Here is a 54,875-nt window from a genome sequence, read left to right as displayed (position 1 = left end):
GGCGAGCAGGCGGTTGAGCTTGTGCACGAAGTCCTCCGGCGCCATCTCCGCCGAGAGCTGCACCGAGCCGGTGACATCGACGAACAGAGCGGAGACCATGCGCACATCGCCGGTGAGGTCGGTGCTGCCCGACAGTGCGCGCTCGGCGACCGTGGAGCCGACGTGCCTGCCGAAGACGTCCTCGGTGTGCAGCTGGTCGCGCAGGGTGGCGGCGAGTTCGTTGACGGAGTGTTCGAGCCGCCCGATCTCGCTCGCGCTGCCGACCGGCACCCGCACATCGAGTTCACCGCGGGTGATCCGGTCCAGCGCCCGGTACATCGTGCGCATCGGCGTGGCCACCGAGCGAGCGAGCAGCGCGGTGGCGAGAGCGCCGACAGCGAGCGCGACGATCGAGAACAGCCAGGCCGCGCGCACCCGGTCGGAGGCCGGCGTGGTTCGGTCGCTGAGGACCACGATGATGATCAGCCCCGGCAGTGCTCCGGATACCGCCCAGGTCACGAGTAGACGCACCAGCACGGTCGAGCTGGGGTGCACGATAGGCCCGAGCACGGCGGCGATGATAGGCACGGCAGGCCGGATCAGCCGGTCCAGGATCAGATAGATCGCGCCGGCGGCCTCCAGTCCGCCGAGGGTGAATCCGGCCAGCAGCACGGTGAGGTTGTGATATTCGGTGAAGCGGTCGACGAGGAACGCGGTCAGGATGACGCCCGGTGTCCACAGGATGATCCCGCGCACGGTGATCGCGGCGGGCAGCCGGATCAGGACCCGGGCTTCCTCCGGCGTCGGTTTGCGGTTCTCGTCGAGCCAGCGCATATACCGGCGCCGATCGTAGAGCGCGATTCCGACGCCGACGAGCAAGGCGAAAGCCGGATAGATCAGGATCAGCGGCGCTGCTTCATGCCAATCGGCGCCGACTCGCCTCGACACCCCGCCCGCCCAGCTGATCAGGAAGACGGCCGCGACGCCGACCATATTGGCGGTGATGACCACCAGCGCGAGTCCCCAATAGGACTGCAGCGCCCACCGGACCAGCCGGTTCACCACGCACGTCCGAACCCGGCGCCCGAGGACGCCCGGGCATCACGAGCTGCGCTGACGGGTGACACAACTGTCGAGCATAGAAGGCGCGCGGGTCCACGCCGCGCGCACGCGCCGTTCAGCCGAGCACGACCAGCCAGATCGCGATGTAGTGACACAGCGCAGCCACGACCGTCATGGCGTGGAAGAACTCGTGATGCCCGAAGTCTGGCCAGGGGTTCGGCCACTTGGTGGCGTACAGCACGGCCCCCACGCTGTAGATCACCCCGCCCACCGCGAGGAGCACCAGCGGCGCGACGCCCACATTGCGCAACAGCTCGGGAATCACGGGCACGATCGCCCACCCCAGCAACAGATACAGCGGCACCCCCACCCACGCGGGCGCGGTGGGCCACAACAACTTCAACGCGACCCCGGCAATGGCCCCCGCCCACACCACGATCAGCAAGACCTGCCCGGTCCGCCCAGGCAACCCGAGCAGCGCGAACGGCGTGTAACTGCCCGCGATGAACAGAAAGATCATCGAATGATCGGCCCGCTTCATCCGTACCCGAGTCCGCACACTCGCCCAGGTAACCCGGTGATACACCGCGCTCACCCCGAACAGTGCACACACCGAGACCCCATAGAGCAGCGTCGACCACCCCGCGGTCAACGACGTGAGAAACCCGAACACCACGAGCACGGTCACCGCGACAGCGGCAACCCCTACCGCCCAGGTATGAATCCAGCCGCGAAAGCGCGGCTTGATCACCGCGGCGACCTCAGTCAGAACCGTCTCCACGAAACCTCCCAAGACGAAACCTACGGTACCGTAAGTTAGCTCAAACCGTACGGCAATCCCCACCTCAACACCACAAACGTGCCCACAACCACACCCACTGATCTCGCACGAACATGGGTAACTCACCGGGCACGGGCTAACCCACCCCGCCGCGAAAGCTTGCCGCGTCGCCAACCCGCCCCGCGCCTGAGTCTGGCCAAAAATACGCGGAGAGGCGGGGGAGTAGTGTGCGAGCGTGGAGTTTCTTGGTCGGGTGCGTGGATTGCCGTACCGCATCTACGAAGCCAGGCTGTCGCAGCAGCTGGCGGACAAGCAGCACCCTCGCCACGTCGCCGTCATGTGCGACGGCAATCGCCGCTGGGCGCGCGAGAACGGGTTCACCGATGTGAGCCACGGTCATCGCGTCGGCGCGCTGAAGATCGCCGAGCTCGTCGGCTGGTGTTCGGATCAGGGCATCGAGATGGTCACCGTCTATCTGCTCTCCACCGAGAACCTGCGCCGCGATCCCGAAGAGCTGGAGACGCTGTTCGAGGTCATCACCGATGTCGTCGAGGAACTGTCCGCGCCGGAGCAGAACTGGAGCGTGCGGATCGTCGGGTCGCTCGAGGGTTTCCCCGAGCTGATCGCCAAGCGTCTTCGGGTGGCCGCCGAGCGCACGAGCGGGCGCGACGGCGTGCACGTGAATGTCGCGGTGGGGTACGGCGGACGCCAGGAGATCACCGACGCGGTGCGCTCGCTGGTGCGCCAGGAGATCGCCTCGGGCGAGTCGGGTGAGGATCTGGTGCAGTCGATTACGGTCGACGCGATCGGTAAGCACCTCTACACCTCCGGCCAGCCCGACCCGGATCTGGTGATCAGAACCTCTGGTGAGCAGCGGCTTTCGGGTTTCCTGCTGTGGCAGAGCGCCTATTCGGAGATCTGGTTCACCGAGGCCTACTGGCCGGAGTTCCGGCGCGTCGACTTCCTGCGTGCGCTAAGGGATTACGCCGCGCGCCACCGTCGTTTCGGCGTGTGATGTCGTAACGGTCGCGTACTCTGCGGTCAGTGGAACCCGAACAGCCTTCCTACATCAGCTATGAGGAATTCGGCAGGCGTTTCCTGGAATACGCCGTTTCCGAGCAGCGCATCGCCGACGCGTTCGGCCAACTCACCGGAGCTGCTTTCGATTTCGGCCCGATCGGGGTGGGGCCGGGTCGCCTTGCCAAGGTCACCGCGCAGGTGGAGCTGGGGCAGCCGCGGATTCTGCGCTTCATCGACGCCTTCATCTCGTTCGAACTGACCATTCCGCTGCATGTGGATCTGGTCCTCGATCTGGCGGTCGACCGGTCGCGTTTCCGGGTCGACGGCACGGTGCATCTGCACCTCACCGCGCGTACCGCCGATCCGTTGCGGGTGGTCATCGATATCGCCGAGCCACGTCCAGGCGATGTGCGGGTCAATGTCGCCAGCAGCTCCAAGCGCGGGGAGTTGCTGCGGGTGCTGGCCAGTGTCGACCACGAGATCCGGCGGTTCGTCGCCCGGTATGTCGCGCTGGAGATCCGCAAGCCCGAGATCGCGGCGGTCCGCAATATCGACGTGGCGACCAGGCTCGACGCGGCCTGGAAGTTGTAGCCGAGTACGCCCACCTTCGCCGGCGGCCGCGCGCGTTTTCGGGCGGCTGCGCCGACTGCGTCCGTTAGGCTCTGCGCGGGACCGGCCCGACGACACAATTGCAGGCAGGCAGGGGTGTGAGCTGTGAGAGTTGCGACGAAGGCGAGCGGGTGGCGTGCGCGGATCGCGGTGCTCGGTACGGTGCTGGCCGTCGCGGGGTGCGGTGAAGTCGATCAGCCCGCGCTGCCGCGACTGACACCGGCGGAGGAAGAAGCCGCGACGGGCTCCGTGTTCGCCTACCGCACCGATGCCGAGCTGGCGGTGGTGCGTGGCACCGAAACCGTCCGTGCGCCGGGCAGTTTCGGCTATTCGTCGGCACCGGTCACGTTCACCAGGGACGGGCAGTACGCGTTCGCCGTGGAGACCAGCAGCAAGACCCTCGTCGCGCTGGGTGTCCGGGACCGTTCGGTGACGCGCATTCCGTGTGACTGCGCCGATGCGGTGTCGTTGCGTGGCTCGGTGGTCGCCTGGTGGCGCGAACCAGGGCAGATCATGAGCATGGACCTGGCCGGTGACGAGCCGCCCGCGGCCGAACGCGAGATCGTCCTCCCGGATTCGCCGAGCCCGCTGACGGGTGGCGCGTGGGACGGCGCGAAGCTGGTCGCGGCCACCGACGAATTCGTGCTGCTGGCCAGGGTCGAATCGCGCGGCCTGTGGTGGGAGAAAAGCCACCTCTACGCCATCGGCGCCGACGCCATCCTGCCGCTCGGCCGCGTTCCCGGCATCGACGCCGGACTCTCGGCCGCCGCCGGACCCGACGGGCACACCTTCGTCCTGGCGGGGGCGACCGCGCGCAGCGCGACCTGTGGCAGCGGCAACGTGGCGACCATCGACGCCAACACCAACGGTGTCCGCTCGCTGCCGACGCTGCCGGGCGAGTGCTCGGCGGTCTACAACCCGCGGTGGAGCGCCGACGGCTCGATCACCATCGCCACCCGCAAATGGGCCGACCTCGCCGGCGCGCCGAGCATGGTCGACCGGCTGCAGTCGGCCGCGCAGGGGTGGGCGCCGATCGGGGAGTACCCGGTGGTCGACATGCTCCCGCGGGAACAGGAGTCGATCCAGGTGGTCGCCGGTGAGCCCACCGACGCGCGCGGCACACCGCACGGGGTGCTGGTAGTGCAGAAGGGCGACGCCCGTGCGGAACTCGCGCAGCGGGTCGTCTCGCTGGGTGCGCCGACGGCCGGCTGACGCGAATTCGCTGCCGCGCGAGTAGCTCAGAGCTTGCGCAGCCGCAACCTGTTGATCGTGTGGTCGGAGTCCTTGCGCAGCACCAGGGTTGCGCGCGGACGCGTCGGCAGGATGTTCTCCACCAGGTTGGGCCGGTTCGTGGAATGCCAGATATCGCGCGCGGCCGCGGTGGCCTGCTCGTCGCTGAACGCCGCGTAGTGGTGGAAGTGCGCGTCGGGGTCGGCGAAGCCGGTCTTGCGCAACGCGAGAAAGCGCTGCACATACCAGTTTTCGATATCCTCGATGCGGGCGTCGACATAGATGGAGAAGTCGAACAGGTCCGACACCATCAGTCGCGGACCGGTCTGCAGCACATTCAGTCCCTCGACGATGAGAATGTCGGGCTGACGAACACAGTGCTTCTCGTCGGGCACGATGTCGTAGGACTTGTGCGAATACACCGGCGCGCACACCTCTTCGGCGCCCGACTTCACCTCGGTGACGAACCGTAACAGCTTGCGCCGGTCGTAACTCTCGGGAAAACCCTTCCGGTGCATGATCCCGCGACGGGTGAGTTCGGCGGTGGGATAAAGGAATCCGTCGGTCGTCACGAGATCGACCCGCGGATGGTGATCCCAGCGCGCCAGCAGCGCCTGTAGCACGCGCGCGGTGGTCGACTTGCCGACCGCGACACTGCCCGCGACACCGATCACGAACGGCACCTGCTTGTCGGGATGTTTCTCCCCGAGGAAGGTGGCCGTGGCGGCGAACAATCGCTGTCGCGCCGCGACCTGCAGATGAATCAACCTGGCCAGCGGTAGGTAGACCTCGGCGACCTCCTCGAGGTCGATCTGCTCGCCGAGACCGCGCAGGCCGGTCAGTTCGTCCTCGGTCAGTACCAGCGGAGTCGACTTGCGCAGGGTGCGCCACTGGCTTCGATCGAACTCCACATAGGGGCTCGGTTCACTCATCCGTGCCACCTACCCGACCCTCCGTCCGGGCGCATCCGCACAGCTTGGCTGCCCGTCTGGTGAGATCCGGGATAACTCTGACCGCATAGCGAGATTGTGCTCCGTGCTCGCCGACCGCGCGCAACAGGGGGTTTGGCTACCGGTAGGTAACTAGCAACAATGCCGAGGTAAGGCGCGGTTTTCTGATCGACCCCGTAATGTCGCAAAGATGGGGTCACATCCACTTGTCACTGAATACCTGCGGCTCGGACTGGCTTTCGATCGGCTCGAGGAAGGGTTCGTCGACGCCTACACCGGCGATCCGCAGCTGCGTCGCGATGTCGAGAACGCGCCCGTGCCGGAGCCCGCCGAGCTGGCCCGGCGCGCTGTCGACCTGCGCGCCGCACTGCCCGATGCCGGGCTCTCGGCTCAGCGCACCGAATTCCTCGATGCCCACCTGGTGGCGATGGAGTGCTCGGCGCGCAAGTTCGCCGGCGAGGAGATCGGTTTCGTCGACGAGGTCCGCGCCTACTTCGATGTCGACATCGCGCCCGGCGACCCCGACGACTACCGCGAAGCGCACCGGCAGATGGACGAGGTGCTCGGCGGCGACGGACCGCTGGCCGAGCGTGCCGCCGCCTTCCGCCGCGGTGACGAGATCCCGCCGGACAAGCTCGCCCTCTGCGTCGAAGCGTTCTCGAGTGCGCTGCGCGAGCGGGTGCGCGACCGGTACCCGCTGCCCGATCACGAGCACGTCACCTACGAGGTCGTCGGCGACAAGCCGTGGTCCGGCTTCAACTACTACCTCGGCAATTTCGCCTCGACGGTCGCGATCAACTCCGACCTCAAACAGCACATGGGCAACCTGCCCGCGCTGATCGCGCACGAGGCCTACCCCGGCCATCACACCGAGCACTGCCGCAAGGAAGCCGGGCTGGTCGCGGCGGGCGAGGACGAGCAGACGCTGTTCCTGGTCAACACCCCGCAGTGCCTGATGGCCGAGGGCCTCGCCGACCTGGCCCTGCAGTCGATCGTCGGACCGGGCTGGGGTGTGTGGGCGCAGGAGATCTACGCCGATCTGGGGCTTCGTTTCGACGGTGAGCGGGCCGAACGCTTCTCGATCGCGTCGGCGAAACTGCTGAATGTGCGTCAGGACGCGGCGCTGCTGCTGCACGATCAGCATCGCAGCGAAGACGAGGTGGCGCTGTTTCTGCAGCGGTGGATTCTGGCGACGCCGGAGCGGGCCCGGCAGTCGTTGCGTTTTCTGTCCTCGCCGCTGTGGCGGGCCTACATCAGCACCTATGTCGAGGGTTACCGGCTACTCGGCGGCTGGCTCGACGGTGCGGCAGGCCCGCAGGATCGGGTGGAGCGGTTCGGGCGCCTGCTCGACGAACCGCTCACGCCGGGGGCGATCCGGCGGATGAGTGTGGTTACTGGATGACGACGCAGCCGCCGGGGTTGAACAGCGAGCAGAGCAAGTAGTTGATCTGCAGCAGCAGTGCCTCGATCGGGTTGGACGGTGCGATGGCCGGGGTCACGGGCAGTGCGTTCATGGCAGGTCCTTCGGTCGGGTCTAGGTGTAGATGACGCAGTTCTGGCCGCCGGACATGGTGCAGATCAGCTGCTGGATCGCCATCAGGAACGCCTCGAACGGGCCAACGGGTGCGAAGTTCATACCTGTGTCATCGGTCACCGCCGGACGGGTCGTTACGCCGAGTCCGGCTGTTCGACGGCTATCGAACCTGGTCAGACACGCTGTGACCCTGGTCTCTCCGGTGGCGGCCTCGGCGGTGTTGCGGTATCCCCGTGCTCGGCGCGTACACGGTCGGCAATAGACTCGACGGCGTGACGCAGACGACCGCTTCGGTGAATACCCAGTCTCTCGGTGAGCTCGATCCCGAGTTGGCCGCCGCGATGGCGGGCGAGCTCGCCCGCGAACGCGACACCCTCGAGATGATCGCCTCGGAGAACTTCGTGCCGCGCGCGGTCCTGCAGGCGCAGGGCTCCGTCCTCACGAACAAGTACGCCGAGGGTTACCCGGGCCGCCGCTACTACGGTGGCTGCGAGGCCGTCGACGTGGTGGAGACACTGGCTCGCGACCGTGCCAAGGAGCTGTTCGGCGCCGAATTCGCCAATGTGCAGCCGCATTCCGGCGCGCAGGCCAACGCCGCGGTGCTGATGGCGCTGATGAACCCGGGCGAGACCCTGCTCGGCCTCGACCTCGCGCACGGCGGTCACCTCACCCACGGCATGCGCCTGAACTTCTCGGGCAAGCTCTACGACGTGCACTCCTATGGTGTGTCGAAGGAAGACCACCGCATCGACATGGACGAGGTGCGCGACATCGCACTGAAGGCCAAGCCGAAGGTGATCGTCGCGGGCTGGTCGGCCTACCCGCGCCACCAGGACTTCGCGCGCTTCCGCGAGATCGCCGACGAGGTCGGTGCCTACCTGTGGGTCGACATGGCGCACTTCGCCGGCCTGGTCGCCGCCGGGCTGCACCCCTCGCCCGTGCCCTACGCCGACGTCGTCTCCTCCACCGTGCACAAGACCCTCGGCGGCCCCCGCTCCGGCCTGATCCTGGCCAAGCAGGAGTTCGCCAAGAAGCTCAACTCCGCGGTCTTCCCCGGCCAGCAGGGCGGCCCGCTCATGCACGTGATCGCCGCCAAGGCCGCCGCGTTCAAGATCGCCGCCACCGAGGAGTTCGCCGACCGTCAGGTGCGCACCCTCTCGGGTTCGCGCATCCTCGCCGAGCGTCTCACCGGCGCCGACGTGAAGGACAAGGGCATCTCGGTCCTCACCGGCGGCACCGACGTGCACCTGGTCCTGGTCGACCTGCGCAATTCCGAGATCGACGGCCAGCAGGGCGAAGACCTCCTCCACGAGGTCGGCATCACCGTCAACCGCAACGCCGTCCCGTTCGACCCGCGCCCCCCGATGGTCACCTCGGGCCTGCGCATCGGCACCGCCGCCCTGGCCACCCGCGGCTTCGGCGACACCGAATTCACCGAGGTTGCCGACATCATCGCCGCTACCCTCGCGGGCACTTCGGACACCGAAACCCTGCGCGGCCGGGTGTCCCGGCTGGCCCAGAGCGTCCCGCTCTATCAGGGTCTCGAGGACTGGCGCCTGCTCGGCTGAGGCTGTTCGGACTCGCGAATCGCCCTGGTCGACCGGCAACTCGGTCAGCCAGGGCGATTCGCCATTTCGCTAGGAGCCGCTGCCGGACAGCAGTTCTGGCAGCGTGATCAGCAGCAACTCCGCCAACGGCGAACTGCAACCCGCGGCGTTGCACCCTTCGTCGGTGGACCCGAGGACGGGGCCGTCGATCGGGGTCGCCACGCTGAGAGCAGCGGAAGCTGTTGTCGCGGTGGCGAAATGGGCAGGAGCGAGTACCGCGGCGGTGAAAGCTACGGCGGCGATGGTGCGTTTCATCTGATCCTCACTGAACGGCGGTCCCCGACCACATCGGTGTGAACGCTAACAGCGCGGAACGCGGCGGATAAGACCCCGATCATCGGGGCGCGGCGGTCCCGTCCCGGTCAGCGTGGCGCGACGACAGGGGACGTGGAGTGCGATTGTCGGAACACACAAAGTTCGCGGGAATGGTATACGGGGCTACTGAAATACGGCATGGTCAGTCCGTATGGGATATCGACGTGAGCTTGCGCGCGAGGTCGGCGGGGAGGTGCATGCGTTCGAGTTGCTGTCCGAGGCCGAGGCCAAGGAGGTGATCGAACTGTTCCGGGCCGCGCGGGCCAATGAGGTGCGGGCGCTGCGCCGGGCCATCGATGCCGCGCTCACCGCGATGCCGGGGCCGTTGCGCAAGGTTACTCGCAAGATCATCTTCGGCAGCTGATGATCGAGACCGAGCTGGAAGCTCAGACACAACTCGTGGTGCTCGCGCGCACGCTGCAGGTGCCGCCGCAGCATCTCGCGCCACTGGCTCGCCTCGGTGCCGTGCACCTTTCGGCGATGCAGCAGCAGATTCTGCGCGCGTTGCACGCCGAACACGCCGACACGTTCCGGCGGATCGCGCCGGTCGTGCCGATCTTTCCGGTCGGGCTCGGGGTCGCGCTGTTCGAGCGGGTGGTGCCGCCCGTGCTCGCGGCCAGATTTCTCGGGGCGGTCGGGGTCAAGCATCCCGTGAAGTGCGCGCAGGCGCTGTGCGCGGTCGATGCCGTCTACGCGGCCGACGGCGCACCGTTCCTCGACCCGAATGTCTTCGAGCAGCTGATGCGATACGGCAAGCCGGAGCCGATCACCCGCATCATCAACGAGCTACTGCGCAGGCGCGACTACGTGACGGCGGCGCGATTCCTCTCGGTGGTGGACGAACCGCTGATCGCGGCATTGGAACAGACCGTCCTCGACGACGCGGGCCTGGTCTTCACCGCCGCCTACGCCTATCCGGCGCACACCCTGAGCCGGATCGTCCGGCAATTGCTGGCGGGCCCGCGCCAGCGGGTGCCGGGCATGCTCCAGACGGTCCTGGCCGGACCGCCCGCCCTGCATCACGCGATGCTCGCGTTGTTCTGCAAGGTCGCCCCCGACATCGCGGGCACTCTCGGTGACATCTTCTTCGGTCGCGGGACCGTGCACGAGGTGGGCCGATTCCTGCTCACGGCCGTCAACCGCAACGCGTCGCCCGCTCTGCTCACCGTCATCGGCCGACTCGATCCCGTTGCCCTGTGGGCACTTTCGACCAACCCGCAATTCGCCGACACCGACGTGCTCGGCGCCCTGGTGCGCTCGCTGGACGGCAAGGACGAAGCCGACCCGTGGCGCGGCCTGTTCGCCCTCTCCGCTCGCCTGAGCGAACCGGCCCGCCGTCACATCGCCGCCACTCTCGCCGAACTCGACGAAACCTCGGTCGCCGCCCTCCCCGCGCACGCCACCGACGCCACCTACTGGCCCGCCCTCCTGCAACTCCTCGCCGAATCCGAACCGGCCGCCCAGTCCCGCGTCGCCACGATCTGGTCGCACCTGCCGCCCGAATCGCAAGCGGGCATCGAACGCCACATCCACGAAAACCGCTACGACACGCGCCTGAGCCGCATCACCGACGCCCTCACCACCGTCACCGCCGAAGAAGTCTTCTTCCGCCGCCGCAGGCAGATCCGCCAACGAGGAGAAGACCACTTCGCGTCCTGGTGAGCTGAGGCCTCAGAGCCGGTGTGGCCGGCGCTGCACGAGCGGGCGCAAGGTGCGCCCGACCTGGTCGATGACGCCGGGTTCGTGACCGTTGGCGATCAGGTTGACGATGACGCCGTCGATGCCGTAGTCGAGGACACGGGCTTGGATCTGTTCGGCGACCTCGTCCGGGGTGCCGACGAACTGCCGGTCGGCGACGCTGGCCCGGCGTTCGGCTTCGGTCATGGTCGACAGGTCGACGCCGAGACGGGACAGCATGTCGGACTGGGTCTTCCGGGCGCGGTCGCCGTCTTCGTCGACGATGGTCAGCGCGAGGAAGCTGGTTTCGAGGGTGGCGGGGTCGCGACCCGCTTCGGCGCAACGCTGGTGCAGTGCATCGAGTTTGCGGGGGAGTTCGGAGGCGTTGCAGATGATGTTGAGGTGATCGGCGAAGCGGGCTGCCATGCCGAAGGTCTTCTTCTCGCCGCCACCGCCGAGCAGAATCGGCAGGTCGTCGCGGATGCGAGGCTCGTTCATCGCGTTCTCGGTGTGGTACCACTTGCCGTCGAGGGTGGAGCGCTGCCCGCGCAGCATCGGCGTGATGATCTGCAACGCCTCGTCGAGCCGCTCGAATCGTTCGGTGAACGTGCCGAATTCGAACCCGTACTGCTGGTGCTCCAGCTCGAACCACCCCGCCCCGATCCCGAGCACCGCTCGACCACCACTCACCACATCGAGCGTGGTGACAGTCTTGGCGAGCAGCGCCGGGTTCCGATACGTATTGCCGGTGACCAAGGCCGACAACTGAATTCGCTCGGTCGCGGTAGCCAGACCCGAGAGCGCCGAGTAAGCCTCGAGCATCGGCTCCTCGGGCTCACCGATCAACGGCAACTGGTAGAAGTGATCCATCACGAAAGCCGCATCGAACCCCGCCCCCTCCGCCTCCCTGGCCTGCGCGATCACCGCGGGAAACAGCTCGCGCACCGAGGACGTGTTGCTGAAGTTGGGCATCTGATAACCGAGTCGAATGCTCATGTCATCGACGTTAGAGCTTGGAGTGCACTCCAAGTCAAGAGGTCGAGAATTACCAGCCGAGATTGCGCGCGCATGCAGCTATCGCATCGACGGGGCGGGCTACGAACGCCTGGCCCGCGGTGTCTGTCGTTGCGTTATGTCGAAGGGCCGATGATGCCATCCCCGACGGCATGTCGCACCCTCGCGGCGTTCGATTGCTCAGATTCGGGACCCGAGGGGTTCGTGGTTGTGGCGGTGGGCGGATTCTCGCCAGGCCGCACATCGCGACGGCGGACCGCGGGGAGCATGTACCGTTCGGGGCGTTCCGGGCCGATGCCGCCGAGTTCGATGAGTGCGAACGGAAGCTGAATCGCCAGGAGGCCGCTGACCAGCCAGGAGGCAAGCAACCACCGAAAACGTGGATAGCGGCCGGTGTCGCGGTCGATGATCACCAGGCCGAACACGGCCTTTCCGATGGTCGTGTGTGTCATCGCCTGGAGAACCACGCGGTCGATGAACGAGGCGAGCAGCGAGAAACCGATCACCGCGACCCAATTGATTTGCAGCGTAGTCCATTCCTGGTGCATCACCGCGAATTGAGTGTCCGGCGAGCTGACAAAATACATCCCGAGGCCGATCGCCACGTGGGCGACGATGTCGAGCAGGTAGGCGAGCGTTCGCCGAAGTTTGCGTGGGGAGGGGAATCGGTCGTCGTCGAGTCCACCGTGCAGAGGACCCTTCGGATGTCCCCTCGGCGGTCGCATGGTTGTGTGATCGCCGTTCTGTTCGAGGGCGAATTCGCTTGGCGCCGTGCTCGGCCGGGGCTTGGACAGCATGGCTGGCTCCGCAGTGCGCGGCGTGATCGCACTGCCGAACGGAGGGGCTACGTAGAAGAGCGATCGGTAGGCGAGTCGGGTCCGCGCGCCCCCGGGCTTCGCGATCAGGCCGGCCTTGTTCGGGTGGCCGGCGAACCAGACGATCTGATCTTCGCGCTCGAAAGTGCGAGACGTCCACTTCCGTAACACGAAGGTGGCGGTAATGGTTCCCTGATCATTGATCAGGTGAACCCATTCCTGGATTTGTGGACGATGAGTTTCGATACGCCATTCCTGCCAGCGATGCCGCGCCGCCCACCAGCGACGAATAGACGTGCGCACCATGACAATCCCGGCAATGGTGAGTGGAAAGAAGGCAAAGAAGAAGAATACCGATGCACCGTCACCGGAATCATTCTGTGCCGCAGCGTAAGTCGAATCGGACAGACCGGCCGACTGATACCAGGCGGGCACACAGGCAACCCCACAGGCTAGAACCGCCAGCGATCGCAACGTGGTCCACGTCAGCGTCCACAGGGTTCTCGGGGTGCGCCACGCTCTCGGTAGCATCACAGGTTCAAGCTCGATGTCACCTGCGGACCGAATTTCACCGATCGTGCCATATCGGAAATCATTTTGCGACAGGCAGTTCCGCGTTCAGAATCCGGCGTGGAGAATTCGATCGCGACGAGTGAATTCCCGTCCTGCGAAGGAACAACGGCTTGGAGTTGGTACACGGCGGGAGCCTGGCTTCCCGGGGACTGATTCGGTAACGCTGAGCCTACTTTCTCGGTGAACAGTACCGGGTGGGTGTCGGTTTCGACCAGTGCGGACAACCCGAGAGTGCCGTCGGCGCTTCTGGATCGAACGAGGTCCGACAACACCAGGCGTGGATTCCGTGGGCCGCCGACAGTATCGACCACTGTGACGGTCAGGCAGGAGTACAACGGATTGCCGTCGGGGAGGAGGTGAGCGCCGATCCCGCAATACCTGGTGCCGTTCACGACCAAGGATTCCACCAGTGTCGTGATCGCGGACAGAAAGGACACACGGTCGGTCCGCGCGCCCGCACCTATCGCGTGGGTGACGTCGCTGTGGGTGACTACGTCATGCAGCGGGATCGCGTTGTAGCCGTCGGGAATCGCGACGCTGATCGGCTGATCAGTCATTGCCGTACCACCCGCCGATCAGGTCGCCAGCCACGGTCATCCCGTAACCGGCCTTGGCTGCTCTCGACAGTAGTTCGACGCCGCCGACAGTTGTGCCCGCGCTGGCCGCGTGCGTGCTCGCCTGGCTGAAGTCCTGGAACATACCCGCGGTCTGAACGCCAAAGGAACCAGAGGGAATCTTCGACCCCACCCCATCCAATATCTTGGTCGCGATGCCGGGGCTCTGCGCGCCGTCGCCGAAGGCAGTCATGACCTGACTGAACTTCGACGCAGAGGAAGCGGAGTCGGTCACGGCATTCGCGGCGGCGACTGCGGTGTCAGCCTCTGCGAAGAACACTTTGGACCCTTTGATGACCCCACCTACGCCGGGCAGAACGGACAGGGTGTCGGTACCGACGGTTGTGCCCAGCGTGGTGAGAGCTTCCTTGTTGAAGTCGAGGTCCGCGACGTCGCCGAGCGCATCCCGGACCTCGGGGTTCAGCGCGTTCATTCCCAGTGCGCCGAGACCGCTGGCCAGCGCGACAGCGCCGAAGACAATGCTGACAGGCGGTGGTGTGACCAGCGCCAGCAGCCCGGTGATCGCGGATGTCGCCGCCAACGTGTCGTGGATGGCCTCCTGGTTGTCTTTGAACCAATCCGCGATCGAGTCCCAGATGCTCTTGTCCGGCTCGCTCGGCGAGAAGTTGGCGGCGGCGTCGAGTTCGGTGGCGATGGCTTTGGCCTTCGCGGTGTGGTTGGTCTGCAGGCTGGTCGCGCGGGCGATGATCGCGTCGATGGCGCTCTGGCAGTTGTTGACCGTCGTCACCGCAGAACTCAGCTTGGTTCCAGCCGCGTCGAGGCGGGCTTGTGCAGCAGCCAATTGCCCGGAGTCAGTGAAGGTTTGGTTAGCGAGGCCGAGATCCGGGTCGGCCTTGGCCTGTTGGAGTGCGGCGACGGCTCGGGAGTGGTCGGCGCGGGCGGCGGCGGCTTCGGTCTCCAAGCCTTTGGCTGCATCTTGAAAGCCGATGAGGTCCGCGTTCCAGGTGGTGATCAGGTCGGTTGCCTGCTGAAGAGCAGACTGGGCGCGACCGAGGTCTTGCGAGAGGGTCGCGTCATAATTGTCGCGAAATGCTTGGCCCGCATCGCCTTTCCAGACGTCGTCGTTGTTGTCGCGGAGGCGGTTGAGCAGGGTGTTGGTCTCGGTGACCGCGTCGGCGGCAGCTTTGACCTTGATGCCGAGGGCGGCGACTTGGGCCGCGTCGCCTGGAGCGGGGTCGAAGCCGAGGTTCGGGTACGGGTTAGCTGTCATTTTCCGGTCACCGTCGGCACGGGTGATGATGCGTCGAGTTGGTCACCGGCTGAGCCGAGGACCACGGCCATCGTGTTGTCGAGTTCCTGGTATGCGGTGCTGCATTTCGCTACACCGTCTGCGGTGACGGTAGCGGACTCGCAGATTCGTTCGATCCCGTATTCCCACCGGCGCTGGAAGTTGTCGGCGGACTCGTTGAGCGTAGTGGTGCCGATGTCGGCGTTGCCGTCCTTCGACATGGCCTTCATGGCGTCGGTGAGTACCTGTTCCGAACCGCGTAGTGATTGGACGGTTTGGTTGAGTAGGTCGATGTCGGCCTTGAAGATCCCTGCCATGTTCCCTCCCCTTCTCTGTCTGCTACTTCGTTGGTAGAGCGGCTTCGACGGTGCGGGCGGCTTCGTCGATGTGGTCGCATCCGACCCAGTCGGTGAGGGCGTAGATGCTGGATACTCGTACTTCGACTGTTGCGTCGGGGCCCGGCATCGCGATGTAACAGGATTCGGCCGCGCGGGTCCTGTGGAACAGGGCTTCTGCGCTGTTCACACTGGTCGGTCGAGCATCTTCGTAGTTGCGGGCACGCATTTCGTCGAGCGTCACGTTTGTTGATGAGATGCCCAACGTGCCGACCTCCAATTGCTGGCCGCGAACGTTGTCCAAGCGCCGGAACTCACAACCGATGAACGCGTAGTCGTCGAAGACGAAATCGACTCGTTTCCTGGTCGATGGGGCGAAGCCCAACGAGGTGGGGACGGCGTCATCGATTCGGGCGCAGGGGTCGTACTCGACTGATTGACGTTTACTCGGTGGTTGTGTGGGCGCGGGTGCTACCGGTGCGGCTATCGCAACGCTCGGGGCGGTGTTCGTGGAAGCCGGAGCTTGTTCTGGCGTCGTTGTCGATGAGCACGCGGTGAGTGCTAGCGCGCCGGCAATGAGCGTCGTGACCAGTCCTCGCATCCGCTATGCCTGCCCGCCGACTTCGCGTTCCAAAGCCGCGATACGTCGTCTGCTGAGGTCGTCGGCCTCTGTTACCTTGTTCGCGGCGCAGAGAAGACCCTCTTGCATCTGCATCGCTGCGTCGATCAATTGCACAAGCACGTTTATGCCGTCGGTCGCCTTTGTCGCGAACCCTTGCTGCAACTGTTGTGCTGATGGAAATCCGCCGAAACCGCTGACATTCTGGGCATTGTCGAAGTCATCGCGGAGCGCGTACAGGTCTTGAATCATCCTGTCGTACAACGAAACAGCTGACATCGCAGCAGCCTCATCGAAAGCGAACTCGCCGGCCCGCGCGGATTGGGTGAACGCGGAGATCTGGGCTTGGCCATAGTTGATGTCGATGGTCATCAGTCGTCCTGTCGTTTCGGCGTGGTGTGGAAGTAGCCGCGTTTGCTGATCTCGCGGGCAACGATCGCGGGGGAGGCGGGGGTGACGGTGGTGTCGTTGTCGTTGACCTCGATGAGGTAGCGGCCGCTGGCGAATTGGCCTGGGGGGATGTCGATCCAGCTCAGGTATTGGGTGGGGCGGTGGGAGCCGGGGGTGCGGTTGATGACGAAATAGCCTTCGGCGCTGCGGCGCAGGTGCATCAGTCTGCGGATGCGTTCGTCGGCGGGGAGGCGGCCGGCGGCGTCTCGGGTCCAGCTGGAGGCTTGTTCCTCGCCGCGCACGCGGGGTGTGTAGGCGACCATCGGGCCCGCTGCGCCGGGTTCGGCGGTGGGCAGGATCGCGGTGAGGTGCGTGGGCACAGTTGCTCGGGAGACCAGGGCGAGGCGGACGGGGCCATTGCGTTCGGTGGGCGAGAGGCGTTGGGCAACAATGACACCAAGGCCATCGAGGGCGGCGCCGTGGCAGCGGATTTCGCTGTCGTCGACCGTGCCGACGGCGGCTACCCGCGTGTCGGCGTTGGCCAGGATGGCGAATACCGCGGAGAGGCCGCGGTCTCCACCTCGGGGGAACCGTTCGCGCAGGATTGTTCGTAGTCGATCGGCTTCCGGTTCGGTGGTCGGTGTGGTGCGGACCGCGATCGGGTCGGGGTGGTCGTATTCGTCGAAACGAGTCTCTTGGCGCCACACCCAGGTGAATTCGTCACCGGTCAGGGTCCAGGTCGGGGGATGCGTCATCGACTGGTGCGCTCGCTTTCTGCGGCGGGCGCTGGGGTTTGTGGCGGTTCCTGCGTGCCGTGTTCGGCGAGCAAGGCTGCGATTTCGGGTGGCAGTGTCGGTGTGGTCAGCTCGATCGCTGACCGGGCGGACGCGGATGCTGTTGTGGTGTCCACTGTTTCGGCCTCGACCGGACGGCCAGTTGGACGGTTGGCAACCGATGCCGTTGTGGTAGAGGGTGATTCGAAATGTGTGTCGAGAATGGACGGCACCGGTGCCGGGATGGTCCGAGATGGGTCGGTGTGGCCTGCCGAGTCCGGCGCACCGACCGAATCGTCGCCCAGGTCGCCTGCCGGATATTCGCCGATCGCGCCTGTAAGCGCGGGAGTGGTCACCAGTAACTCGGGCTGAATGCCGCGCAGGTAGTCCGGGGACCGATGCTCGTCGTCACCCTCGGACTTGCGGCCCGCCCCAGCGCCGGCGCCGGGCATCATGCCCATGCCTGTTCCGGCACCGACACGCGGTCCAGCAGCGCTTCCCGATGCGAGTGTGCCACCGGCACTGGGCGATTGGAGTACGCCTGGCATCGCCTGACCTGGGCTCGGGGAACCGAGACCACCGGGCGAACCTGTGTTGCCGAGCGGTGATCCCGCTGATCCGCCACTGAGCGGCGAACCGGTACCGGTCGGCGTGAGGCCTGCCGGGGCGGTCGATGCCGGAGTCGTGCCCGCCGGAGAGGTGCTGCCGGGATCGGTCGGCGATGCTGTGCTGCTTGGGCTGTCCGAGGACGCCGACTCGTCGGTCGGGCTGGTCGACGACGGCGTAGTCGGTTCTTCTGTCGTCGGTGATTGCGGCTGTGTCGGCGTTTCGGCGGTCGGACTTCCTGCGGTGGGGGAACCCGCGTTCGGCGACCCGGTGGACGGCGAGCCACCACCGGAACTGGTCGGATCGCCACCCGAATTCGCTCCGGCGGGAACCACCGAGTAGGACGGCACACCAAAAAAAAAAAAAAAAAAAAAAAAAAAAAAAAAAAAAAAAAAAAAAAAAAAAAAAAAAAAAAAAAAAAAAAAAAAAAAAAAAAAAAAAAAAAAAAAAAAAAAAAAAAAAAAAAAAAAAAAAAAAAAAAAAAAAAAAAAAAAAAAAAAAAAAAAAAAAAAAAAAAAAAAAAAAAAAAAAAAAAAAAAAAAAAAAAAAAAAAAAAAAAAAAAAAAAAAAAAAAAAAAAAAAAAAAAAAAAAAAAAAAAAAAAAAAAAAAAAAAAAAAAAAAAAAAAAAAAAAAAAAAAAAAAAAAAAAAAAAAAAAAAAAAAAAAAAAAAAAAAAAAAAAAAAAAAAAAAAAAAAAAAAAAAAAAAAAAAAAAAAAAAAAAAAAAAAAAAAAAAAAAAAAAAAAAAAAAAAAAAAAAAAAAAAAAAAAAAAAAAAAAAAAAAAAAAAAAAAAAAAAAAAAAAAAAAAAAAAAAAAAAAAAAAAAAAAAAAAAAAAAAAAAAAAAAAAAAAAAGGAGCCCGTCGGTGGGATCGTCGGGGTATAGATGCGGTTCATCGTCGCCTGCGCGTCCAGCTCCGCTTGGCGCTGGGCTTGCCGGTCGATCGTCGCGGTCGCGGGGTTGATCAGGCCGGGGATGAGCGAGGTGTGGGTGTCGTCGGGGTTGAGTACGGTCAGCTGGGCGGTCGGCGGAGGTACTGCCGCGCGGACCGCCTCCGCGGCGGGGCCAACGATGTCGAGCCGGTTCTTCATGGCCTCGCACACCTGCGCCATCTGCAGAACCGAATTGTTGAGCGCGCTGATCCCCGCCCGCACGGCATCACCGCTGGCACCGGCCCACTCGCCGAATCCCAGCAGGGCGTTGGCGCTGGTCTGGTGGGTGGTCGCGATCCTGGTGAGTTCGGTTTCGACGGTCTTCCAGGTGTCGCGCAGGGTGGTGATGGTGGCGATGTTCATGCCACCTGTGCCACTCGTGCCGTGCACGCCGTCGTAGATCGCCTGGTGGCTGTAGCCGCTGAAGTCGTCGAGGGTCTTCACATAGTCCGGGTCGGTACCCGCGAGCTTGTCGCGCAACGCCTGATCGACGGCCTGGGTGCGCGAAACAGCATCGGCGACAGCCGGATTCGAACTCAATACCCGGATCAGCGCAGCCGGATCGAGGTTGTTGAACGGAAACAGCGGGTTGGCAATCGGCTCGGTCATCGTGGTCCCTCCCCAGGAATATGCTGCCCTCAGCCGTCGGCGAGCTCGATCAACTCAGCCATCGCGCGTTCCCGACGAAAGGCCACCTGTAGATGGCCTGATCCGGACTGCGCACATAATGCCATCTATAGATGGTCGACGCGAGAGCGCTGCCTCGGAAACCTCATTGAGATGTCCGAATCCGCCGTTGAGAAGCAGCTCATGGCGATTTTGGGACAGCACCTGGCCGCCCTGCGCGAGTCCAGAGGCCTCACTCAGGAGGCAGTGGCGAACGCTGCGGGCATCAGCCGCAACTACTACCAACTGCTCGAAAACGGGTGGGGTGTCCGTAAGACGAAGGCGCCTGCGAACCCGAGGCTGTCAACATTGATCGGGCTGAGCGAAGCGCTCGACACGACGGTGCCCGATCTCGTCGACGTGATGTTCGGTCGAAGCGCGAGCTGACGACGAGTGCGTCACCCCACATGGGTGCAGTTCTTGGCTGCGGTGAGCAGACAGAGTATGCGGCAGGTGCCGATTCAGGCAGGTTGGTCGGGTTCGGGATTGGGCGGGCCGACCAGTTCGACGCCGTGGATTCGGGCCGCTTCTTTCATACCGTCATCCAGCGTCATCAGTGGAAACTCGCGGCGCTTGGCTATCGCGATGTACCAAGCGTCGGCGTAGGTGGCGTTGTCGAGGATCCTGATGGCCTCGACCGCGTCGACTGGCTCGCGGACGCGGTCGACCGGATGGGCGCTGAATGCGGTGATCAGGGCTTCGGCTTGACCGGGTTCGAGATCTCCGCGCCGCTCGAGTCGGATCAGCGCCGATCCGACCTCGAAATCGACATTTGGTGCTGATACGCACCCCGCGATCGCGATGCGGTCGCTGTAACCGGATGGGAGGGTTCCTCGCAATAGGTCCACCCAGATGGTGGCGTCTACAACGATCACTCGCTGCCCCGGTCGTAGCCATCCCGGATTTCGCGGACGACGTCGGCACTCGACACGGTGGAGCGGACGGGGATCCCGAGCTTCTGCTGTGTCTGCTTCAGATCGGCATTCCATTGAGCGATGGCACGGCGCTGCAGCTCCCGCTGGACATCCGCCGCCATGAGATCCCGAAGATAGGCCGACACCGACTTGTGCTCAGCGTTGGCCTTTTCGGCGATGATGGCAGCGACATCATCGGGAACGTCGCGAACCTGGACAGTTGCCATGGGGGCCTCCCGTCGACCTAGGGTGCATGCACAGGTTAGCATGCAGGTGAGGTCACTGATAGCTGACGCGGAGGGCCTGCGGTGGATCTACAGCACGAGGTCGGTCAGCTGGTCCCAATCGACGTTGATTCGGATGGGTAGTTCGACGGCGAACGCGGTGCCGGGCTTCAGGATTCGAGCGAGGCGGTAGTGGCCTACGCCGTGGTCGAGGGCGTAGGTCTCGATGGAGCTGACGCGGGTGTCGGTGATGCTCACCAGCCAGTACCAGGGGATGCCTGCGGCTGCGTATTCGCTCATCTTCGTGAGTCGGTCGGTCTTTACGTGGCTCGGTGAGATGACCTCGGCGGCGATTTTCAGATGGCGGGCGGGCATCGGTCGAATCTCGGACGGTACGCACTCGAACAGGGCGATGTCGGGGCGACGGATCGTGGCGCGGGGCAGTTCCCAGAGCACCACATCGATGTCGTGGCCGGCATCGAGGCGAGTCGATGGATCGTCGACCATCTGCCGTTTGGCCGCTGCCTCGAACATGGTGAGCAGTCGATGGACGGCCTTCTGATGCACCGGAGCCGGTGATACGCAGCGCACGGCGTCACCGTTGGCGATCTCCACCAAGCGGCAGAACTCTTCGGTGAGTTCGCGCCAGATGTCGAGCGTGATGGGCTCGGGCTGGATGTTGTCCGGCCGCGCCCAGTCGAAGATCGCTGACATGGTGCGGAGCCTATCGAGTCGCGTCAGTCGGTCGGGTGCGGGAGTGTTCTGTACTGCCCTTTCACTCCTCTGTCCATGTCGTCCAACTGTCGGTAGTGAGGGTGAGGTGAAAAGGGGCGGGTAGTTCGATCTGGTCGCCGAATTTCCACTGGCGGTGGTTGTCGTAAGTGCCTGCTGGGCGATCGGGGGACCAGAACAGGGTCGCGCAGCCGGCATGGGGATCGCGGTCGATCAGAAGGTAGAAGGGGACGCCCGAGGCGGCGTAGCCGTTCCATTTGGTGCGGCGGCGGCGTGGGCGCAAGCCGGGAGGGCGGTCGTCGGCGGCGTTGGACGGGGATGTCACCTCCACTGCCAGTGCGAGCTGGGCGGGGTATACCCGGGGTGAGTCGGCGGCGAGGAGGGCGGCGTGCGTGTCGCGGTCGAGTAGGAACAGGTCGGGGACGTAGCCGTCCTGGATCTCGACCAGGCTGAGGTCGACGTTCGTGCCCAGTCGCCACCGGAACTGATCGTCTGCGGCCTTCGCGCGGTAGATGGTCTCGGTGATGGACTGGACCACGTGCCCGTGGCCGAATCTTGGACAAGGTGACACAACGACTTCCCCCCCGATGATTTCGACGCGACTGCCATCCGGGACATGCAGATACTCGTCGAGCTCACCGCGCTCCCACATCGCGAAGGCTGAATCGGGCATCTTCATGGGTCCACGAACCTGTGCGGTGGTCATTGCGGCCAACCTCCTCCTAGGTTGTCCCCAGAATATCGGGTCCCGGCATCGTCGGCGGTCGTGAACTGGGGTTCTGTGGATAACTCCGCGATTGTGGACAACGCTCAGTTCACGTGGGTGCGGTCTCGACCAGCGCTGGGTAGTCGATCAGGTCGATGTCGTTGGCGGCCTTGTCGCCGTATTTCATCATCAGGGTGAAGAGGCGGGAGCCGAGGAACCAGTTGCGGGCCTTGATTCCGAGGGCGGTTTTCGGGGCGAGGAAGGGGCCCGCATTACTGTTGCCCGCGATTTTGGCGTAGCGCTTCATAATTCGGCCGTAGTTGTCGAAGGCGGTGACGTGATCGCCTGCGGCAGAGACAAGTTCGCCCGCGAGAACGTAGGCGCCGACGATGGCGAGGCCGGTGCCGAAGCCTGCCAGGGTGTTTCCGTAGGCGGCGTCGCCGATCAGGGCTACGCGGCCGCGGGTGTAGGTGCCGTTCATGCGGACCTGGCTGATCGAGTCGAGGTAGATGTCGTCGAAGTCGGCCAGGTCGGTGAGCATGCGGGGGGCGTGCCACCCCATGTCGGCGAAGGTTTCGGCGATGATGCGGCGCTGGGCGGTGGTATCGCCACGGGGGTAGTCGAGTTCGGGGGCGGCGAACATGTACATCTGCTGGGCTTTGGGGCCGCCGTCGATGGCGAGTTTGCCGGGGGTGTTGTGGGCGTAGCCGGCCGCCTTGTCGCGGGGGGTGGTCGTGTCGCTCCAGCGGCTCGCGCCTGCCACGCAGTAGTAGTAGCCGAGGTGCCGCACGTAGTCGGCTTCGGGGCCGAAGGCCAATTTCCTTACCCGCGAATGGATTCCGTCGGCACCGAGCACGAGGTCGAAGGTGCGCGGCGCGCTGTTCGCGAATTTCACAGCTACGCCGTCGCCGGTGTCGTGCAGGTCGGTGATGGTCTCGCCGAAGAGGTATTCGACGGTGTCGGCGGTCTTGTCGTACATGATCTCGGCCAGGTCGCCGCGCAGGATCTCCAGGTCGCCGCCGGTGAATTCGCCCGACATCACGCCGAGTTCGCGTCCGTCGTCGTCGACGAAAACCACGTCGGTGGTGCCCGTGCGCCGGGCGCGAACCTCGTCGAGGATGCCCATCCGTTCGAGCACGGTGAGGTGGGTCTTGCCTTTGAAATCCACCGCCTGACCGCCTGCGCGCAGGGCGGGGGCGCGCTCGGCGACGGTGACGGAGAAGCCGTAGCGGTGCAGCCAGTAGGCCAGGGCGGGGCCGGCGACGCTGGCGCCGGAGATGAGAACAGTGCGCATGACAACTCCCGATAATCTGTGTCCGATGGAATCTGTATCCGGGGGATGCAGATAAGAGTATGGTAGACACAGTTTCACGTCAAGACGATTTTCGAGAGGATGAACAGATGCCGCCGCCGACCACCGTCGAGCTGCTGTGGGGGACCACGCAGCGCCCCAAACGCGGGCCCAAACCCGCGCTCACCCTCGACGGGATCGTCGCCGAGGCCATCGCGCTGGTCGACGCCGAAGGGTTGTCCGCGTTGTCGATGCAGCGGCTGGCCGAACGGCTCGGCTTCACCAAGATGTCGCTGTACCGGTACGTCCCCGGCAAAGAGCAACTGACCGCGTTGATGCTCGACGCGGCGATGGGCGAACCGCCGAATGCCGCGGGCGTGCACCAGGACTGGCGAGCCGGCCTGCGGAACTGGGGCGAAGCGCTCTTCGCTCGCTACCGAGCCCACCCGTGGGCGATCGAGCTCACCATCGGCGTGCGCCCCATGGGCCCGAACGAGATGGGCTGGACCGAAGCCGCCCTCACCGCACTGGCGGGCACCGGCTTGACCGGCTCGGAGAAGCTCGACACGATCGTCCTGCTCAACGGCCACGCCCGCAGCCTCGCCCAGCAGGTCTCCTCGATGGGCGAGAACGGGGAGCTGCAGTTCACCGAGCAGTTCACCGCGATGATGACCGCTGCGGCGGACCGCTACCCCGAGGTGCGCGCGGCCTTCGCCGAGGAAGCCGCCACCCCGGCGGGCAAGAGTGGGCCGAGCGATGCCCTGCGTTTCGGCGTCGAGCGCATCCTCGACGGACTCGCCGTCCTGATCGGCCGGCGAAACTGACCCTGGTCCCGCCGCGATCCGGGCCCTAGGCTCAGACCCATGACCGACCAGCCGGAACTGCCGGAGCCCGCCGTCACCATCGTCCGTGAATTCTTCGGCGCGCTCGAACTCGGCGTGATCGACGAGGCGCTCGATCTCCTCGATCCCGAGATCGTCTGGAAGAACGCCTCGCTGCCGACCGTGCGCGGCAAGAATCGGGTCGCCACACTGTTGCGTGGCCTGGATCGTCCGAAGCTCGGGTTCTCCGCCGACATGCACCACATCGCCGCCGACGGCGACATCGTGCTCACCGACCGCACCGACTACCTACACGTCGGGCCGGTGCGCATCGGCTTCTGGGTGAGCGGCACCTTCGAACTGCGCGACGGCCGAATCGTGCTGTGGGACGACCACTTCAGCAAGGGCAATGTCCTGCGTGGCACCGTCGTCGGCGTGGTGAAGGCGATCACCGGGCGCTGATCACTCGTGCTTGCGTAAGTAGGCCAGGTAGGTGGGTCGCAGCACGTCGGCCAGCTTGCCGTCGCCTGCGTGGATGTAGTCGTCGATCATCGGCACCACGTATTTGATGTCGGCCGAGCTCTCGCCGAGATCGCCCGCCTCGGCCTGGGCCGCCGGAATCGACTTGAGCAGTTCCCACAGGAACTTCACATCACCGTGGCGCACGGCCGCCTTCACCGCGCGATCGTGCAGTTCCTTCGACGACAGCTTCTCCAGATCCTGGTCATCGGCCATGCCATCGACTCTAGCGCTCGGCGGCGCACACGTGCCGGATCCGGCGCGACAGTGCGGGTTAACGACAAATTCACGGACACGTGTGCCGGTCCAGCAGCGCGGCCACGAATTCGGCGGTAGCGTCGTTGATGCGAGTCGCGTCGGTGTGATTCGTACGGGAGGTCCTGACCGTGACTGAGCTACTCAGTGCGAGAGGGCCGGCACCTGGCCCTCGGGGCGGTTGACTCAGCGTCGAACGCCCACAAGGACGGACCGGTCCAGCGAGATCGTTCGCGCGGGTGCCGTGCGAACACATAAGGAGCCCACCGTGACTGCTGCACGCTCCGTTTCCGCTTCCGCGAAGCACACGGCCCCGGCCTCGGCCTCGAAGAAAGGGGCTCGCCCCTCACGTTCCGGTCGCAAGACTTTTGTCGTCGACACCTCTGTACTCCTGTCGGATCCCTGGGCTGTCACCCGGTTCGGGGAACACAGTGTGGTCCTACCCCTGGTCGTGATCAGTGAGTTGGAGGCGAAACGGCACCACCACGAGCTCGGCTGGTTCGCTCGCGAAGCTCTGCGCATGCTCGATGACCTGCGGGTACAGCACGGCAGGCTCGACCAGGCGCTGCCCATCGGCACCGAAGGCGGCACCCTGCAGGTAGAGCTCAACCACACCGATTCGTCGGTGCTGCCCGCCGGATTCCGTTCCGACACCAACGATTCCCGCATCCTGGCGTGCGCGCTGAACTTCTCAGCAGAGGGCGCGGACGTGGTGCTGGTGTCGAAGGACATCCCGCTGCGCGTCAAGGCCAGCGCGGTCGGGTTGTCGGCCGACGAGTACCACGCGCAGGATGTGGTGACCTCCGGCTGGAGCGGGATGGTGGAACTCGATGTCGCGGGTTCGCAGATCGATCAGCTCTACACCGATTCGGTGATCGACCTCGACGATGCGCGAGAGTTGCCGTGCCACACCGGTGTTCGGTTGCTGGGCAGCAGTTCGAGCGCGCTGGGCCGGGTGACCGCGGACAAGCGGATCCAGCTGGTCAGGGAGCGGGAGGCCTTCGGCCTGCACGGGCGTTCGGCCGAACAGCGCATCGCACTCGACCTGCTGCTCGACGAGAGCATCGGGATCGTGTCGATGGGTGGGCGCGCGGGCACCGGCAAGTCGGCGCTGGCGCTGACCGCCGGGCTCGAGGCGGTGCTGGAGCGGCGGACCCAGCGCAAGGTGGTCGTGTTCCGGCCGCTGTACGCCGTGGGCGGGCAGGAACTGGGCTATCTGCCCGGTTCGGAGAGCGAGAAGATGGGCCCGTGGGCTCAGGCCGTCTTCGACACGCTCGACGGGCTGGCCAGCCGCGAGGTGCTCGAGGAGGTGCTCAGTCGCGACATGCTCGAAGTGCTGCCGCTGACCCACATTCGGGGTCGGTCGCTGCACGATTCGTTCGTGATCGTCGACGAGGCGCAGTCGCTCGAGCGCAATGTGCTGCTCACGGTGTTGAGCCGCCTTGGCACGGGTTCGCGGGTGGTGCTCACCCACGATGTCGCCCAGCGCGACAATCTGCGGGTCGGCAGGCACGACGGGGTGGCCGCGGTGATCGAAAAGCTCAAGGGTCACCCGCTTTTCGCGCACATCACGCTCACCCGCAGCGAGCGCTCGCCGATCGCGGCGCTGGTGACCGAGATGCTCGAGGAGTACGGACCGAACGCGTAATCGTCGGCAATCGGGCCGCGTCACGGCCCGAATCCGTTTGATTACCGCAAACGGTGGGTAATATCCGCGAGGACACCATTCCAGCAACGGCTCGGCGAACGCTGTTCCGCCGGGCCGTTGCGGATGTCGGCCAGGCTCCATCCGAGGGCGTGCCCTCCAGGGAGCCACTCGCGAGAGGATGGATATGAACCACTTCGCTCGACGTACTGCTGCCGGAAGCGCCGCGGTCCTGGCCGCGGCGGGTCTACTGCTCGCCGCGGGCTGCGGCGACGACGACAAGGACAAGGCCAAGGACGCCGTCGCCTCGGTGACCTCCGCGGTCGGCGCCCCGGGCGGGGCGACCACCACCGAGCACGACATGGACGCGATGACCACCACGCCCGGTTCGGAAACCACCTCCGGCTCCGAGACCACCTCGGGCGCGGCCACCGGCGGGGCGGCAGGCGAGTCGACCACCATCTCCACCCCGAACGGTGACATCACCGTCTCCGGCGAGGTGTACAAGAAGTACGTGGCGGCCGGCGGCGCGAACAGCCCGCTCGGCGCACCGGAAGAAGCCCAGGAAGCCGGCCCCAACGGTGGCGAGTACCAGGACTTCACCGGCGGCACCGTCTACTGGAGCAAGGATTCCGGCGCCCACATCGTGTGGGGCGATATCCGCGAGGCGTGGGAGGAGAACGGCGGCGCCAACGGCACGCTGGGCTACCCGACCAGCGACGAGAAGGACATCACCGGCGGCAAGCAGAGCGACTTCACCGGTGGCACCATCACCTGGGTCAACGGCGAGACCACGGTGACCCCGAAGTAATACCAGCTCAGCGTTGCCTTCCGCTCAGCGCGGGGACCCGGGTTCACCCCGTAGGTCCCCGCGCTCGCGGAGGAGGTACTAGGTTGTCGGGGTGCAGAAAACTTTGACCGATCGCGAGCTGCTGGATTCGCTCGCGGACGAGGTGGAACTGAACCTGCGTCGCCACATCGACCTGGCCGACGGCTGGCAGCCGCACGAGCAAGTGCCGTGGGCGGACGGGCGCAACTTCGCCTTCCTCGGCGGCGAGGACTGGACTCCGGAACAGTCCGAGCTCAGCGATACCGCGCGGCTCGCACTGACCGTGAGCGTCCTGGTGGCCGACAATCTGCCGTCCTACCACCGTGAGCTCGGCAAGCACCTGCGCACCGGTCCCTGGTGGCGCTGGGTCGGCCGGTGGACGGCGGAGGAGAACCGCCACGAGATCATGATCCGCAACTACCTCATGCTCACCCGCGCGGTGGACCCGGTCGCGCTCGAGCGGGCCCGGATGCAGCACATGACCGACGGTTTCAACCGGCCCCCGATGCACCTGATCGACGTGCTGGCCACCTGTGCGTTCGAAGAGGTCGCCGCCGCGATCCGGCATCGCAACACCGCCGCGCTCGGCGAGAACCCGATCGTCACCGCGATGGCCGAGAAGCTGGCCGCCGACGACGAACTGCAGGCCGAGTTCTTCGCCGTGCTCGTCGCCGCCGCCCTGGATCTGGTTCCCGATCAGGCCGTGCGCGCGATCGCCGACCGGGTCGCCGATTTCCGGGTGCCGCACGTGGATCTGCCCGGTGGTGGTTCGAGTGACGAGGCGCTGGCCGAGGCGGGGATCTACGATCCCGCGAAGGAGGGCGAGCTGGTGTTCAAGCCGCTGCTGAAGCGCTGGAACATCTTCTCCCGCACCGATTTCAGCGAAGAGGGCGAAAAGGCCCGCGCGGAACTCGCTCTGTATCAATAGCGGCTGGCGCCGCGGCACCTGACCGGCGACCCGGCCGCGAACGCCCTCCTCGAGGTCGGGGGTGCGTGGCCAGGTTCCGTTCTATTGAGCCCGGTCGACGTCGGCCATTGCCAGTACGTCGAGCTTGCGGTCGAGCTCTTCGAGTGAGAGCTTGTCCGGGACGAGGCCGCGGTCGATGACGGTCTGGCGGATCGTCTTCTTCTCGCGCAGTGCCTGTTTGGCGACGGCGGCCGCTTCCTCGTAACCGATGGCCGAGTTGAGCGGGGTGACGATCGACGGCGACGACTCGGCGAGGGTGCGCAGGTGCTCCTCGTTGGCGACCAGGCCGCTCACGCACTTGTCGGCGAACAGGCGAGATACGTTGGCCAGCAGGCGAATCGACTCGAGCAGGTTGCGGGCCATCACGGGGATGTAGACATTGAGCTCGAACGCCCCACTCGCCCCGCCGAACGCGATCGCCGCGTCGTTGCCGACCACCTGCACCGCGACCTGCGTAACCGCCTCGGGCAGAACGGGATTCACCTTGCCGGGCATGATCGAACTGCCGGGCTGCAAGTCCGGCAGCTGCAATTCGCCGAGCCCGGTCAGCGGGCCCGAACCCATCCAGCGGATGTCGTTGGCGATCTTGGTCAGGCTGACCGCGATGGTGCGCAGCGCGCCGGAGGCCTCGACCAGTCCGTCGCGCGCGGCCTGAGCCTCGAAGTGGTCGTGTGCTTCGCGCAGCGCGTCGATCCCGGTGGTACGCACCAGTTCCGCGACAACCTTCGCGCCGAATCCGGCGGGCGCGTTGAGCCCGGTGCCCACCGCGGTGCCGCCGATCGGCAGCTCGCCGAGGCGCGGCAGGGTCGCCATCGCGCGTTCGATGCCAGCGGCGATCTGGCGGGTGTAGCCGCCGAACTCCTGGCCGAGGGTCACCGGCACCGCGTCCATCAGGTGGGTGCGGCCCGACTTCACCACGGTGCGCCACTGCTGCGACTTGTCGAGCAGGGCAAGGCGCAGATGTTCCAGTGCGGGAACGAGATCGGTGATCACGGCCTCGGTGGCGGCCAGGTGCGTGGCGGTGGGGAAAGTGTCGTTGGAGGACTGCGACATGTTCACGTCGTCGTTGGGGTGCACGGTCATGCCGTCGCGCGCGGCGATCGAGGCGATCACCTCGTTGGCGTTCATGTTCGAGCTGGTGCCCGAACCGGTCTGGAACACGTCGATCGGGAATTGGTCATCGTGCTCGCCGTTCGCGATCTCGCCCGCCGCCGCGATGATCGCGTCGGCCTTGACCGGATCGAGCAGACCCAGATCCTTGTTGACCTGCGCGCACGCGGCTTTCAGCAGACCGAGCGCCCGGATCTGGGCACGCTCGAGCCCGCGCCCGCTGATCGGGAAGTTCTCGACCGCCCGCTGGGTCTGCGCCCGCCAGAGCGCATCGACGGGGACGCGAACCTCCCCCATAGTGTCGTGTTCGATCCGGTACTGCCCGTCGTCGTCAGCCATAGTTCGACACTAGGACGAGAACGTCGCGAATGGTGGCCCCACACCAGCGGCGATTCCCACACCGCCCGCGGGAATACATCGAAGGGCAACCACAGCGGAGACCACCACAGGCGAGTCTTACGAGCCCTCGGGGCCGCGAACCCGCGGCCCCGGCCGCCTGTGTCAGGGCAGCGGCGGGTTCGCGCTGTCGTCGCCGTCGAAGTCGACCGAGGAGAACTCGCGCAACTTCGTCAGGCGGTGGTAGGCGTCGACCATGCGGACGGTGCCCGACTTGGACCGCATCACGATGGACTGGGTCGAGGCGCCGCCGGGGAAGTAGCGGACGCCGCGCAGCAGGTCACCGTCGGTGACGCCGGTCGCGCAGAAGAACACGTTCTCGCCGGAGACCAGGTCGGTGGTCGAGAGCACCCGGTCCAGGTCGTGGCCCGCGTCGATGGCCTTCTGTCGCTCTTCATCGTCCTTCGGGGCGAGCTTGCCCTGCATCTCACCGCCGAGACAACGCAGCGCGGCGGCGGCGATGATGCCCTCGGGGGTGCCGCCGATGCCGACCAGGATGTCGACGCCGGACTCGGGACGCGCCGCGGCGATCGCGCCTGCGACGTCACCGTCGGAGATGAGCCGGATGCGCGCACCCGCGTCGCGGACCTGCTGGATGGTTTCCGCGTGGCGGGGACGGTCCAGGATGCACACCGTCAGGTCGGAGACCGACAGGTGCTTGGCCTTGGCGACGTTGCGGATGTTGTCGCCGATCGGGGCGTTGATGTCGATCGAACCCGCGGCGTCGGGGCCGACGGCGATCTTGTGCATGTAGAACACCGCGGACGGGTCGAACATGGCGCCGCGCTCGGCGACCGCCAGCACGGAGATGGCGCCGGGGGAGCCCTTCGACATCAGGGTGGTGCCGTCGACCGGGTCGACCGCGAAGTCGACCTCGGGGCCGGTGCCGTCGCCGACGAGCTCACCGTTGTAGAGCATCGGCGCTTCGTCCTTCTCGCCTTCGCCGATGACGACGATGCCCTTCATCGAGACCGAGCTGACGAGCTGACGCATGGCGTCGACGGCCGCGCCGTCGCCACCTTCCTTGTCGCCGCGGCCGACCCAACGGCCGCTCGCCATCGCGCCTGCCTCGGTGACGCGGACCAGCTCGAGTGCGAGGTTGCGATCAGGTGCCTCGCGGCGGCTGGGGGCGGGCGAGGTGGGCGTCATTGCGGAGTGCCTCCTTGGCGTTGGTGTTACGGGGGCATTGTCGCATTTCGAAACGGCACGCTCGTGCACGACCTCCTGCGATGACCCCTGAGCGGCCTGGTCATGGCCCGAGTGGATACTGGTAGGCGTGGCACAGACCAAGCACCGCATTTTCAACGACTACCGCGATCTGTTCTGGTCGTTGATCCCGTTGGTGCTGGCCGCGGTGGTCTTGGCCGGGGTCGCGAGCCAGTGCTCGGTGGCGACCAACGGCCCGACGCAGGGTCAGATCCCGCATTTCGACGCCGACGCCGCGCTGACATCCGACGCGAAAACGCTGTCGTTCCCGATCCGCAACCCGACCCTGCCCGCGGGCTGGGTGTCGAACTCGGGCAGCCGCGACACCATCGCCGCCGCGGGTGGCGCCGCGGTGAGCACGGTCGGCTACATCACGCCGCAGGGCACCTACATGCGGTATTCGCAGACCGATGCCGCCGAGGAGGCCCTGTCGCGCCAGGAGCTCGGCTCGCGGTATCCGACCGGGACGCAGGACGTGGCCGGGCAGAAGTGGGTCGTCTATTCCGAACCGACCGAGGAAACCGGCTGGATCGCCGACCTCGGAGGGGTGCGGATCCTGATCACCGGCGCGGGTAACGAAGCCGCCTTCACCACTCTCGCGACGGCGATCACGACGGCTCCACCACTGGCGAAGTAGCTCAGCTGAGTCGGTAGGACCAGCCGCTGTTGGGGAGCGCGGTCGAGGTGGTGATCGCGTCCTCGGCGTCGTCGGACTTGCCCTGCGCCAGCAGGGCGTACGGGTCGAATTCGCGTTTGGCGGCGGCTTCCTTCGCGCCCCACGGCTTCATTCCGCCCGCACCGAGGACGGGTGTGTGCGAGTTCGCGATGAACAATCCCGCGCGCTGCAATCGCTCGGTGGTGGCCGCCAAGTGCTCCTGGCTCTCGAAGGCGAAGACCGGTGAGCCCTGACACGACAGGCCGCCGTCGATCCGCTTCATCTCCACATGCAGCGGCCCCAACTCGGCGAATTCCCGGTGGATGCCGACGATCGACTCGTACAGATCCCGCTGTGGGAACAGTGCCATCAGCCCGGTGAGCTTGTCGTTGTGACGCTGGTAGCGCAGCATCGAATGGCCCCAGGTGAACTCGTAGAGCGGCGCACCGTAGCTGCCCTTGCCCTCGAGGCAGCGGTAGCGGATCCGGCCGCCGTTGTCCTGCACCAGATCCTCCACGTTCGGCACCGACTGGACGGCGGCCATCAGCAGCACCATCGACTCGCCGCCGGGAATCAGCCCGGCGAGTTCGGGGAAGTACTGCGGGAGCGGATGCGCTTGGGGCGAAACGACTTTCGTGAGAATGCCGTCGCTGCGGGAGATGTCGACCGCGAAGCGGGCCGCCTGTTCGAACGCCGGGAACGAGACGACCAGCTCGTGCCATTCCCAGGCGGGGGCGACCGGCAGCTCGACCTCGGTGATGATGCCGTTCGCGCCGTACGCGTGGTGCACGGTGTTCACATCGCGCCCGCGCAACTCGATCAGCCGTGGGTGTTCCTCGACCGTCATCACCTCCAGCGCGGTGATGTTGCCGGTGTCGCGCAGGATGCCCCAGCGGCAGCTGCCGATACCCGCGTGCCCGCCCGCGATGTAGCCGCCGACGGTGGCCTGATGCGCGGTCGACGGGTGCATCCGCAGCTCCCAGCCGGACGGGCGGATCGCGGCGTCGATATCGGCGACGACAGTGCCGGTGAGCGCGCGAACGCTGGTTGGCAGGCGTCTGCCGGGTTCGCCGTGCCAGCCGAGGACGCCGGCGACAGCGGTGACATCGATCACCGCGCCACCGCGCAGCGGCACACCCTGACCGAACTGCCCGGAACCGGCCCCGCGCACGGTGATCGGGATGCGATGACGCGCGCAGGCGGCCACCGCGGTGCGCAGCTCTTCCTTGGTACGTGGCGCGATGAAGATCTCGGCATTGCGCCCGCGCAACAGGTCTCGCAGGACCGGGCTCTGGGCGAACCGGTCCCGGCTCTTGGTGCGCAGCTTGCGGGTGTCGGTGGAGAACGTGATGGGACCCAGGTCGGCGCGCAGGCTCGTCAGCGAATCGGTGGGTGCCATCGGCCGTACTCCGTCATTCGAACTTTCCGTGCGCCGCGCGCAGGGCGATCCTCGCCGGACCGACCGTGCAACAGCGTGCCCGGCCGGTGTTTCGCGGCGGTAAAAGCGGAATGTCGGTCCGCGTACTCAGTCGGCGGTGTCGAGGTCGGCGCGGGACAGGGCGTCCTCCACCCGGCGGCGCGCCCCGGCGAGATGCTGTTCGCAGCGGGTGGCCAGTGCTTCGCCGCGTTCCCACAGGACCAGGGAGTCGTCCAGGTCGAGGCCGCCCTGCTCGAGCATCTTCACCACGTTGATGAGCTCGTCGCGGGCGCGTTCGTAGCCGAAGGCCGCGATCTCGGCCAGGGTGTCGGCAGCGGTGTTCTCGGAACCGGCGTCGGCCACGGTCACTTCCTCTTCTCGTCGGTGGTCTCTGGCGTCAGTCGTTTGGCACCGAGTGCCGCGGCGGTGACGGCTCCGTCGGCGACCCTGATGCGGAGCTGGCTTCCCGCGGGGGAGTCGTCGATCGAACGAACGACATGGCGTTCGGGACCGGCGACGCGCTGCACGACAGCGTAGCCACGGGCCAGCGTGGCGGCCGGACCCACCGCGGTGAGCTTCTCGCGCAGATGCAGGGTGGTCGTCGACTCGCCGCGCAGGAGTTGTTCGACGGTGCGTCGCGCGGCGGTGCGCAATCGTTCCAGCTCGTCGTGGCGGTGGGTCAGTTCGCGCAGGGGATCGGCGAGGACGGGGCGCGATCGCAGCTGCGCGATGATGTGCTCTTCGCGCTGGACCCAGCCGCGCAGCGCGGCCGCCGAGCGTGCGCGCATCTCACGGACCCCGGCCAGTTCGGCGGCGGCGTCGGGGACGATGCGCTTGGCGGCGTCGGTGGGGGTGGCCGCGCGCAGGTCGGCGACCAGGTCGAGCAGGGGATTGTCGGGTTCGTGGCCGATGGCGCTGACGATCGGGGTGCGCGCGGCGGCGACCGCGCGGCAGAGGGCTTCGTCGGAGAAGGCAAGCAGATCTTCGACGCTGCCGCCGCCGCGCGCCAGCACGATCACCTCGACCTCGGGGTCGCGATCGAGTTCGGCCAGGGCCTCGAGCATCTGTGGCACCGCGGTCGGACCCTGCACCGCGGTATTACGGATGACGAATCGGACTGCGGGCCAACGGTTCTGGGCCACGGACAAGACATCTCGTTCGGCCGCGCTTGCCCGTCCGGTGATCAGCCCGATCGTCGCGGGCAGGAACGGCAGCGGCCGCTTGAGCCGAGCGTCGAACAGCCCCTCGGCCGTCAACAGGGCTTTGAGCCGTTCGATCCGCGCCAGGAGCTCACCGATGCCGACGGCGCGAATCTCGGTGACCCGCAACGACACCGTGCCGCGCCCGGTGAAGAACTGCAGCTTGCCGTAGACGACCACCCGGCTGCCCTCGGTCAACGGCACCGGCAGCCTGCGCAACAGGTCGGGATCGCAGGTCAGCGACAGCGACATGTCCACCGAGGCATCGCGCAGCACCAGGAACGCGGTGCGGGTGCCCGGGCGCGCGTTGATCTGGGTGACCTGCCCCTCCACCCAGATGCTGCCGAGCCGCTCGATCCACTGGGCGACCTTCACCGCGACCGAGCGCACCGGATACGGCTGCTCCGCCGAATTGGCCGGAGCGCCGGTCTGCGCGACGCCGTCCTGAGTCATGAGTCAGTTCTACGCGCGGCCACCGACACAACCAAAAAGACGGCCGCGATCCGATGTGTCGGATCGCGGCCGCCTCGACGGAAGTCCGGTTACTTCGCCTGCACCGTGGCGATGCGGTTGGTGAGCATCGTGACGAAGGGGGCGCGGGCGCGGGTCTGCTGTTCGAAGGCCAGCAGCTGGCCGAGCTCTTCGAGGGTGAGCATGCGCAGGCGGGCGCGCAGCTGGGCCAGGGTCATCGCGGGGTAGTCGTAGCGGATCGCGACCTCGGGGGCGACGACCTCCTCCGCGGCGGGCTCCTCGGCCGGCTCGATGACCTCGTCCTCGGTCTCGAGCAGCAGCAGCGAGGCGGGCACGGCCTTGCCGTTGGTCTGCGGGGCCTCTTCGAACAGGTCGAAGCGGCTGGCGTGGCCGTTGGTGGCGGGCGCGGGCGCGATGTCCTCGTCGAAGGTGGCCCACTCGGGCTGCTCGGCAGGCGCCGAACCCAGCCGTTCGAACACACCGTCACCCTTGAGCGCGAGGCTGGTCACGAACTGCTGCACATGCATGGTGGTCTGCAGCACGCGACTGAGCGCGGTGATCGGGAAATTGACCGCGGCGACGGGCAGTCGCCGGGTCTCTTCTAAGGCATACACGGCGGCGCCGGCGGCCACCCTGGCCAGGAACGGAGGTCGAAACATGCCCCCAGCCTGCCCCAAACCGGGTGTGATGCAAAGGTCCACACCCCGGTTGTGTGACTTTCGCCCCTTGATCCGACCTGATCCGGCCCGTCGCGCGCACGTAAGCTGTGGGATATGACCTCGGCAATTCCCTTGAACGTCGGTATCACGCGCTCCGCGGGCGCGAAGGCTGCCGGTGGCAAGCGCGTGCTGCTTGCCGAGCCGCGCGGCTACTGCGCAGGCGTCGACCGCGCCGTCGAGACCGTGGAGAAGGCGCTGGAGAAACACGGCGCCCCCGTCTATGTGCGCAAGGAGATCGTGCACAACCGCCACGTGGTGGAAACGCTGCGTGAGCAGGGCGTGATCTTCGTCGACGAGACAGACGAGGTGCCCGAGGGCGCGCTGGTCGTGTTCTCCGCGCACGGTGTCGCGCCGATCGTGCACGAGACCGCCGCCGAACGAAACCTGCGCACCATCGACGCCACCTGCCCGCTGGTCACCAAGGTGCACCAGGAAGCCAAGCGCTTCGCCCGCGACGACTACGACATCCTGCTGATCGGCCACGAGGGCCACGAGGAAGTCGAGGGCACCGCCGGTGAGGCGCCCGAACACGTGCAGCTGGTCGACGGGCCCGACTCGGTGGACAAGGTGACCGTGCGCGACCCGTCGAAGGTGATCTGGCTGTCGCAGACCACGCTGTCGGTGGACGAGACCATGCAGACCGTCGAGCGGCTGCGCGAACGGTTCCCCACGCTGCAGGACCCGCCGAGCGACGACATCTGCTACGCGACCTCCAACCGCCAGACCGCGGTCAAGGCGATGGCGCCCGAATGCGATCTGGTGATCGTGGTCGGTTCGCGCAACTCGTCCAACTCGGTGCGACTGGTCGAGGTGGCACTCGGTGCCGGTGCGAAGGCGTCGTACCTGGTCGACTACGCCCGCGAGGTCGACCTGGCCTGGCTCGAAGGTGTGCAGACGATCGGCATCACCTCCGGTGCCTCGGTGCCGGAGATCCTGGTGACCGGGGTACTCGACCTGCTGGCCGAACACGGCTTCGGCGAGGTACAGCCGGTGACCACAGCCAACGAAACGCTGGTCTTCTCCCTGCCCCGCGAACTCCGTGCCGCGCGCAGGGACACCGCCCAGAGCTGAGACCTGCTCACTCACCGGGTATGGGCTGACCGAGCCACATCCATCGCCTGGCCAACGCAAATCTCCCCGCAACTCGGTCTGACCTCGAGTCGCGGGGAGGCGGGCGAGCCTCAGACGTTGTCCGGGCGGCGGCGTTCTGTGCGGGCTGAGTCGGCGCGGTCGCGGTAGCGCACGTTCGGCTGCGGGTGCGGGGGTGCTTCGCCGCGGCGGCGCGGGACGCGGGCCGGTTCGGGTTCGCGGGGGGCGGCGGCAGCGCGGGCGGGGCGGGGTTCACCGCGTGCGGCTCTGGGTTCGCGTGGCCTGGCCGCTGCGGGGGCGCGTTTCGGTTCGGCGGGCCGGGCTGGTCGGCGGGCCGGGCTTGCCATGTCGACCTCGGTGTCGGGCTCGTCCAGGACCGCGGTGCCGCGGCGTGGTCGCTTGCGGGCGGCGGTGGCGAGGTCGGGGGTCGATTCGGGGCGACGGCGTTTGGCCGGCTGGCGTTCGGTCTTGGGTTTGCCGCGACGCTCCGACGCACCGGGTCGGGCCGCCTGGGGCGTGCGCTTGGCGATCGCGATCCTGGCTCCACCGATCGCCAGGACCAGCACGGTCGCCAGCGCCATCGTCGGGAAGCGCTCCACCAGCGGGATGATCAGGTTGATCAGGACTTCTTTGATCGAGAAGGTGGCGCGCCCACCCAGCAGCTGGCAGGCCACCGGCACCGCGACGAACAGCAGCAGTGGCGGCATCACCATGGTCGAGAACAGGCCGCGAAAGCGCACCGCGCAGACGGCGAGCACACAGCCGAGCACATACAGCGCCGAGAACGTGCCGGTCGGCAGGGTTTCACCGCCGAACGCGTCGATCAGGAACCCGACGCCCGTCGCACCGACGGCGACCAGAATCGCGGCCCAGGCGGGGATGCCGGGTACCGAGGGCACGATCGAACGTTGCGGCGCGGGCACCCGGGGTCGCGCACGTTGGGAAGCAGCCACACTATGACACTAACTGCACATCGGCCCCGTAGGCGCCACGGCACGGGGATCTCAGATGCGATCCTCAGCGTCCGCTAAGGCCACCACCCGCGGTCGGGACTCCGTGAGCCGGATTGCCGGGAGCTCCTGATCGGCGATCCCGAGATCGTGCATCCGGCGCGCGGTGACCATCACGCGTGACTCCACCGAGCCCACTGTCGCGTTGAAAGCAGCTACGGCCTTACCGAGATTCACGCCCAGATTGTCCAGATGTTCGGCGACCTTGCCCACCCTGGTGTAGAGCTCCTTGCCCAGTTGCTGCACCGTTGCCATATCGCGCGAGAGCGCTTCCTGTCGCCAGCTGAACGCCACAGTGCGGAGCAGCGCGATCAAGGTAGTGGGGGTTGCCAGGATCACGTTCCGCCCGAACGCGTACTCCAGCAGCTCGGCATCGGTGGTGAGCGCGGCATCGAGGAACGGGTCGCCGGGCACGAACAGCACGACGAATTCCGGCGCCGGGTCGAATGCCGCCCAGTACGCCTTGTCGGCCAATTGGTCGACGTGGGCGCGCAGGTGCTTGGCGTGGCGGGCCAATAATTGGGTGCGCGCGCTGGGGTCGTCGGTGGTCGCCGCCTCCAGATACGCCGAGAACGGCACCTTGGCGTCGACGACGATGTGGCGGCCACCGGCCAGCCGCACCACCATGTCGGGCCGGACCACGCCGCGATCGTCGCCGCCGGACCTGGATACCTGGGTGTCGAAATCGCAGTGCCGGGTCATCCCGGCGAGTTCGACCACCCGCTCCAGCTGGATCTCACCCCACCGGCCGCGCACCTGCGGCGCACGCAACGCGGCGACCAGCTGACCGGTCTGATCGGAGAGTCGATGCGAGGTGCGCTGCATGCCTGCGACCTGCTCGCGCAAGCCCGAATACGCATCGATCCGGTGGTGCTCGACCTGCCTGATCTGCTGTTCCAATGCCCCGACCGCGTCGCGCAGCGGATCGACCATCGCGCCGATCGCGGCCGAATGCCTGCGCGCCGCATCCTCGTTGGCCGAGTGCAGCGACTGCTGCAGCAACCGTTGATTGTCCCCGGCCGCCGCGAGCCGAGCCTCCGCGGTGGCGGCGCGTTGCCCACCACGGGCGGAGTGGCCCAACCAGCCGAGACCGAAGCCTGCGGCGAATACCAGGACGAGCGCGACGAGCATCGAAGCGGTCATGGCGGCGATACTGCCCGAGGCCACCGACAAGTTCGCAATTCCCCGGCAAACCGGGCAATTCCGCGGCGGATGCACCACGGACGGGTGCGCACTATCCGCCGCAGGCCGAACATTCGGCCGGTGTGTGCGCCACGCCGGTGAATTACACGCGTGTGGTGCGTCGATTGAATTCTGTCGGGGGTGTGCCCTACGGTTCGCGACATGCGGATCCTGCACACCTCCGACTGGCACATCGGGCGCACCTTTCACGGTGTCGACCTGCTGGCCGATCAGGCGCGCGTGCTCACCGCGATCGCGGAACTGGTCGTGCGCGAATCCGTGGACGTGGTGGTGGTGCCCGGCGACATCTACGACCGCTCCATCCCCAATGCCGATGCCATCGGGGTCTGCAATCGCGGATTCGAGGCGATCCGGGCGGCGGGCGCGACGATCATCGCCACCTCGGGCAATCACGATTCGCCCGCTCGACTCGGTGCGGGCGCCAGCTTCGCCGCGGCCGGTGGGCTGCACCTGTGCACGAGAGTCGCCGATGCGGACCGCCCGATCGTGCTGGCCGATACCCACGGTGACGTGGCGTTCTACGCGATCCCCTATCTCGAACCGGAGATCACCCGCACCGAACTCGGTGTGCCACAGGCGCATTCGCACGCGGAGATCCTCGATGCCGCGATGGAGCGGATTCGTGCCGATCTCGCCGCCAGGTCCGGCACGCGCACGGTGGTGCTGGCGCACGCGTTCGTGATCGGCGGCGAGGCCACGGGTTCGGAGCGGTCGATCTCGGTGGGCGGCGTGGAGACAGTGTCGATGTCAGCCTTCGACGGCATCGACTATGTTGCGCTCGGCCACCTGCATTCACCGCAGACGCTGTCGGAGTCGGTGCGCTACAGCGGATCCCCGTTGCCGTATTCGTTCGGGGAAGCCTCGCATCGAAAAGCCGTGTGGATCGTCGACCTCGATGCCTCGGGACTGGCCGCGGTGCGCCGCCAGGAGCTGCCGCTGGTGCGCGGGCTGAGCAGGCTCACCGGCACCATCGAATCCCTGCTCGGCGACGCCGAATACGCGGCGGCCGAAGAGCATTACGTGTCGGCCACGCTCACCGACACCACCCGCCCGGTGGACCCGATGCGTAAGCTGCGCGAGCGATTCCCGCACGCGGTGCACGTGGAATGGGCTCGGCCCGAAGGTAGCCCGGAATTGCGCTATCGCGAGCGGGTACACGGCCGCCGCGATGCCGAGGTCGCGGCGAGTTTTCTGACCGACGTACGTGGCACACCGAGCGAGGGGGAGATGGCATGGGTGGAGCGGGCGCTCGAGGCGGCGGTCCGCGACACCGATCCGGTCCGCGAATCCGGCACCGGGGAGTCGGTCGACGCCGCGGACGCTGTCGCTTGAATCCGGCGAGTGCCGTCCGCGCACGCATGTCCGGGGAACCGGGCGTCGAGGCCCGCCGCCGGGCCGACATCGGCGGTGGCGCATGAGGCTGCATCGGCTCGAGATGGTGGCGTTCGGTCCGTTCGCCGAGCCCACCGTCGTCGATTTCGACGCGCTCGGTACCGACGGGCTGTTCCTGCTGCACGGGCACACGGGCGCGGGCAAGACGACCGTCCTCGATGCCATCGCGTTCGCCTTGTACGGGCGCGTGCCGGGAGCGCGGGGGGAGAGCAAGCGCCTGCACTCCGACCACGCCGACGTACAGACCCAGCCCCTGGTCACCCTCGAAGCCACCCTCGGTGGCCGGCGCCTGCGGCTCACCCGTAGCCCGGCGTTCGAACGGCCGAGCAGCCGCGACAGCACCAAGGTCCGCGAGATTCAGGCCAAGGGCACCCTCGAGTGGCTCGACGGCTCGGGCGAGAACCTGTCCCGGCTCACCGACATCGGTGACGAGGTGATGCGCCTGCTCGGCATGAGCGCCGACCAGTTCTTCCAGGTGGTGCTGCTCCCGCAGGGCGATTTCGCCAGATTCCTGCGCGCCGAGAACGAAGACCGCGAGAAGCTGCTCGAAAAGCTCTTCGACACCCAGCGTTTCGGCACGGCCGAGAAATGGTTGTCGGATCGGCGCCGCGCGGCCGAAGCCGATCTGGCCACGCGTCGGCAGGGCATCGATCGCCTGATCACCAAGGTCGGCATGGCGGCGGGTTACGGCGGCGCGGAATCGATCGGGATCCTCGACGCGGTGACCTGGTCCCAGGAACTGCTGGCCACCGCACGCACTGCCCTCGCCGAGGCGACCACGAATGCCGAACTGCGGCACAAGGAATCGGGCGAGGCCCGCACCGAAGCCGAAGCGCAACGCCGCATCACCGAGCTGCGCGCCCGGATGGCGGCGGCCCGCGCGGAGCTGGCCGCGTACGCCGCCTCGGCCCCCCGCCGCGCCGAACTCCAACACGAACTCGACCAGGCCCGCCGCGCCGAACCCGTTGTCCAAGCCATCGACGAAGCCCGCTCGACAGTCCGCACCTTGCGCCGCGCCGAAGCCGCAACCCGAAGCGCCGCAACCACATTGGCAGACCAGCTCAGAGCCCCTGCCGCCGCCGACATCGCGGGCGTAGACCTGCTGACCGTTGTGATGGACGACCCGATCGGCCCGTCTGCCGGCGTTCTCGGTTCGGGCGCGGGCGTTGTCGATATCCGCGGTGATCTCGATGCGGGCATCAGTCAGTGGAACGCGCTGCTCGGTGTGCTCGGTGAGGTGCGCGCCGATGCGGTGACCGCGCGTCAGCTCACCGGCGATCTCGCCGCCCACGAGAGCGAAGCCGCTCGGCTGACCCAGCGCGCGGGCGACCTGGGCAAGCGGCGCCTCGAACTGCCGACGGCGATCGCCTCGGTGCAGGAACAGTTACGCGAGGCGACCGATGCGGCGGCCGCGCTGCCCGGAGTGCGCAACGAGCTGGCCAAGTGGCAGGACGCTGCGGCAGCGGCGGTCGGAATAGCCCGGCAGCGGCCGGCTTTGGACAAGGCGCAGGCCGAACTCGATACCGCTCGCCGTGCCCATCTCGATGCCAGGGAGCGCGTGCTCGACCTGCGCGCACGCCGCCTCGCGGGGATGGCCGCCGAGCTCGCGGGCGCGCTCACCGACGGTGCGCCGTGCACGGTCTGCGGTTCGGCCGACCATCCCGAACCGGCGCGGCCCACCGATGACGCGGTGTCCAAAGCCGCCGAGGACAGCGCACACGCGGCCGAACAGGTCGCCGAGGCCGCGCGGGAGCGCATCGCCGAACGCATCGGCGCCATCGAGCGCGAGATCGAGGCGCTGATCGCGCGCGGTGGCGACGCCGATCCGGTCACCCTCGCCGACGCGGTCCGCACCGCCACCCACCGCTTCGACGACACCGCCGAAGCCGCCGACCGCGCCCCCGCCCTGACCACCCGGCTCGAGGCCCTTCGCGCCGAGGAGACCGCACTCCACGACCGATCCCGCGACCTCGACGCCCGCCTCGGCACCGTCACCGCCAACATCGCCACCACCCGCACCCGCCTCGACGAACTCACCGCCCGCCTGCGCACCGCCGCGGGTGCCGACGACACCGTCGACGCCCGCACCGCCCGCCTCGAGTCCCTCATCACCGTCGCCGCAACCCTGCGCACCGCTCGCACCGAGGAATCCGCCGCCCGCAACGCTGTGCAAACCATCGCCGATCGCGTGGAAAACCTCGCCCGCGCAGCAGGTCTCGTGCCCGAGGGGTACGGGGCCGCCGTCGTCGCCGAACCGAATACCGCCGACGCCGTGGTGACCGCGGATGTCGCTCCCAACGCCGACACGGCCATGGCGGATGGTTCCATGGCAGCCAACGCCACTGACGTCGCCGCGGGAGCGGGCAACGCTTCGCCGGCCGACGCAGACGGGGCAGCCGACCTCGCAAAGACGGTGGATGGCGCCGCGAAACGCCCGACCGAGCACGCCAGAAGTGCACGTGAATCCCGTGCCGTGCGCGCCGACCCCGAAATGCCGAGCCTGTTCGACCTTTTCGAGGAAGATCCGATCGACGAGGAACCGGCAGACGAAGTCTCCGAGATCGAGCCGGCAACGCCCCGCGACGACATCGCACAGCTCACCGCCTACGCGCAGGTCGTCACCGCCGTCGCGCGGACCGCGCAGCAGCAGGCCACGATCGAACACGAACTCACCGCCGCGGACCGCGCCCGTGCGCATGCCGAGGCGGTGCTGGCCGAACCACAGATCCGCGCTGTCGCCGAGCAGACCCCGGGCGACCTGAACGCGCTGGAACGCCGGTTCAGCGAAGCGCAGGGCGCGCTCACCGCGGCGGTGGCGGCACAGTCGGCGGCCACCGAGCGCGTCGCCCAGCTCGAGCAGCTGGGCACGCAGCTGTGGGGCGAGGTCGAGCGGATCGCGCCTAAACAGCGTGATTTCGACGAGTTGGCGGCCGTGGCGGAAGTAGTCGCGGGCCGTGGCGAGAACAACCGGCGAATGTCGTTGCGCTCCTATGTCCTTGCGGCTCGGCTGGAAGAGGTCGCCGTCGCGGGCTCGCTGCGGCTGCGCCGAATGTCGGGCGGCCGTTATGAATTCGTTCACTCGGACAAGGCGGGCCCGCGCGGCAGGCGCGGCGGCCTCGGGCTCGATGTCCGCGACGACTACACCGGCGCCATCCGGTCGGCGAAGACCCTCTCCGGCGGCGAAACCTTCATGGCCTCACTGGCCTTGGCCCTCGGCCTCGCCGACGTGGTCGCCGCCGAATCCGGCGGCCTGGTCCTGGACACCCTGTTCATCGACGAAGGTTTCGGCAGCCTCGACGCCGACACCCTCGACGCGGTCATGGGCGTGCTCGACGAACTCCGCGCGAACGGCCGCGTGGTCGGCGTCGTCAGCCACGTCGATGAAATGCGTCAACGCATCCCCACCCGCCTGCACGTCCTGCGCGGCCGCGCAGGCTCTCACCTCGAAGCCACCGTCGCGTAATCGACGCCGTCGTGGCGTCGACGGCAGCCGCGCGCGATGACAAGACGGCGATTACGCCGGCGCCTTGTCGAGTGCCGACCGCGAACGGCTAGGAGTAGGCGCGAACCCGGGGAGCTTGCCGTCGACGAGCGGGATCATCAGCTGGACCAGCGGTCCGATCCCGAAGGCGTAGACCAGCGTGCCGATCCCCACACTGCCGCCGAGGAACCACCCGGTGGCCAGCACCGACACCTCGATACCGGTACGAACGGACCAGACCGGCCATCCGGTGCGAGCGACCAGTCCAGTCATCAGTCCATCGCGTGGTCCCGGACCCATGCCCGCGCCGATATAGAGCACTGTCGCCGCGGCGTTCACCACCACCGCGGCCAGCATGGCCAGAATCCGCAACCACAGCCCGTCCACCGCCGGGATCAGCCACAATCCGGCGTCGACCGCGATCGCGATCACCACCACATTGCTGACGGTCCCGAGCCCCGGCCGCTGCCGCAGCGGAATCCAGGCGAGCAGCACGGCGATCCCGGTCAGCGCGGTCACCACGCCGAAACTCAACGGCACATGCGCGGCGACCCCCTGGTGGAACACATCCCACGGGTCGAGCCCGAGCCCCGCCCGGATCATCACTGCCATCGATGTCCCGTACAACCACAAACCGACATACAGCGCGACCAGGCGACGAGTGAGCATAGCTAACAGAATCCGGCCTACTGGACCTGAAAAAAAGAGCCAATCGACGATCACTGGACTGGACTTCCGCCGAATCGTCACGCGGCGCTCCCTGCACCCACCTAGTGGGCTGAACCGGGGCGTGCGGCGATGGCCGCCGCCCCGGCGCATGCTCAGCTCTCGTGCGCGAGCAACCAGGCCTTGGCCTCCAGCCCCCACCGGAACCCGCCGAGCGCTCCGCCGATCCGCAGCACGCGATGACACGGCACGAACAGCGCCGCGGAGTTGCGAGCGCAGGCGTTGGCCGCGGCCCTGGTGGCCGCCGGACGCCCGGAGAGTCCGGCGAACTCCGTATAGGTCACCGGTTCGCCGGCCGGTACCTTGCGCAGGACTTCCCAGGCGTGGACCAGGAATTCGCCGGACTGCTGCCGCACCGGAATCGCGTCGATCGCGGTGAGATCACCTGCGTGATAGTCGATGACCGCCTTGGTCACCGCACCGAGCGAATCCCGTTGCCGCAGTTCGGCCGGGCGCAATGTGCTGTGGACGAGGCCGGTCAGCGTGGTCGGGTCGCCGGTCCAGCCCGAGGCGAGTACGGCGCCGTCGGCATCGACGATGGTGGTGAACGGGCCGATCGGCGTGCTGACGGTCGCGACATCGGCGAGACGAAGAGCAGTGTCAGTCATGGGTTTTCGCTTCCTGGAGAGCGGGTTCACGGACAAGCGCGCCACGATGTTCGAGCGCGGTCTTCCACAAGTGCATGGACAGATAGGAGCGCCACGGCGCCCAGCGGGTGGTGTTGGCGAGGTCGATTCCGGCCCGTGCGGCGCCCTGCCGGACCACCAGGTCGGTGTCGAGCAGAATGTCGGGATCGGCCAGGGATCGCATGGTGACGTAATCGGCGGTCCAGGGCCCGACGCCGTCGAGCGCGAGCAGGTCGCGCCGCAGGTCATCGGCGGTGCGGCCGGAATGCAGGACCAGTTCGCCGTCGGCGATCGCGCGTGCCGCGGACACGATGGCGGCCACCCTGCGCGCCGGGCCGGTCAACACTTCGGCACCGTGCTCGGCGATGGCCGCGGCCGTCGGGAACAGCCGCGGCACCGGCCCTTCGATCCGCTCACCCAGCGCGTCCACCAGCCGCGCGAGATGCGTGCCGGCCGCCCGCACCGAGATCTGTTGCCCGATCATGGTGCACAGCAACAATTCTGAGCCCTCCAGGCACCCCGGCACCCGGATTCCCGGCGTGAACCCGTCGGTGCCGCTGATCCCCAGCGCATCGTCGATCCCCATCGGATCCGCATCCAGATCGAGCAGATGCCGCACTCGTGCCACGGTCGGCGCCAGATCGCGCATATCCCGCAATGCCAGCTCGGCCCGCACATGGCCGGGCTGAAACGACAGCCGAACAGTCGCGTGCCCGTGCGGAGTACGCAGGCTGCGCGTGTAGACGTCGTCGTCCCACAGTTCCGTCCCAGCCACCGCGTGTGCCGAGAGGAACCAGCTCAGCCAGCCGGTATCGAGCGGTTCGCGGTACGGCAGCCGCAAAGTCAGCAGACCGGGCGTGCCCGGCGCGACCACATCGGCGCGCGGCGATCGGCGCAACTCGGCCCGCATCGTCGTCGGACTCACCGCGAACACCTCGCGCACCGTGTCGTTGAACTGCCGAATGCTGGCGAATCCCGCCGCGAACGCGATGTCCGACATCGGCATCTCGGTGGTCTGGATGAGCAGCCGCGCGGTGTGCGCACGATGCGCCCTGGCCAGCGCGAGCGGCCCCGCCCCGAGTTCGGTGGTGAGCACCCGCGTGAGCTGACGTTGCGAATAGCCAAGGGTGGCAGCCAATCCCGGCACCCCACCCCGCTCGATCACCCCGTCACCGATCAACCGCATGGCACGCGCGGCCAGGTCGGCCCGCACATTCCACAGCGGCGAGCCGGGCGCGGCATCGGGCAGGCACCGACGGCAGGCGCGATAACCGGCCTGCTGGGCCGCCGCCGCGGTGGGCAGGAACGACACATTGACCCGCTTGGGCGTGATCGCCGGACACGACGGCCGACAGTAGATGCCAGTCGTGCGCACCGCGGTGAAGAACTGCCCGTCGAAGCGGGAGTCACGGGTGGAGACCGCCCGGTAGCAGCCCTCGAAGTCCAAAGCACTGATGGTCACGAGTTCCACAATGGCACCCACTCGGTCGGGGTGCTAGCGGAAATCGGCCATCTACCCGACCCCGGCGGGCCCTGCTCGGTGCCCCGGTGGCGCAGTCTCGAGCGAGACGGTCACCCGAGCGCGAGCTGGCCTTTCGTCAGCTCAGCGACAGATCGTGTCGTCTGGCGTAGGTGTCGCGGCAGCCGATGGCACAGAATCCGATCGTCTTGCCGTCGTGGTCCAGCGTGATCGCACTCTTACCCGCGGTGACCGTCATGCCGCAGATCGGGTCGAGAAGTTTGCCCTCGGGGACGGTGTATTCCCCGGACGCGAGCAGGGCCTGGAACTCCGCGGTGAGTTCGGCCATCACGCCGTCGCTGTCGGTGGCCTTGCCGTTCATGCCGATCCGGCGGTTGGCGATGCCGACGACATTGATCCACAGATCGCCGACGTCGCGGGTCCAGCCGCGGGCACGGTCGACGCGGCCGATGGCGGCGCGGACGGTGCCCATCATGTGGGCGCCCGATTCGTCGCACCAGTCCTCGGGCAGGGTGATGGTGGCGATCACCGGTGGCGCGCCCGATCCCGCGATCGGGCCGTCGCCGGTGTGCCAGTCGCGCAATTCCCGGAACGCGACATGAGTCATCCGCCGCGCGCGCCGCATGGTCGCCTCCGGTGCGTCGTCGGCGCTGGTCATCGTCGCGACGAGGGCGGTGGCGATGGTGTGGTGGTCGTCGGCGGTATAGGTGCCTGCCGGGTGGGCGATCTCGATGAGGAACATGAGTCCATGATGGTTTCGCGCGGGGTCGGCAGTCGATTACGCGGGAGGTAAAGGCGACGGCGTCCTAGAGTGGCGCCTATGGGTGATCAGCCGACGGTGGGATCGTTACTGCGGCAGTGGCGCCAGCGGCGGCGGCGCACCCAGCTCGAGCTGTCCTTGGCCGCCGGTCTTTCGGCGCGTCATCTCAGCTTCGTCGAGACCGGACGGGCCGTGCCGAGCCGGGAGATGATCGAGCGGCTCTGTGACGAACTAGAGGTGCCGTTGCGGGCCCGCAATCATCTGCACCTGTGCGCGGGATACGCGCCGGTGCACACCGAACGACCCCTGCGCGATCTGGGCAGGGTCAGGGTCGCCGTCGAGGCCGTCCTCGCCGGCCATGAGCCGAATCCGGCGGTGGTGGTCGACGCACGCTGGAATCTGTTGTCCGCCAACCGCACCATGACCGGGTTTCTGGCCGCAGTCCCCGCGCACCTGCGCGAGCCGCACACCAACATGCTGCGCGCCACCTTGCATCCGGACGGTCTCGCCGGACAGATCCGCAACCACGGGCAGTGGCGGGAGCACACGCTGCGCCGGGTGCGCCGCCAGCTCGACCGCATCGCGGACCCGGCGTTGGCCGACCTGCTCGCCGAGCTCGAGAGCTACCCGGTCGCAACGGATTCCGGTGAAATCGCCGGTCGCCTCGACGCCGACGTGTGCACGCCGATGCTGCTCGACACCGAGGCGGGTCCGCTGTCGCTGCTCTACGCCGTCACGGTCTTCGGCTCGCCGCGCGATGTGACGCTGGACGAGATCGCCGTCGAGATGTTCTTCCCCGCCGACGACAACACCCGACGGGTACTGGCCGCGATGTCGGCCTCGTCCGGTGTGCTCGTCGGTGGCAACGGTTGAGGTCAGCAGCAGCGGTTGGTGGGATTGCGTTCGGCCTCGGCATAGCGCTCGCGCCAGTAGTCGCGCACCGACGGTACCGGCGCCCCCGGATGGGTGCGGCGCAGGTGGTCGACGTAGCGCTGGTAGTCCTGGCCGCCGTTGATCGCGCTGTACCAGCGCGCGATTCCACGCGCGGCGGCCCAGACTCGCTGGAGGATCGCTCGCGGCCCGGCGACCGCGGTGGTGCTGTCGAGCGGGCCGGCCGCAGCGGTGCGGACGGTCGGTTCGATGAACCGGCCGTCCGCACCGCGGGTGATATTCACACCGGTCATATCAGGAAACGTGCGCCGATCCGGGCGCGCTCACCTTGCCCTCGGCGATCAGCACGTCCCATTCCTTCTGCACGTCCTTCTCCGCGGCGGTGGCGACAAAACCACTGGGGGCGAAGATCTTCGACGGCTGCTCCTCGGATTCGGTGCTGGTCACCGTGCCCGTCCGGATCGCCTTCACGCACACCAGCACACCGACGACGGTGACGATCAGCACCAGCACGGCGAACACGATCGACAGCGTGCCCTGGATGAAGGTGTTGCGGATCGCGATGTCGACCTGCTCGGGCGTCTTGGCCGTCAGGCAGGCCTTACCCGCGTCCTTGGCGGCCTGGCACAGGCTGTGCTGCTTCCAGTAACCGAGCTTGGGATCGTCGGAGAAGATCTTCTGCCAGGACGCGGTCATCGTGACCACCAGATCCCAGGCCAGTGGGATGCCGGGAATCCACGCCCACTTCCACTGCCCGCGCTTGACGATGATCGTGAGTACCACGATCAGCGCGATCGCGGCGAGTAGCTGGTTGGCGATGCCGAATAGCGGATACAGCGCGTTGATGCCACCGAACGGATCGTTGACGCCCATCAGCAGCACCCCGCCCCAGCCCGCGACCACGATCAGCGAGCACAGCCAGGCACCGATCCGCCACGACGGATCACGGAACTTCTTGAACCCACCACCGAAGTTGCCGAGCGCGTCCGAGACCAGGAAGCGCGCCACCCGAGTGCCCGCGTCGATGGTGGTGAGGATGAACAGCGCTTCGAACATGATCGCGAAGTGGTACCAGAACGCCTTCATCGTCGAGCCGCCGAGGAATTGGGAGAAGACCTCGGAGATGCCGACGGCCAGGGTCGGGGCGCCACCGGTGCGCGAGACGACCGAATTCTCGCCCACATCGGCGGCCGCGTCGGAGAACAATTCCGGCGTCGCGGGCGGGCCGGACAGGCCGAGCGAATTCGTGAACTTGGCGGCACCTTCGGCCGTGCCACCGGTGAGTCCGGCCGAGGCGTTCATGCCGAAGTACAGGTGCTGGTCGATGATCGAGGCGGTGATGATCGCCATGACCGCGACGAACGACTCCATCAGCATGCCGCCGTAGCCGATCATCCTGGCATTGGATTCCTTGGCCAGCAGTTTCGGCGTGGTACCCGAGGAGACGAGCGCGTGGAAACCCGAGAGCGCACCGCAGGCGATGGTGATGAAGAGGAACGGGAACAGACTGCCTGCGAACGCGGGTCCGGCACCGGTGTGCGCGAACTCGGAGACAGCGGGCGCCTTCAGCACGGGCATCGTGATCAGGATGCCGACGGCCAGCAGCACGATCGTGCCGACCTTCATGAACGTCGACAGGTAGTCGCGCGGGGCGAGCAGCAGCCACACCGGCAGCACCGAGGCGATGAAGCCGTAGACGATCAGGGCCCAGGCAATGGTGGTGCGCGAGAGTGTGAACCAGTCCGCGCCCCACTCGGTTTCGGATACCCAGCCGCCGCCGATGATCGCGGCGAGCAACAGCACGATGCCGATCGCGGACACCTCGCCGACCGCACCCGGTCGCAGATACCGCAGGTAAACACCCATGAACAGCGCGATCGGGACGGTCATCGCGATGGAGAACACGCCCCACGGGCTCTCGCCGAGTGCGTTCACCACGACCAACGCCAGCACCGCGAGCAGGATCGTCATGATCACCAGAATCGCCACGATCGCCGCGACACCACCGACAGTGCCGAGTTCGTCGCGCGCCATCTGGCCGAGGCTGCGGCCACGTCGACGGGTCGAGGCCCACAGCACCAGGTAGTCCTGCACCGCGCCGGCGAACACCACGCCGACGATGATCCAGATGGTGCCGGGCAGATAACCCATCTGCGCGGCCAGCACCGGACCGACCAGCGGACCGGCACCCGCGATGGCGGCGAAGTGATGCCCGTAGAGCACCCGCCGGTCCATCGGCATGAAGTCTTTGCCGTTGTCGTAGATCTCGGCGGGCGTGGCCACGTCGTCACGCGGCTTGGTGATCTTCCATTCGATGAACCGCGCGTAGAAGCGGTAGGCGATGATGTAGGTACAGACCGCCGCGATCACGATCCATACCGCGTTCACGGACTCGCCGCGCACGAACGCGATGATCGTCCACGCGATGGCGCCGAGCACCGCGATCCCCGCGAACACAGCCTTCTTCGCGGGCGTGATCGGGGTGCGATCGACGACACCGACCGGAGGCAAATCCGGATCGGTCCGCAGATATTCGATGGTCGCCATTGACAACTCTCCTGTATAACGCGCAGAGCCTCGGGTGAAGCATCGACAACGTAGCCGATCCCGGAACTGCGTCGGAGAGATTCGCACACGATCGTGCGCAGAATGAAATTTTGTTCAGCTGGTCATTCGCCGCGGTAGGTGCCGAAGCTCCAGAGGTTGCCTTCCGGGTCGGCGGCGCTGAAGCCGCGGGAGCCGTAGTCCTCGTCGCGGAGTTCGCGGATGATGGTCGCGCCCGCGGCCTCGGCGCGGGTGTAGAGGGCGTCGGGGTCGTCGGTGACCAGGTAGAGGTTCGCGACGCCGGGTGGGCGGGTGCCGAACGGGGTGTCGTTGCGGCCGGTGGAACCGAACATGATGCCGCCGCCCGCGGGCCAGCGCAGTTCGCCGTGCTCGACGATCGAGGCGTCGTTGTCTCGTGCGTAGACCGCGGTGGCTTCGAAACCGAAGGCGGTGGTGAGGAAATCGACCATGGCGCGGGCGTCGTCGAAGGCGAGGCAGGGCCAAATGGTGGTTGTGGTGTTCGTTGAAGTAGCCATGTGTTCAGCCTCGCGCTTCGGCGGCGCTCGGGTCTTGGACGGATGGAATCTCCTCGGCGAGCCACACCGTGGGGGCCACGCCTGCCAGCTCGGCGAAGTCGCGGTTCATATGGGCCTGGTCGTAGTAGCCGCAGGTGGTCGCGATCTGGGCGATGGAGATATAGGACGGCGTGCCGGCGAGCATGCGCCTGGCGCGCTCGAACCGGATGATCCGCGCGGCCAGTTTCGGGCTCGCGCCGAATTCGGCGGTGAACTTGCGGGTCAGGTGCTGGCGGGTCCAGCCGATTCGATCGGCGAGCGGGTTGATCGGGCAGGTGCCGCCGGTTTTGACGAGCGCGCGCCAGGCCATCGACAGTTCGGGCCCCGCGAGAGTGTCGGTTCGCGCCGCCGCGGTCAGGGCGCGATCGCACGCGGCGAACCGGCTCGGCCAATCCTGGTGCGATTGCACAGCATCGGCGAGTTGATCGCCCAGAATCCTTTGCGCTTGGGAACATTCGATCGAGGTGTCCCACAGTTCGCTCGCGGGCATCCCGAACAGCACCCGGCAACCCAGCGGGGTCAGCTCGATCGCCACGCCCTCCTGGAAACCGGTGTGCGCGATCATCGCTGGGCTCGCCTGCAGTCCGCTCAACACACAGCGGTAACTGCCGGGGGCTTGGTGTGGATCGGTCTGCTCGATGACATCGATGGTCGGGCCGACGGCGACGATGAACGTCATGTGCCGGGAGGGCAGGCCGCGGTGCAGGCCCGGCTCGAAACCCACGAGCCGATAGCCCACGTACCGGTCGATGAACGCTGCCAGCACCGGGGCGGGGGCCGCTGTCACCACCTCGGTGGTCGCCTCCATGTTCGCCACGCTACGCCGAGAACACCGGTGGCGACCAGGTCAGACGTCTGCCCGTCTCGGGCGCACTCGCGGCAAGCCCGCGGGAAACCGGCCGCGGTGTGGCATTGCCCACGCGTCCCAGCCTCCGAGGTGGGGTACCCAGCATCCGAAGGTGCTCTCCGCAACGCGGGGGCGGCGGTGAGATTTCGCACTCGCGGGCGCACGGTCTGTGAAAACGCGAGGTCAGCCGGTTAATCTTGCGCCTTCGCTCAATTCTGTAGGAGGTGTCATGCGGCGGGTTCGATACGAACGCAGCGGTGGTTCGGAGATGCTCGAAGTCGTCGCGGCCGAGGTGCCGGTGCCCGGTGCCGGTGAGCTGCTGGTGCGGGTCGAGGCGATCGGGGTGACCCTGTCGGCGATTCGGCGGATCAGCGGCGAGGCCGAGCAGGTGCGCGCCGAGGTGGCCGGTGAGGTCGTCGCGGTCGGTGACGGGATCGACGGCTACAGCGCCGGGTATCGCGTCGTCGGGCTGTGTACCGCTGACGCCTACGCCGAGTACGTCGTCCTCGCGATCGACCAGGTCTCGGCGATCCCGGACGGCGCTTCGGCGGTCGACGCCGTCGCGTTGATGCGCAGCGGTCTCGTCGCCCTCGGCGCCCTCGACACCGCCGCACCGCGCGACGGCGAAACCGCCCTGGTCACAGCCGCCGCGGGTGGTGTCGGCCACCTCGCGGTGCAGCTGGCCCGCGTGCGCGGCGCGAGCTGGGTGGTCGGCGCGGTGTCCGACGAGTCGAAGGTCGACTTCGTGCGCGAACTCGGCGCCGACGAGGTGTTCACCTACGACCAGCTGCACTGCGGCAAGCAGGCCGATTACGCCCTCGACGGCGTCGGCGGCACCGGTCTCGGCGGCACACTCGCCGGTCTCGCCGAGGGTGGCCGCGCGGTCACCTACGGCACCGGCGGCGGCCTCATCGACACCGAAGACCTCCTCGCGGGCGGTAAAACCCTCACCGGTTTCCGGATCGGGCGTCTCGCTCAGCGCGACCCGGCTCGCTACGAGGACCTGCGCCAAGAGGTCTGGCAGTACTACGCCTCCGGTCTGCTGCACCCGGTCGTGCACGCCGAGTTCGCCCTCGACGATGCCGCCGCCGCGCACGCTGTCATCGAGCAGCGCGCCAACCTGGGCAAGGTCGTCCTCGTTCCCTGATCAACGCCCACCGTGCCGTTCGCGGCTCGGCCAGCTGGTCAGGCGCCTGACCAGCTGGCCACAAGGGGGCCGCGAACCCGCCGCGCCGCAGGTGCGGCAAGATAAACACAGTGAGCCTCACCCTCGGAATCGTCGGCCTGCCCAATGTCGGAAAGTCGACGCTGTTCAACGCGCTGACCAAGAACGACGTGCTGGCCGCGAACTACCCGTTCGCGACCATCGAGCCCAACGTCGGCGTGGTCCCGCTGCCCGACCCGCGCCTGAACAAGCTCGCCGAGATCTTCGGTTCCGAGAAGATCGTGCCCGCCGTGGTGTCGTTCGTCGACATCGCCGGCATCGTGAAGGGCGCCTCCGAAGGCGCGGGCCTCGGCAACAAGTTCCTCGCCAACATCCGTGAGGCCGACGCGATCTGCCAGGTCGTGCGCGTGTTCGCCGACGACGACGTGATCCACGTCGACGGCCGGGTCGACGCCGCCGCCGACATCGAGGTCATCGAAACCGAGCTCATCCTCGCCGACCTGCAGACCCTCGAGAAGGCCATCCCGCGCCTCGAGAAGGAAGCCCGGGTCAAGAAGGATCGCAAGCCCCTGCTCGACGCGGCCAAGGTCGCCGAGGGGTTCCTCAACGAGGGCACCACGCTGTTCGCCGCGGGCAAGAAGATCGACGCCGACCTGCTGCGTGAGCTCTCCCTGCTCACCATCAAGCCGTTCCTCTACGTCTTCAACGCCGATGAGTCCGTTCTCACCGACGAGGCGAAGATCGCCGAGCTGAAGGCTTCCGTCGCCCCCGCCGACGCCGTCTTCCTCGACGCCAAGGTCGAAGCCGAACTCCTCGAACTCGACGACGAATCCGCCCTGGAACTCCTGGAATCCATCGGCCAAACCGAACCCGGCCTGCACGCCCTCGCCCGCGCCGGCTTCCACACCCTCGGCCTGCAGACCTACCTCACCGCAGGCCCCAAGGAATCCCGAGCCTGGACCATCCACCAGGGCGACACCGCCCCCAAGGCCGCAGGCGTCATCCACACCGACTTCGAACGCGGCTTCATCAAGGCCGAGATCGTCGCCTTCAACGACTTGGTCGATGCCGGTTCCATGGCAGCTGCCAAGGCCGCGGGCAAGGTCCGCATGGAAGGCAAGGACTACATCATGGTCGACGGCGACGTAGTAGAGTTCCGCTTCAACGTCTAGCGCGAGTTAGCTCGATCGAGCCCGAGCGTGCTGTGTCGCCCCGAGAAAAGCTAGTTCGCGGGAGTCATCTGTGTCTGCTGCATAGGGGTGGGATTCGCGCAGCCCTGTGCAGCTGACTCGCGGCACACCGTCTTTCGGCACCGGTCCGCGCGGGCATTAGCGTTTGATTACCGAGCGCCGAAGCGGCACATCACTTCACGTTTGCCGACGGGGCGAAGCGACTGCGAGAAGCGACGTTCTCGGCATGGATGGTGCTGTCATCTTGCGAGTAGGTTGTTCAGCGCCCGCACTGCCCTGTGCGCCGCGGCGCGGTCGGGATGTGTCCTTGACTGATGCCGTGCGAAGTGATGGGCGAGTAGGTCTCGATCCGTTCGGTCCCATGCTGCTGAGAGCTCAGCTAGTCGCACGGGGCCGAGAAGGTCTGCGACCTCCTCGCCGAGGAAATGCAGTGATGCGAGATCGACATCCAGTTCGGCTCTGATCAGCAGA

General features: G+C 66.7%; 58 protein-coding genes (2 of these 58 only partly in view). 21 read left to right on the top strand and 37 right to left on the bottom strand.

Going from position 1 to position 54,875, the window contains the following annotated elements; all coding sequences use genetic code 11:
- Together ACQHI0_RS23485 and trhA are read right to left on the bottom strand one after the other, a co-directional pair.
- Window positions 1-1,041, bottom strand: the 5' portion of a protein-coding gene (locus ACQHI0_RS23485; protein ID WP_427903988.1) for an adenylate/guanylate cyclase domain-containing protein. It extends 441 nt beyond the left edge of the window; the window shows 1,041 of its 1,482 coding nt (coding positions 1-1,041); the start codon lies at window positions 1,039-1,041; its stop codon lies off the left edge, out of view.
- A gap of 115 nt (window positions 1,042-1,156) precedes the next feature.
- Window positions 1,157-1,822 (bottom strand): PAQR family membrane homeostasis protein TrhA, encoded by a 666-nt coding sequence (gene trhA / locus ACQHI0_RS23480; protein ID WP_427903987.1) that lies wholly within the window; start codon window positions 1,820-1,822, stop codon window positions 1,157-1,159.
- Between the two features lie 235 nt (window positions 1,823-2,057).
- Here trhA and ACQHI0_RS23475 point away from each other — a divergent pair, with 235 nt between their 5' ends.
- From ACQHI0_RS23475 to ACQHI0_RS23465, 3 genes are all read left to right on the top strand, one after another.
- Window positions 2,058-2,837 carry an isoprenyl transferase gene (locus ACQHI0_RS23475; RefSeq protein WP_427903986.1) on the top strand — a complete coding sequence of 260 codons (780 nt, stop codon included), beginning with the start codon at window positions 2,058-2,060 and terminating at the stop codon, window positions 2,835-2,837.
- 29 nt (window positions 2,838-2,866) lie between these two features.
- Entirely contained in the window at window positions 2,867-3,433 is a 567-nt protein-coding gene (locus tag ACQHI0_RS23470) for a hypothetical protein (protein ID WP_427903985.1), read from the top strand.
- A gap of 123 nt (window positions 3,434-3,556) precedes the next feature.
- Complete coding sequence (locus tag ACQHI0_RS23465) at window positions 3,557-4,663, top strand: hypothetical protein (RefSeq protein WP_427903984.1); 1,107 nt, start codon at window positions 3,557-3,559, stop codon at window positions 4,661-4,663.
- A 26-nt stretch (window positions 4,664-4,689) separates the two neighbouring features.
- Here the strand turns inward: ACQHI0_RS23465 and coaA are convergent, their stop codons facing one another.
- Entirely contained in the window at window positions 4,690-5,622 is a 933-nt protein-coding gene (gene coaA / locus ACQHI0_RS23460; protein WP_266293057.1) for a type I pantothenate kinase, read from the bottom strand.
- Between the two features lie 199 nt (window positions 5,623-5,821).
- On the opposite strand from coaA, the gene ACQHI0_RS23455 reads away from it, so the two are divergent.
- Window positions 5,822-7,033 (top strand): DUF885 domain-containing protein, encoded by a 1,212-nt coding sequence (locus tag ACQHI0_RS23455; protein WP_427903983.1) that lies wholly within the window; start codon window positions 5,822-5,824, stop codon window positions 7,031-7,033.
- Here ACQHI0_RS23455 and ACQHI0_RS23450 read toward each other — a convergent pair.
- On the bottom strand, window positions 7,023-7,145 hold the full coding sequence (locus ACQHI0_RS23450; protein WP_427903982.1) for a hypothetical protein: 123 nt from the start codon (window positions 7,143-7,145) through the stop codon (window positions 7,023-7,025). The genes ACQHI0_RS23455 and ACQHI0_RS23450 overlap by 11 nt on opposite strands.
- Window positions 7,146-7,437: 292 nt before the next feature.
- On the opposite strand from ACQHI0_RS23450, the gene glyA reads away from it, so the two are divergent.
- Complete coding sequence (gene glyA, locus ACQHI0_RS23445) at window positions 7,438-8,733, top strand: serine hydroxymethyltransferase (protein ID WP_427903981.1); 1,296 nt, start codon at window positions 7,438-7,440, stop codon at window positions 8,731-8,733.
- Between the two features lie 69 nt (window positions 8,734-8,802).
- Here glyA and ACQHI0_RS23440 read toward each other — a convergent pair whose 3' ends face one another.
- Window positions 8,803-9,027, bottom strand: coding sequence for a hypothetical protein (locus ACQHI0_RS23440; RefSeq protein ID WP_427903980.1), 225 nt, complete (start codon window positions 9,025-9,027; stop codon window positions 8,803-8,805).
- Between the two features lie 211 nt (window positions 9,028-9,238).
- Between ACQHI0_RS23440 and ACQHI0_RS23435 the strand changes: the two genes are divergently transcribed.
- Both ACQHI0_RS23435 and ACQHI0_RS23430 read left to right on the top strand, forming a co-directional pair.
- Window positions 9,239-9,451, top strand: coding sequence for a hypothetical protein (locus tag ACQHI0_RS23435; protein WP_266293049.1), 213 nt, complete (start codon window positions 9,239-9,241; stop codon window positions 9,449-9,451).
- Window positions 9,451-10,749 carry a hypothetical protein gene (locus ACQHI0_RS23430; protein ID WP_427903979.1) on the top strand — a complete coding sequence of 433 codons (1,299 nt, stop codon included), beginning with the start codon at window positions 9,451-9,453 and terminating at the stop codon, window positions 10,747-10,749. The genes ACQHI0_RS23435 and ACQHI0_RS23430 overlap by 1 nt, the downstream gene beginning before the upstream one ends.
- Before the next feature lie 9 nt (window positions 10,750-10,758).
- Here ACQHI0_RS23430 and ACQHI0_RS23425 read toward each other — a convergent pair whose 3' ends face one another.
- From ACQHI0_RS23425 to ACQHI0_RS23385, 9 genes are all read right to left on the bottom strand, one after another.
- Window positions 10,759-11,760 carry an LLM class F420-dependent oxidoreductase gene (locus tag ACQHI0_RS23425; RefSeq protein WP_427903978.1) on the bottom strand — a complete coding sequence of 334 codons (1,002 nt, stop codon included), beginning with the start codon at window positions 11,758-11,760 and terminating at the stop codon, window positions 10,759-10,761.
- A gap of 134 nt (window positions 11,761-11,894) precedes the next feature.
- Window positions 11,895-13,028 carry an RDD family protein gene (locus ACQHI0_RS23420; RefSeq protein ID WP_427903977.1) on the bottom strand — a complete coding sequence of 378 codons (1,134 nt, stop codon included), beginning with the start codon at window positions 13,026-13,028 and terminating at the stop codon, window positions 11,895-11,897.
- A 95-nt stretch (window positions 13,029-13,123) separates the two neighbouring features.
- Window positions 13,124-13,723: a hypothetical protein gene (locus ACQHI0_RS23415; protein WP_427903976.1), complete on the bottom strand. Its 600-nt coding sequence runs from the start codon at window positions 13,721-13,723 to the stop codon at window positions 13,124-13,126.
- Window positions 13,716-15,011, bottom strand: coding sequence for a hypothetical protein (locus tag ACQHI0_RS23410; RefSeq protein ID WP_427903975.1), 1,296 nt, complete (start codon window positions 15,009-15,011; stop codon window positions 13,716-13,718). Before ACQHI0_RS23410 ends, ACQHI0_RS23415 begins: the two co-directional genes overlap by 8 nt.
- Window positions 15,008-15,346, bottom strand: a complete 339-nt coding sequence (locus ACQHI0_RS23405) for a hypothetical protein (protein ID WP_427903974.1) — start codon at window positions 15,344-15,346, stop codon at window positions 15,008-15,010. Before ACQHI0_RS23405 ends, ACQHI0_RS23410 begins: the two co-directional genes overlap by 4 nt.
- A 22-nt stretch (window positions 15,347-15,368) precedes the next feature.
- Window positions 15,369-15,965: a DUF3558 family protein gene (locus ACQHI0_RS23400; RefSeq protein ID WP_427903973.1), complete on the bottom strand. Its 597-nt coding sequence runs from the start codon at window positions 15,963-15,965 to the stop codon at window positions 15,369-15,371.
- A gap of 3 nt (window positions 15,966-15,968) precedes the next feature.
- On the bottom strand, window positions 15,969-16,355 hold the full coding sequence (locus ACQHI0_RS23395; protein ID WP_427903972.1) for a hypothetical protein: 387 nt from the start codon (window positions 16,353-16,355) through the stop codon (window positions 15,969-15,971).
- A complete protein-coding gene (locus ACQHI0_RS23390) occupies window positions 16,355-17,128 on the bottom strand; it encodes an ESX secretion-associated protein EspG (RefSeq protein WP_427903971.1) in 774 nt (257 codons plus the stop codon). Before ACQHI0_RS23390 ends, ACQHI0_RS23395 begins: the two co-directional genes overlap by 1 nt.
- Complete coding sequence (locus ACQHI0_RS23385) at window positions 17,125-17,607, bottom strand: hypothetical protein (protein WP_427903970.1); 483 nt, start codon at window positions 17,605-17,607, stop codon at window positions 17,125-17,127. Before ACQHI0_RS23385 ends, ACQHI0_RS23390 begins: the two co-directional genes overlap by 4 nt.
- Before the next feature lie 348 nt (window positions 17,608-17,955).
- On the opposite strand from ACQHI0_RS23385, the gene ACQHI0_RS23380 reads away from it, so the two are divergent.
- Together ACQHI0_RS23380 and ACQHI0_RS23375 are read left to right on the top strand one after the other, a co-directional pair.
- Window positions 17,956-18,636: a hypothetical protein gene (locus ACQHI0_RS23380; RefSeq protein WP_427903969.1), complete on the top strand. Its 681-nt coding sequence runs from the start codon at window positions 17,956-17,958 to the stop codon at window positions 18,634-18,636.
- Window positions 18,637-19,463: 827 nt separating this feature from the next.
- Window positions 19,464-19,736, top strand: a complete 273-nt coding sequence (locus tag ACQHI0_RS23375; RefSeq protein WP_427909274.1) for a helix-turn-helix domain-containing protein — start codon at window positions 19,464-19,466, stop codon at window positions 19,734-19,736.
- A 74-nt stretch (window positions 19,737-19,810) separates the two neighbouring features.
- On the opposite strand, the gene ACQHI0_RS23370 is transcribed toward ACQHI0_RS23375, so the two are convergent.
- The 5 genes from ACQHI0_RS23370 to ACQHI0_RS23350 form a co-directional block, all read right to left on the bottom strand.
- Entirely contained in the window at window positions 19,811-20,338 is a 528-nt protein-coding gene (locus ACQHI0_RS23370) for a type II toxin-antitoxin system VapC family toxin (RefSeq protein ID WP_427903968.1), read from the bottom strand.
- Complete coding sequence (locus ACQHI0_RS23365; RefSeq protein ID WP_427903967.1) at window positions 20,221-20,490, bottom strand: hypothetical protein; 270 nt, start codon at window positions 20,488-20,490, stop codon at window positions 20,221-20,223. The genes ACQHI0_RS23370 and ACQHI0_RS23365 overlap by 118 nt, the downstream gene beginning before the upstream one ends.
- Before the next feature lie 87 nt (window positions 20,491-20,577).
- The gene (locus ACQHI0_RS23360) at window positions 20,578-21,201 is read right to left on the bottom strand and encodes a Uma2 family endonuclease (protein WP_427903966.1); all 624 of its coding nucleotides are present in this window, start codon (window positions 21,199-21,201) and stop codon (window positions 20,578-20,580) included.
- Between the two features lie 61 nt (window positions 21,202-21,262).
- Complete coding sequence (locus ACQHI0_RS23355; RefSeq protein ID WP_427903965.1) at window positions 21,263-21,925, bottom strand: Uma2 family endonuclease; 663 nt, start codon at window positions 21,923-21,925, stop codon at window positions 21,263-21,265.
- Between the two features lie 109 nt (window positions 21,926-22,034).
- Window positions 22,035-23,219: an FAD-dependent monooxygenase gene (locus ACQHI0_RS23350; protein WP_427903964.1), complete on the bottom strand. Its 1,185-nt coding sequence runs from the start codon at window positions 23,217-23,219 to the stop codon at window positions 22,035-22,037.
- A gap of 107 nt (window positions 23,220-23,326) precedes the next feature.
- Here ACQHI0_RS23350 and ACQHI0_RS23345 point away from each other — a divergent pair, with 107 nt between their 5' ends.
- Together ACQHI0_RS23345 and ACQHI0_RS23340 are read left to right on the top strand one after the other, a co-directional pair.
- Window positions 23,327-24,040, top strand: a complete 714-nt coding sequence (locus ACQHI0_RS23345) for a TetR/AcrR family transcriptional regulator (RefSeq protein ID WP_427903963.1) — start codon at window positions 23,327-23,329, stop codon at window positions 24,038-24,040.
- Window positions 24,041-24,079: 39 nt separating this feature from the next.
- Window positions 24,080-24,499: a limonene-1,2-epoxide hydrolase family protein gene (locus ACQHI0_RS23340; RefSeq protein WP_427903962.1), complete on the top strand. Its 420-nt coding sequence runs from the start codon at window positions 24,080-24,082 to the stop codon at window positions 24,497-24,499.
- Here ACQHI0_RS23340 and ACQHI0_RS23335 read toward each other — a convergent pair whose 3' ends face one another.
- Window positions 24,500-24,772: a hypothetical protein gene (locus tag ACQHI0_RS23335; RefSeq protein ID WP_427903961.1), complete on the bottom strand. Its 273-nt coding sequence runs from the start codon at window positions 24,770-24,772 to the stop codon at window positions 24,500-24,502.
- A 307-nt stretch (window positions 24,773-25,079) separates the two neighbouring features.
- Here ACQHI0_RS23335 and ACQHI0_RS23330 point away from each other — a divergent pair, with 307 nt between their 5' ends.
- The 3 genes from ACQHI0_RS23330 to ACQHI0_RS23320 all read left to right on the top strand — a co-directional run bounded on the left by ACQHI0_RS23330 (window position 25,080) and on the right by ACQHI0_RS23320 (window position 28,213).
- The gene (locus tag ACQHI0_RS23330) at window positions 25,080-26,459 is read left to right on the top strand and encodes a PhoH family protein (protein ID WP_427903960.1); all 1,380 of its coding nucleotides are present in this window, start codon (window positions 25,080-25,082) and stop codon (window positions 26,457-26,459) included.
- Between the two features lie 184 nt (window positions 26,460-26,643).
- Window positions 26,644-27,267 (top strand): LGFP repeat-containing protein, encoded by a 624-nt coding sequence (locus ACQHI0_RS23325; RefSeq protein WP_427903959.1) that lies wholly within the window; start codon window positions 26,644-26,646, stop codon window positions 27,265-27,267.
- Between the two features lie 91 nt (window positions 27,268-27,358).
- Complete coding sequence (locus tag ACQHI0_RS23320; RefSeq protein WP_427903958.1) at window positions 27,359-28,213, top strand: acyl-ACP desaturase; 855 nt, start codon at window positions 27,359-27,361, stop codon at window positions 28,211-28,213.
- Between the two features lie 81 nt (window positions 28,214-28,294).
- Here the strand turns inward: ACQHI0_RS23320 and ACQHI0_RS23315 are convergent, their stop codons facing one another.
- On the bottom strand, window positions 28,295-29,701 hold the full coding sequence (locus ACQHI0_RS23315; protein WP_427903957.1) for a class II fumarate hydratase: 1,407 nt from the start codon (window positions 29,699-29,701) through the stop codon (window positions 28,295-28,297).
- Window positions 29,702-29,863: 162 nt separating this feature from the next.
- Window positions 29,864-30,907, bottom strand: a complete 1,044-nt coding sequence (glpX, locus tag ACQHI0_RS23310) for a class II fructose-bisphosphatase (RefSeq protein WP_427903956.1) — start codon at window positions 30,905-30,907, stop codon at window positions 29,864-29,866.
- Between the two features lie 127 nt (window positions 30,908-31,034).
- On the opposite strand from glpX, the gene ACQHI0_RS23305 reads away from it, so the two are divergent.
- The gene (locus tag ACQHI0_RS23305) at window positions 31,035-31,601 is read left to right on the top strand and encodes a DUF4245 domain-containing protein (protein WP_427903955.1); all 567 of its coding nucleotides are present in this window, start codon (window positions 31,035-31,037) and stop codon (window positions 31,599-31,601) included.
- Between the two features lies 1 nt (window position 31,602).
- Here ACQHI0_RS23305 and ACQHI0_RS23300 read toward each other — a convergent pair whose 3' ends face one another.
- The 4 genes from ACQHI0_RS23300 to ACQHI0_RS23285 form a co-directional block, all read right to left on the bottom strand.
- The gene (locus ACQHI0_RS23300) at window positions 31,603-33,018 is read right to left on the bottom strand and encodes an FAD-binding oxidoreductase (protein ID WP_427903954.1); all 1,416 of its coding nucleotides are present in this window, start codon (window positions 33,016-33,018) and stop codon (window positions 31,603-31,605) included.
- Between the two features lie 126 nt (window positions 33,019-33,144).
- Complete coding sequence (locus tag ACQHI0_RS23295) at window positions 33,145-33,405, bottom strand: exodeoxyribonuclease VII small subunit (protein WP_378638114.1); 261 nt, start codon at window positions 33,403-33,405, stop codon at window positions 33,145-33,147.
- On the bottom strand, window positions 33,402-34,688 hold the full coding sequence (xseA, locus tag ACQHI0_RS23290; RefSeq protein WP_427903953.1) for an exodeoxyribonuclease VII large subunit: 1,287 nt from the start codon (window positions 34,686-34,688) through the stop codon (window positions 33,402-33,404). The genes ACQHI0_RS23295 and xseA overlap by 4 nt, the downstream gene beginning before the upstream one ends.
- 89 nt (window positions 34,689-34,777) lie before the next feature.
- The gene (locus ACQHI0_RS23285) at window positions 34,778-35,365 is read right to left on the bottom strand and encodes a lipid droplet-associated protein (protein WP_427903952.1); all 588 of its coding nucleotides are present in this window, start codon (window positions 35,363-35,365) and stop codon (window positions 34,778-34,780) included.
- 114 nt (window positions 35,366-35,479) lie between these two features.
- Here ACQHI0_RS23285 and ACQHI0_RS23280 point away from each other — a divergent pair, with 114 nt between their 5' ends.
- Window positions 35,480-36,496 (top strand): 4-hydroxy-3-methylbut-2-enyl diphosphate reductase, encoded by a 1,017-nt coding sequence (locus ACQHI0_RS23280; RefSeq protein ID WP_427903951.1) that lies wholly within the window; start codon window positions 35,480-35,482, stop codon window positions 36,494-36,496.
- Between the two features lie 110 nt (window positions 36,497-36,606).
- Here ACQHI0_RS23280 and ACQHI0_RS23275 read toward each other — a convergent pair whose 3' ends face one another.
- Both ACQHI0_RS23275 and ACQHI0_RS23270 read right to left on the bottom strand, forming a co-directional pair.
- On the bottom strand, window positions 36,607-37,467 hold the full coding sequence (locus ACQHI0_RS23275; RefSeq protein ID WP_427903950.1) for a DUF6542 domain-containing protein: 861 nt from the start codon (window positions 37,465-37,467) through the stop codon (window positions 36,607-36,609).
- A 51-nt stretch (window positions 37,468-37,518) separates the two neighbouring features.
- A complete protein-coding gene (locus ACQHI0_RS23270; RefSeq protein WP_427903949.1) occupies window positions 37,519-38,667 on the bottom strand; it encodes a DNA recombination protein RmuC in 1,149 nt (382 codons plus the stop codon).
- A gap of 201 nt (window positions 38,668-38,868) precedes the next feature.
- Here ACQHI0_RS23270 and ACQHI0_RS23265 point away from each other — a divergent pair, with 201 nt between their 5' ends.
- Both ACQHI0_RS23265 and ACQHI0_RS23260 read left to right on the top strand, forming a co-directional pair.
- Entirely contained in the window at window positions 38,869-40,059 is a 1,191-nt protein-coding gene (locus tag ACQHI0_RS23265) for an exonuclease SbcCD subunit D (RefSeq protein ID WP_427903948.1), read from the top strand.
- 82 nt (window positions 40,060-40,141) lie between these two features.
- A complete protein-coding gene (locus ACQHI0_RS23260) occupies window positions 40,142-43,582 on the top strand; it encodes an AAA family ATPase (protein WP_427903947.1) in 3,441 nt (1,146 codons plus the stop codon).
- Between the two features lie 51 nt (window positions 43,583-43,633).
- Here ACQHI0_RS23260 and ACQHI0_RS23255 read toward each other — a convergent pair whose 3' ends face one another.
- The 4 genes from ACQHI0_RS23255 to ACQHI0_RS23240 form a co-directional block, all read right to left on the bottom strand.
- Window positions 43,634-44,269 carry a YczE/YyaS/YitT family protein gene (locus tag ACQHI0_RS23255; protein WP_427903946.1) on the bottom strand — a complete coding sequence of 212 codons (636 nt, stop codon included), beginning with the start codon at window positions 44,267-44,269 and terminating at the stop codon, window positions 43,634-43,636.
- 152 nt (window positions 44,270-44,421) lie between these two features.
- Window positions 44,422-44,934 carry a methylated-DNA--[protein]-cysteine S-methyltransferase gene (locus ACQHI0_RS23250; protein WP_427903945.1) on the bottom strand — a complete coding sequence of 171 codons (513 nt, stop codon included), beginning with the start codon at window positions 44,932-44,934 and terminating at the stop codon, window positions 44,422-44,424.
- A complete protein-coding gene (locus tag ACQHI0_RS23245) occupies window positions 44,927-46,423 on the bottom strand; it encodes an AlkA N-terminal domain-containing protein (RefSeq protein WP_427903944.1) in 1,497 nt (498 codons plus the stop codon). Before ACQHI0_RS23245 ends, ACQHI0_RS23250 begins: the two co-directional genes overlap by 8 nt.
- A gap of 127 nt (window positions 46,424-46,550) precedes the next feature.
- Window positions 46,551-47,174, bottom strand: coding sequence for a hypothetical protein (locus tag ACQHI0_RS23240; protein ID WP_427903943.1), 624 nt, complete (start codon window positions 47,172-47,174; stop codon window positions 46,551-46,553).
- 78 nt (window positions 47,175-47,252) lie between these two features.
- Here ACQHI0_RS23240 and ACQHI0_RS23235 point away from each other — a divergent pair, with 78 nt between their 5' ends.
- Complete coding sequence (locus ACQHI0_RS23235; protein ID WP_427903942.1) at window positions 47,253-48,065, top strand: helix-turn-helix transcriptional regulator; 813 nt, start codon at window positions 47,253-47,255, stop codon at window positions 48,063-48,065.
- Window positions 48,066-48,067: 2 nt separating this feature from the next.
- On the opposite strand, the gene ACQHI0_RS23230 is transcribed toward ACQHI0_RS23235, so the two are convergent.
- The 4 genes from ACQHI0_RS23230 to ACQHI0_RS23215 all read right to left on the bottom strand — a co-directional run bounded on the left by ACQHI0_RS23230 (window position 48,068) and on the right by ACQHI0_RS23215 (window position 52,010).
- Window positions 48,068-48,376, bottom strand: a complete 309-nt coding sequence (locus ACQHI0_RS23230) for a YbdD/YjiX family protein (RefSeq protein WP_427903941.1) — start codon at window positions 48,374-48,376, stop codon at window positions 48,068-48,070.
- Between the two features lies 1 nt (window position 48,377).
- Window positions 48,378-50,630, bottom strand: a complete 2,253-nt coding sequence (locus ACQHI0_RS23225; protein WP_427903940.1) for a carbon starvation CstA family protein — start codon at window positions 50,628-50,630, stop codon at window positions 48,378-48,380.
- A gap of 122 nt (window positions 50,631-50,752) precedes the next feature.
- Window positions 50,753-51,163, bottom strand: coding sequence for a VOC family protein (locus ACQHI0_RS23220; protein WP_427903939.1), 411 nt, complete (start codon window positions 51,161-51,163; stop codon window positions 50,753-50,755).
- A gap of 4 nt (window positions 51,164-51,167) precedes the next feature.
- Window positions 51,168-52,010: a helix-turn-helix domain-containing protein gene (locus ACQHI0_RS23215; RefSeq protein WP_427903938.1), complete on the bottom strand. Its 843-nt coding sequence runs from the start codon at window positions 52,008-52,010 to the stop codon at window positions 51,168-51,170.
- A 268-nt stretch (window positions 52,011-52,278) separates the two neighbouring features.
- Here ACQHI0_RS23215 and ACQHI0_RS23210 point away from each other — a divergent pair, with 268 nt between their 5' ends.
- Together ACQHI0_RS23210 and ychF are read left to right on the top strand one after the other, a co-directional pair.
- Window positions 52,279-53,196, top strand: a complete 918-nt coding sequence (locus ACQHI0_RS23210) for a quinone oxidoreductase family protein (RefSeq protein ID WP_427903937.1) — start codon at window positions 52,279-52,281, stop codon at window positions 53,194-53,196.
- A gap of 110 nt (window positions 53,197-53,306) precedes the next feature.
- Window positions 53,307-54,386 (top strand): redox-regulated ATPase YchF, encoded by a 1,080-nt coding sequence (gene ychF, locus ACQHI0_RS23205; protein WP_427903936.1) that lies wholly within the window; start codon window positions 53,307-53,309, stop codon window positions 54,384-54,386.
- A 257-nt stretch (window positions 54,387-54,643) separates the two neighbouring features.
- Here ychF and ACQHI0_RS23200 read toward each other — a convergent pair whose 3' ends face one another.
- Window positions 54,644-54,875, bottom strand: partial view of a hypothetical protein gene (locus ACQHI0_RS23200; protein WP_427903935.1) — the end only. The gene runs 557 nt beyond the window's last position; only the last 232 of its 789 coding nucleotides appear in the window; the start codon falls outside the window, past its right edge; it ends in the stop codon at window positions 54,644-54,646.

Origin of the sequence: Nocardia sp. FBN12 (assembly GCF_050320175.1) — a bacterium.
In the GTDB taxonomy this organism is placed as follows: Bacteria; Actinomycetota; Actinomycetes; order Mycobacteriales; family Mycobacteriaceae; genus Nocardia.
Note: the sequence above shows the minus strand (reverse complement) of the source record. Positions and strands in the feature narration are given on the sequence as shown.

Excerpts from the sequence above, each read along its gene's own strand:
- ACQHI0_RS23455 (WP_427903983.1), top strand. The coding sequence starts at position 5,822 with ATGGGGTCACATCCACTTGTCACTGAATACCTGCGGCTCGGACTGGCT.
- ACQHI0_RS23450 (WP_427903982.1), bottom strand. The coding sequence starts at position 7,145 with ATGAACGCACTGCCCGTGACCCCGGCCATCGCACCGTCCAACCCGATC.
- ACQHI0_RS23440 (WP_427903980.1), bottom strand. The coding sequence starts at position 9,027 with ATGAAACGCACCATCGCCGCCGTAGCTTTCACCGCCGCGGTACTCGCT.
- ACQHI0_RS23435 (WP_266293049.1), top strand. The coding sequence starts at position 9,239 with ATGGGATATCGACGTGAGCTTGCGCGCGAGGTCGGCGGGGAGGTGCAT.
- ACQHI0_RS23430 (WP_427903979.1), top strand. The coding sequence starts at position 9,451 with ATGATCGAGACCGAGCTGGAAGCTCAGACACAACTCGTGGTGCTCGCG.
- ACQHI0_RS23425 (WP_427903978.1), bottom strand. The coding sequence starts at position 11,760 with ATGAGCATTCGACTCGGTTATCAGATGCCCAACTTCAGCAACACGTCC.
- ACQHI0_RS23415 (WP_427903976.1), bottom strand. The coding sequence starts at position 13,723 with ATGACTGATCAGCCGATCAGCGTCGCGATTCCCGACGGCTACAACGCG.
- ACQHI0_RS23410 (WP_427903975.1), bottom strand. The coding sequence starts at position 15,011 with ATGACAGCTAACCCGTACCCGAACCTCGGCTTCGACCCCGCTCCAGGC.
- ACQHI0_RS23405 (WP_427903974.1), bottom strand. The coding sequence starts at position 15,346 with ATGGCAGGGATCTTCAAGGCCGACATCGACCTACTCAACCAAACCGTC.
- ACQHI0_RS23400 (WP_427903973.1), bottom strand. The coding sequence starts at position 15,965 with ATGCGAGGACTGGTCACGACGCTCATTGCCGGCGCGCTAGCACTCACC.
- ACQHI0_RS23395 (WP_427903972.1), bottom strand. The coding sequence starts at position 16,355 with ATGACCATCGACATCAACTATGGCCAAGCCCAGATCTCCGCGTTCACC.
- ACQHI0_RS23390 (WP_427903971.1), bottom strand. The coding sequence starts at position 17,128 with ATGACGCATCCCCCGACCTGGACCCTGACCGGTGACGAATTCACCTGG.
- ACQHI0_RS23385 (WP_427903970.1), bottom strand. The coding sequence starts at position 17,607 with ATGGGCATGATGCCCGGCGCCGGCGCTGGGGCGGGCCGCAAGTCCGAG.
- ACQHI0_RS23375 (WP_427909274.1), top strand. The coding sequence starts at position 19,464 with ATGTCCGAATCCGCCGTTGAGAAGCAGCTCATGGCGATTTTGGGACAG.
- ACQHI0_RS23370 (WP_427903968.1), bottom strand. The coding sequence starts at position 20,338 with ATGGAATGCCGATCTGAAGCAGACACAGCAGAAGCTCGGGATCCCCGT.
- ACQHI0_RS23365 (WP_427903967.1), bottom strand. The coding sequence starts at position 20,490 with ATGGCAACTGTCCAGGTTCGCGACGTTCCCGATGATGTCGCTGCCATC.
- ACQHI0_RS23360 (WP_427903966.1), bottom strand. The coding sequence starts at position 21,201 with ATGTCAGCGATCTTCGACTGGGCGCGGCCGGACAACATCCAGCCCGAG.
- ACQHI0_RS23355 (WP_427903965.1), bottom strand. The coding sequence starts at position 21,925 with ATGACCACCGCACAGGTTCGTGGACCCATGAAGATGCCCGATTCAGCC.
- ACQHI0_RS23350 (WP_427903964.1), bottom strand. The coding sequence starts at position 23,219 with ATGCGCACTGTTCTCATCTCCGGCGCCAGCGTCGCCGGCCCCGCCCTG.
- ACQHI0_RS23345 (WP_427903963.1), top strand. The coding sequence starts at position 23,327 with ATGCCGCCGCCGACCACCGTCGAGCTGCTGTGGGGGACCACGCAGCGC.
- ACQHI0_RS23340 (WP_427903962.1), top strand. The coding sequence starts at position 24,080 with ATGACCGACCAGCCGGAACTGCCGGAGCCCGCCGTCACCATCGTCCGT.
- ACQHI0_RS23335 (WP_427903961.1), bottom strand. The coding sequence starts at position 24,772 with ATGGCCGATGACCAGGATCTGGAGAAGCTGTCGTCGAAGGAACTGCAC.
- ACQHI0_RS23325 (WP_427903959.1), top strand. The coding sequence starts at position 26,644 with ATGAACCACTTCGCTCGACGTACTGCTGCCGGAAGCGCCGCGGTCCTG.
- ACQHI0_RS23315 (WP_427903957.1), bottom strand. The coding sequence starts at position 29,701 with ATGGCTGACGACGACGGGCAGTACCGGATCGAACACGACACTATGGGG.
- glpX (WP_427903956.1), bottom strand. The coding sequence starts at position 30,907 with ATGACGCCCACCTCGCCCGCCCCCAGCCGCCGCGAGGCACCTGATCGC.
- ACQHI0_RS23300 (WP_427903954.1), bottom strand. The coding sequence starts at position 33,018 with ATGGCACCCACCGATTCGCTGACGAGCCTGCGCGCCGACCTGGGTCCC.
- xseA (WP_427903953.1), bottom strand. The coding sequence starts at position 34,688 with ATGACTCAGGACGGCGTCGCGCAGACCGGCGCTCCGGCCAATTCGGCG.
- ACQHI0_RS23285 (WP_427903952.1), bottom strand. The coding sequence starts at position 35,365 with ATGTTTCGACCTCCGTTCCTGGCCAGGGTGGCCGCCGGCGCCGCCGTG.
- ACQHI0_RS23280 (WP_427903951.1), top strand. The coding sequence starts at position 35,480 with ATGACCTCGGCAATTCCCTTGAACGTCGGTATCACGCGCTCCGCGGGC.
- ACQHI0_RS23270 (WP_427903949.1), bottom strand. The coding sequence starts at position 38,667 with ATGACCGCTTCGATGCTCGTCGCGCTCGTCCTGGTATTCGCCGCAGGC.
- ACQHI0_RS23265 (WP_427903948.1), top strand. The coding sequence starts at position 38,869 with ATGCGGATCCTGCACACCTCCGACTGGCACATCGGGCGCACCTTTCAC.
- ACQHI0_RS23260 (WP_427903947.1), top strand. The coding sequence starts at position 40,142 with ATGAGGCTGCATCGGCTCGAGATGGTGGCGTTCGGTCCGTTCGCCGAG.
- ACQHI0_RS23255 (WP_427903946.1), bottom strand. The coding sequence starts at position 44,269 with ATGCTCACTCGTCGCCTGGTCGCGCTGTATGTCGGTTTGTGGTTGTAC.
- ACQHI0_RS23250 (WP_427903945.1), bottom strand. The coding sequence starts at position 44,934 with ATGACTGACACTGCTCTTCGTCTCGCCGATGTCGCGACCGTCAGCACG.
- ACQHI0_RS23240 (WP_427903943.1), bottom strand. The coding sequence starts at position 47,174 with ATGTTCCTCATCGAGATCGCCCACCCGGCAGGCACCTATACCGCCGAC.
- ACQHI0_RS23235 (WP_427903942.1), top strand. The coding sequence starts at position 47,253 with ATGGGTGATCAGCCGACGGTGGGATCGTTACTGCGGCAGTGGCGCCAG.
- ACQHI0_RS23230 (WP_427903941.1), bottom strand. The coding sequence starts at position 48,376 with ATGACCGGTGTGAATATCACCCGCGGTGCGGACGGCCGGTTCATCGAA.
- ACQHI0_RS23225 (WP_427903940.1), bottom strand. The coding sequence starts at position 50,630 with ATGGCGACCATCGAATATCTGCGGACCGATCCGGATTTGCCTCCGGTC.
- ACQHI0_RS23220 (WP_427903939.1), bottom strand. The coding sequence starts at position 51,163 with ATGGCTACTTCAACGAACACCACAACCACCATTTGGCCCTGCCTCGCC.
- ACQHI0_RS23215 (WP_427903938.1), bottom strand. The coding sequence starts at position 52,010 with ATGGAGGCGACCACCGAGGTGGTGACAGCGGCCCCCGCCCCGGTGCTG.
- ACQHI0_RS23210 (WP_427903937.1), top strand. The coding sequence starts at position 52,279 with ATGCGGCGGGTTCGATACGAACGCAGCGGTGGTTCGGAGATGCTCGAA.